The organism is Aeromicrobium sp., from assembly GCF_047607065.1.
Classification (GTDB): domain Bacteria; phylum Actinomycetota; class Actinomycetes; order Propionibacteriales; family Nocardioidaceae; genus Aeromicrobium.
Map to the genome: position 1 here is coordinate 1 of NZ_JASGDU010000040.1, position 57,671 is coordinate 57,671.

Here is a 57,671-nt window from a genome sequence, read left to right on the forward strand (position 1 = left end):
CCGACCGAGGCCATCAACGGACGCCTCGAACACCTGCGTGGTTCGGCCCTGGGATTTCGCAACCTCACCAACTATGTCGCCCGCAGCCTACTCGAGACCGGCGGCTTCAGACCCCAACTACACCCTCGATTGTGAAGAGCCCGTTTACAGCAGGCCGGCGTCGTGGACGCAGATGGCGACCTGGACCCGATTGGAGACTTCCAGCTTGCCGAAGATGTGCGCGATGTGGGCCTTGACCGTGGCCAGGCTCATGTGCAGCCGTTCGGCGATCTCGGCATTGGACGCCCCCTGTCCCACGGCGACGGCTACCTCGAGTTCGCGTTCGGTGAGATCGGCGACCCGGCGGCGGGCCGCATCGGCTCTGGCGTCGGGCACCGCGTCGGTCACCTGACGGATCAGTTGCGCCGTGATCGCCGGTGACAGGATCGGCTCGCCGCCGACCACACGGGTCACTGCGTCGACGATGTCGGCCGGGGGAGTGTCCTTCAGCAGGAAGCCGTGCGCCCCGGCCGCCAGCGCGCGCACGACATAGTCGTCGGCGTCGAAGGTGGTCAGGACGATGACCTTCGGCGCGCGCGGCAGCGCGAGGAGGCGGGTCGTCGCCTCGATGCCGTCGAGAACCGGCATGCGGATGTCCATGAGCACCACGTCGATACCGCCGCCCGCGACGGCGGTCACGGCATCGAACCCGTTCTCGGCTTCCCCGGCGATGAGAACCGACTCACTGCCGCCCAGGATCAGGCCCAGCCCCGCCCGCACCAGTGGATCATCATCGACCAGCAGGACGCGGACCGGGCCGTCAGTGCGGGCGCTCATGCGGGCCACGGTAGCCAGACTGCCAGCACGAAGTTCCGGTCGGCCGTCACCTCGCGGGTGAGCCGTCCGCCGGCCAACTCGACCCGTTCGCGCAGGCCGATCAGCCCCAGGCCCGAAGTCGGCAGGTCGCTGCCGGGCCGGCCGAGCGGCATCTTGTTGCGCACCGTGACCACCAGTTCCTCCCCAGGCATGCCTCGGAGTTCGACCGACGCCGCAGTGTGGGTAGCGTGCTTGCGCACATTGGTCAGGCCCTCCTGCACGACCCGGTAGGCCGTCCGGCCGACCGAAGGCGGCACTAGCGAGGTGTTGACGGCGATGTCGCCGGAAACGCGCAGGCCGCTCGCGCGGGCCTCCTCAATGAGTCCGGCGATGGCCGCCGCGTCGGGCTGGGGCCGGTCCGGTGCTGCGTCGCGGGGATCGTCGCGCAGTAGCCCGAGTACCTCCCGCAGCTCCACCAGCGCCTGGTGGGCGTTGGCGTGGATGAGGGCCGCGGTCTCGCGCACCTGGTCGGCCGGAAGATCCTGACGATAGGCGAGCGCCCCGGCATGCATCGTCACCGTGGAGATCCGATGGGCCAGCACGTCATGCATTTCGCGGGCGATGCGGGTGCGCTCGCCGATGCGAGCCTGGGCGACACGTGCGGACTGTTCGGCTTCGGCGGTCTCGGCCCGCTCGCGCAACGTCGCCAGCAACTCGCGGCGCGATCCGGTGTACATGCCCCACGCGACAGTGATGGAGATGATGGCGATCAGCACCGGGGCGACGACCAGCAGATCGCCGGGGGCGTAGAGCGGAGAAGAACGCAGGCTGAATACTCCCGCAACCACCGCGACGACTCCGGCGGGGATGATCGCGCGCCAGCGCCGTCGCGTCGCCAACGAGAACAGTGCCAGCGTGGCCGGACCGCCAGCGGTGTAGGAGACGGCCGTGAGGAGGTTCGTCACGAAGGCGACAGACGTCGGCCATCGCCGGCGCCACACCACCAGGATCAGCGTCGTCATTCCGACAGCGAGATCGAGCCAGAACCACCAGCGCGCGTGATCCCATTGCCAGAACGCGATCTCGGTCCATCCGGCTGCGCTGAGCAGCAGTACTAACGAGAAACGCCAGATGTGCCCCCACCGGGAGATCGGCGGGGCTGCCGATCCTGGTGGCCGACTGGCGCGGGGCTGTTCGCTCACGGGCGTCAGCCTAGGAGACCGTGCCGGTGTGCGGCAGCGGTCGAAGGGCTGCGGCGGCCTCATACTTTCGGCGGGCAGCTCTGGCCCGGCGACCGATGCAGACTCCCCTGATCTCGGGCAGGCTGGGCGGCATGATTACCGTTGAGCACCTCTCCAAGACTTATGGGGCTTTCCGTGCCGTCGACGATGTCTCCTTCAGTTGCCGCCCGGGCGCGGTGACCGGATTCCTCGGTCCGAACGGCGCGGGCAAGTCCACGACGATGCGCATCATGGCCGGTTTGACGACGGCCGACGCGGGCAGTGCCACCATCGGCGGCATCGCCTACCGAGACATCCCGAACCCCGGAACCCAGGTGGGCGTCCTCTTGGACGCCTCGGCCCAGCACGCCGGCCGCACCGGACGGGAGATCCTCACCCTGAGCGCCCTGACGATGGGCCTGCCGATGTCGCGTGTCGACGCGATGCTCGATCTCGTCAGCCTGACGGAAGTGGAGTCCAAGCGACGGGTCCGTAACTACTCCCTGGGCATGCGCCAGCGGCTCGGCCTCGCCAACGCACTGCTCGGCGATCCGAAGATCCTCATCCTCGACGAGCCGGCCAACGGCCTGGACCCGGCGGGCATCCACTGGATGCGTAGCCTGCTGCGGGCCTACGCCGATCAGGGCGGCACGGTGTTGCTGTCGTCGCACCTGCTGCACGAGATCGAGATCATCGCCGACGAGTTGATCGTCATCGGCAACGGCCGGATCGTGGCCCAGGGCACCAAGGCCGAGCTGCTGCAGGGGGCCGGTGCCTATGTGCAGGCTGTCGACAACGCGGCGCTGTCCGGTGCGCTGACTCAGGCCGGGTACTCCGTGGCACCGAGCGGCAGTGGACTGCGGGTCGAGGCCGAACCGGAGCAGATCGGCCAGGTCGCCGCCGCTCGTGGCCTGGCGCTCATCGAACTGCGGCCCGCCGACGGCGCGGGTCTGGAAGAGATGTTCTTGCATTTGACCGCCGACACGCAGCGTGAAGGCGTCGTGACCCCCGGAGGTGTCGCATGACCACCGCAAACCCCACCGCCCCTGTCGAGATCCAGACCCAGCGGCCGGGCGTGCCGTTCTTCCGCCTGGTCAAAGTCGAACTGCGCAAGATGTTCGACACCCGCTCGGGCTTCTGGCTGATGGTCAGCATCGGCATCATCACGTTGCTGGCTGTCGTGCTGGTCATCGCGTTCGTCCCGGACGAATCCTTCTCTTACGGGGTCATCGGCATGTCGTTCGGGACCCCGATGGCCGTACTGTTGCCGATCATCGCTGCCCTCGCCGTGACGTCGGAATGGAGCCAGCGCTCCGGTCTTGTCACTTTCACCTTGGCTCCGCACCGCGGGGCCGTCATCGGGGCTAAGGCAGCTGCGGCGATCATCGTGGGCATCGTGTCGGTGCTCATCGCGTTCGCTCTTGGAGCGTTCGGCAACATCGTGGGCGCGGCGCTGAAGGGCATCGACCCGGTGTGGGACACCGACCCGGAGACGGTCGTGCTGATCCTCCTGGCCAATGTCCTCGGCCTGCTGATCGGCTTCATGTTCGGCGTGTTATTACGCAACTCCGCTGCCGCCGTCGTGGCCTATCTCGTCTATTCCTTCGTCCTGCCGGGTATTTTCGGGGTTCTGGCGGCGCTGCAGGAGTGGTTCCGCGACCTGCAGCCGTGGGTCGACTTCGGCAACGCGCAGACACCGCTCTTCGAGGGCAACCTGACCGGGGAGCAGTGGGCACAGCTGGCGACCTCGGGTGCGCTCTGGTTCGTCTTGCCGATGGCCCTGGGACTGTGGGCGGTCCTACGTGCCGAGGTGAAGTGAGGCATCCTCGGTGAGGTAGGCCAGAATGGCGGCATGCGAAAGCGTGTCGCCATTCTGGGTTCCACCGGCTCCATCGGCACCCAGGCCCTCGACGTCGTGCAGGCGGCACCGGAGCGTTTCGAGGTCGTCGCCCTGGCCGCCGGGGGAGGGAACCCCGACCTGCTGGCCCGCCAGGCCATCGCGCACGAGGTGGAGACGGTCGCGGTCGCGCACGCCACCGCCGCCCAAGACGTGCAGCTCGCCCTCTACGCCGAGGCGCAGCGTCGCGGCTGGGAACGCGGTGACCACCGCGTTCCGCGACTGCTGGCCGGCCCGGACGCTGCGGCTGAAGTCGCCCGCACGCCCTGTGACGTGGTCCTCAACGGCATGACCGGTGCTGTCGGCCTGCTGCCGACTCTCGCGGCACTGGAAGCCGGAACGACGGTGGCACTCGCCAACAAGGAATCCCTCATCGTCGGCGGCGATCTCGTCCTCTCCGCCGCCCGTCCCGGCCAGCTCGTGCCGGTCGACTCGGAGCATTCCGCCCTGGCTCAGGCGCTGCGCGGCGAGGACCCGGCCGACATCCGCCGGCTGCTCGTCACCGCCAGCGGCGGCCCGTTCCGCGGCCGGTGCCGCGCCGACCTCGCCGACGTGACCCCGGAACAGGCGATGGCGCACCCCACCTGGGACATGGGTCCGGTCATCACCATCAACTCCGCCACTCTCGTCAACAAGGGCCTGGAGGTCATCGAGGCGCACCTGCTGTTCGGCGTCGACTTCGACCGCATCGATGTCGTGGTCCACCCCGGATCGGTGGTTCACAGCATGGTGGAGTTCGTCGACGGCTCGACCGTGGTGCAGGCGTCCCCGCCGGACATGCGCCTGCCCATCGCCCTCGGGCTGGCGTGGCCGCAGCGTGTGCCCGGAGCCGCTCGTGGCTGCGACTGGACGACGCCGACGCAGTGGAAGTTCGAGCCGCTCGACGACGAGGCCTTCCCCGCCGTGCAGGTGGCGCGGCGCGCGGGCCGCTTCGGCCGGACGGCCCCGGCGGTCTTCAACGCCGCCAACGAGGTCTGCGTGGACGCCTTCGTCGCCGGGGATTTGGGCTTCCTCGGCATTGTGGACACGGTGTCGGCCGTCGTCGAGGACCACCTCGCCGACCCGGACACCCTCGGCGACCTGACGCTCCAGCGTGTGCTGGCCGTCGACGCATGGGCGCGCGAGCAGGCGGCCACGAGGATCGAACAGACCAGGGGAGGCACTCGATGACCGCAGTGATCTACGCCCTGGGCGTCGCCGCCTTCCTGCTCGGTGTCGCGATCTCCATCGCCCTGCACGAGTGCGGCCACATGATCCCGGCGAAGCGGTTCGGGGTGAAGGTCACCCAGTTCTTCGTCGGCTTCGGCTCGACCGTCTGGTCGACGCGCTGCGGCGAGACCGAATACGGGCTGAAGGCCATCCCGCTCGGCGGTTATGTGAAGCTGGTCGGCATGCTGCCGCCGGCACCCGGCGACGACCCGCACGCCCTGCGTTCCACCGATACCGGGCTGTTCACCCAGCTGGTCAGCGATGCCCGCGCGGCCGAGTACGAGACGATCACCAAGGCCGACGAGCCGCGGCTGTTCTACCGGCTGCCCTGGTACAAGAAGGTCGTTGTCATGGCCGGCGGCCCGCTGGTCAACGTGGTCATCGCGGCGGTGTTGTTCGGGGTCGTCTTCATGGGATTCGGCGTGGAGCAGCCGTCCACCTCGATTGCCACGGTCTCGGACTGCGCGATCAGCGACGCCGAGGCCGGCCGGACCTGCACCGACGCCGATCCGATCACCCCCGCCAAGCAGATCGGCCTGCAGCCCGGCGACGAGATCGTTGCCTTCGGCGGCACGAAGGTCGACGATTGGACCGCGCTGACCCGGCTGATCCGCGACAACGGCGGCGACCCGACGACCATCACCTACATCCGTGACGGCCGGGAGCAGACCGTCGACGTGACCCCCTCGGTCGTCGAACGGCTGGCCATCGACGATCCCGAGCGCGTCGAGGACGTCGGCTTCCTCGGGGTCTCGCCGGAGTGGACGCGGCAGCGTCAGGGGCCGCTGGTCGTCGGCGAGGCCATGTGGGAGACGACGAAGGAGACCGGCGAGGCCATCGCGCATCTGCCGGTGCGCATGATCGACGTGGTCAAGGCGGCCTTCGGGCAGGACCGGCCGCAGGACAGTCCGATCAGCATCGTCGGGGCGAGCCGGGTCGCCGGCGAGCTGGTGACGGTGGACGAGCCGACGTGGGCCGAGCGCGCCCAGCGGGTGCTGCTGCTACTGGCGAACCTCAACCTGTTCCTGGCGATGTTCAACTTCGTGCCGCTGCTGCCGCTGGACGGCGGTCACATCGCCGGTGCGCTGTGGGAGGGGCTGCGCTCGCGCTGGGCCAGGTGGCGTGGCAAGCCGGACCCCGGCCCGGTTGACGTTGCCCGCATGCTGCCGGTGGCTTACGTTGTGGGTGCGGTGCTCATCGTGATGAGCGTCGTCCTCATCTACGCCGATATCGTCAACCCCGTCAGCGTCACCTGAACCGGTGCCCTACGTCTGCGGGGCCGGGGGACGGCGGCGGTAGCGGGCCAGGAAGTCGGCTTTGACATCGGCATAGGTGCCGTCGGCCAGGCTCGCCCGGATGCGGTCGACCAGCGAGACGATGAAGCGCTCGTTGTGGATCGTGCCCAGCGTCGAGGCCACGTATTCGCCGGTCTTGTACAGGTGGTGCAGATAGGCGCGCGAGTAGTGGCCACAGGTATAACAGTCGCACTCGGGGTCGATGGGGCCGAAGTCTCGCTTGTTGGCGGCGACCTTGAGGTTGAAGGTACCCGTGCGGGTGTACAGCCGCGAGGTGCGTGCCACCCGTGAGGGGTTGACGCAGTCGAAGGTGTCGCAGCCGGACTCGATGGCAGTGAACAGGTCCTCCGGCTCGCCGATCCCGAGCAGGTGACGCGGTTTGTCGTCGGGCAGCTCGTCGGTGACCCATGCGGTGATCGCCCCGAGGTTCTCCTTCTCGATGGCTCCGCCGATGCCGAAGCCGTCGAAGCCGAGGGGCACGAGGTCCTGGGCGGCCTTGCGGCGCAGGTCCTCGTACTGGGCACCCTGGACGACCCCGAACAGCGCCTGGCGCGGCTTGCCGGCGCGCTCGGCGCTGAGCCGGCGGTGCTCGGTGACGCACCGCATCGCCCAGGCCTGGGTACGCCGCAGGGAGTCCTCCTGATAGCCGCGCGTGTTCATCAAGGTGGTCAGCTCGTCGAAGGCGAAGATGATGTCCGCGCCGAGCTGGTGCTGGATGCGCATCGACACCTCGGGAGTGAACCGGTGGGTGGATCCGTCGATGTGGCTCTTGAACGTCACGCCGTCGTCATCGACGCGGGCGAGCCGGTCTTTGCCGGGGGCGATGACGTCGTCGGAGGTGACGCGCTGGGCGTCCATGGCGAGGGTCTTCTTGAAGCCGGCACCCAGGCTAAGCACCTGGAAACCGCCGGAATCGGTGAACGTCGGCCCGGGCCAGTTCATAAAGGCGCCGAGTCCGCCGGCTTCATCGATCAGGTCGGCACCGGGCTGAAGGTAGAGGTGATAGGCGTTGGCGAGCAGGGCCTGCGCGCCGAGTTCGGCCATCGTCTCGGGCAGCACGGCCTTGACCGTCGCGCGCGTGCCGACCGGGATGAACGCCGGGGTCGCGATGGTGCCGTGCGGGGTGATGATGACGCCGGTTCGGGCGCGTGAATCTGGGGCCTGCGTGACGACGTCGAACATCGGGCCATTCAATCAGGCAGGCCGGCGAGCAGGAGATCGACGGCGGGCCACAGCGCTGCGGCGGTGATGGCGAGCAGGAGCAGGTTCCAAACGCCGGCTGGGAGGTGGGTCAGGTGCGCGAGTATGTCGGCGTCGGTGGTGCCGGAGCGGTGCCGGTGCCTATGCAGCCACAACTCCACGACGGTCCGGGGCGAGGCCAAGAGCCAGAACCAGGCGGCGGTCTCGACCAGGCGTGCCTGCCAGAGCGCATCGGCACCGTAGGCCGTCGCCCCGACGGCGGCTCCCGCGACGGCGACGACCAGGAGGCCGAAGGGGTTCCGGATGAAGACGAGGGTTACGGCCAGCAGGCCGAGCGCAACCCAGAGTGCTTCGCTCGCCCATCGCGCGTGGACGGCACCGATCAGTGCCAGGCCGACGCCCGAGGGGGCGAGGTGCCCGGCTGCGGCGGTCGCCACCATGCCCGGTCCTCGTGGCTTGCCGCGCGAGACGGTCAGGCCGGAGGTGTCGGCGTGCAGCCGGATACCGGACAGCCGTCGCCCGGTGAGTACCGCGACGCCCGCGTGCCCTAACTCGTGGACGAGGGTGACGGCGTGGCGGGTGCCCTGCCACAGCGGCCCGGCTGCAACGGCGAGCAGGGCGATCAGCGCAGGTCCGAAGTGGATCACATCGCCCAGGATGCCCGAGTCGTCGGTGCGGAAACTGTCAGTGCCCGGTGGAAGAGTCGTCGGCATGGAACTTCTCATCGGGTTGGGGGTCGGTCTCGTGGTGGGGCTGGTGGTCGGCTTCGCGCTGAGCGCCTCGCGTGCGGCAGCCGCACGGGCGACTGCCGAGGCGCTGCGTGAGCGGGTGCGCGAGCGATCAGGCACCGACGCCGCCGAGGAGCGGGTGCTGCGGGCGCTGGCTCCCGTTCAGGAGACACTGCGCACGATGCAGCACACGGTTGGCGAGATCGAACGGCAGCGTCATGCCCAGCACGGGCAACTCGCCGAGCAATTGCGCCATACCCAGGCCACCGCCGAGCGCTCGCGCGAAGCCGCCGAGGCTCTGGCGTCGGCCATGAGCAACAACGCTGCGCGCGGCGTGTGGGGCGAGACGCAGCTGCGCACCCTGGTCGAGTCGGCGGGGCTGGTACACCGGGTCGACTTCGACACGCAGACCACGATGACGGCCGAGAGCGGACCGCGTCGGCCCGACATGGTGCTGCACCTGCCGGGCGGCAAGGCGATGGCGGTCGATGCGAAGGTGCCGATTGCCGCTTTCCTGCAGGCGCAGGGGGAAGGAGCCGCCGAGCGGGACCGGCTGCTCGCCGAGCATGCCAAGGCCGTGCGCGGGCATGTGGACGCGCTGGCCGCCAAGCAGTATTGGACCGGTCTGGAGACCAGCCCGGAGTTCACCGTGGCGTTCATCCCGAGCGAGCCGGTGCTCGCCGCCGCGCTCGAACGCGATCCGTCGCTGCTGGAACACGCCTTCGCGCGGCGGGTCGTGCTGGCCTCGCCTGTCAGTCTGTGGGCGGTGCTCAAGACGGTGGCGCTCACCTGGCAGCAGGAGGTGCTCAGCGACGACGCCCGCACCCTGTTCGCGCTGAGCCGCGAGCTGTACGGGCGGCTGGCCACCTTGGGCGAACACGCCGACCGGCTGCGGCGCTCACTCGCCTCCAGCGTGGAGCACTACAACCGCTTCGTCACCTCACTGGAATCACGGGTGCTGGTCACCGCACGCAAGCTCGACACCCTCGACGAGGCTCGCCTGCTGCCCCAGCCGGAACTCATCGACACCGACCCCAAGCCGCTCGTCCAGCCCGAGTTCGACTGGCCGGCCGGTCAGGCGAGGGCCTGATCGAGGTCGGCGAGGAGGTCGTCGATGTCCTCGATGCCTACCGAGAGCCGCACCAGATCGTCGGGGACCTCCAAGGCAGATCCGGCTGTGGAGGCGTGCGTCATGGCACCGGGATGCTCGATCAGCGACTCGATGCCGCCGAGGCTTTCGGCGAGGGTGAACACCCGGACCCGGCGGCACAGGTCCAGGGCCGCCTCGCGGCCGCCGGCAAGCCGGATCGAGATCATCGCCCCGAAGCGCCGCATCTGGCGCGCGGCGACCTCGTGGCACGGGTGCTCGGCCAGACCGGGATACAGCACCTGGCTGATCTTGGCGTGGCTGCTCAGCGCGTCGACCACGGCCTCGGCGTTGGTGCAGTGCTGCTCCATCCGCACCGCGAGGGTCTTGATGCCGCGCAGGGTCAGATACGCGTCGAAGGGGCCGGGGACGGCTCCCGCGCCGTTCTGCAGGAAGGCGAATCCCTCGGCCAGCTCGGCATCGTCGGTGAGCAGGGCACCGCCGACGATGTCGGAGTGCCCGCCCAGGTACTTCGTCGTCGAATGGAGGACGACATCGGCACCGAGCGCCAGCGGCTGCTGCAGATACGGCGAGGCGAAGGTATTGTCGACGACCAGGCGCGCGCCGGCCTCGTGTGTCAGATCGGCCAGGGCGGCGATATCGCCGATGGACAGCAGCGGGTTGGTGGGGGTCTCGATCCAGACGACTTTCGTCGCCGGGGTGATCGCCGTGCGCACCGCATCGGGGTCACCGACCGGTGCGGGGGTGTAAGAGACGCCCCACTGGCTGAAAACCTTGTCGATCAGCCGGAAAGTGCCGCCGTAGGCGTCGTCGGGGATCACCAGGTGGTCGCCGGGCCGCAGCAGGGCGCGCAGGGCCGTGTCTGTCGCGGCCATGCCCGAGGCGAACGCGCGGCCGTATCCTGCGCCCTCCAGCGCGGCGAGCGCACCTTCGAGGGCCGTGCGGGTCGGATTGCCGGTGCGCCCGTACTCATAGCCGCCGCGCAGCCCGCCAACACCGTCCTGAGCGAAGGTCGAACTGGCCACGATCGGCGGATTGACGGCACCGTGGCCCGGATCGGGGCTGTAACCGGCGTGGATCGCGCGAGTGGCGAAGCCCCCTGTCTCGTTCGAGGTTGTGTCGTTCATACGTGTACTCCCAGCAGGTCGTGGCGGGTCAGGACGCCGAGGGGTTTGCCGTCCTCGATGACCATCACCGCATCGTTGGCGCTCAGCAGCGCTTGCGCGGCATCGAGACTCTCCCCTGAGCCGAGCAGCGGCAGTGGCGGCTCCATGTGCTCGGCGACGGCGTCGGTCAGGTGTGCGCGACCCTCGTAGACCGCGCTGAGCAGGGCGCGCTCGCTCACGCTGCCGGCAACCTCGCCGATGACGACCGGCGGCTCGGGACCGACAACGGGCATCTGCGAGACGCCGTACTCGTGCAGGATGCTGATGGCATCGCGGATCGTCTCTTGCGGGTGAGTATGCACCAGGGCCGGCATTGTGCCGGACCGGCGCCGCAGCACCTCGCCGACTGTCGGGCGTCCGCCGGATGACGGATCGAGCGGTTCGCGCAGGAAGCCGTAGGAACTCATCCAGTCGTCGTTGAAGATCTTCGACAGATAGCCGCGCCCACCGTCGGGCAACAGCACGACGACGACGGCGTCGGGGCCTTCGCGTTCGGCGATCTGCCGGGCGGCGACGACCGCCATGCCGCACGATCCGCCGACCAGCAGGCCCTCCTCGCGGGCTAGTCGCCGGGTCATGTCGAAGGAGTCTGCGTCGCTGACGGCGATGATCTCATCGGGGAGGTCCGGGTCGTAGGCGCTCGGCCAGAAGTCTTCGCCGACGCCTTCGACGAGGTACGGTCTGCCGGTGCCGCCGGAGTAGACCGACCCCTCCGGATCGACACCGACCACCTTCACCGCTCCGCCGGAGACCTCTTTGAGATAGCGGCCGGCACCGGTGATGGTGCCGCCAGTGCCGATGCCGGCCACGAAGTGCGTGATCGCCCCGTCGGTGTCGGCCCAGATCTCCGGGCCGGTGCTCTCGTAGTGCGACTGCGGCCCGGCCGGATTGGAGTATTGATCGGGCTTCCAGCCGCCCTCGGTCTCGCGGACGAGCCGGTCCGAGACGTTGTAATAACTGTCCGGGTGCTCCGGCGGGACGGCAGTCGGGCACACGACCACCTCGGCACCGTAGGCCATGAGCGTGTTGCGCTTGTCGAGGCTTACCTTGTCCGGGCAGACGAAGATGCAGCGATAGCCGCGTTGTTGTGCCACGATGGCCAGTCCGACACCGGTGTTGCCGGAGGTCGGCTCGATGATCGTGCCACCCGGTTTCAGTGCGCCGGAGGCCTCGGCCGCGTTGATCATCTTGACCGCGATGCGGTCCTTGGAGCTGCCGCCGGGGTTGAGGTATTCGATCTTCGCCGCGACCAGCCCGGCACCGGGGCCGACCACACGGTTCAGGCGCACGAGGGGAGTGCCCCCGATCAGGTCGACGACGTGAGGTGCGATCCGCATGGCTCCATCATGCCCGCACCGCAGGAGCCGGCTCTCGGCGCTCACCGGTCGGGGCCACGAGCACCCACAGCACCAGTAGCGCGACCACGCCGATGACGATGGCGACGAGGCCGGTCAGGTTCGCCCGGAGGATGGACGCCGTCGCCACCAGGGCCACGAGCGCCACCCAGATCGAGGTGACGATGCCGTGCGCGTGCCGGGCGAGGGCGTCCCACACCAGCAGGTTGACGATCGACAGGATCGACCCGCCGAGCACGAACAGCCACAGGCGACCGGCCATCTCGGCGTACTGGTGACCGCCGACGGCCACCAGGGCCAGGTCGGGCAGGAGAGCGGTGGCGACGGTGGCCGCGAGTCCGAGCGCGGCGACCCCGGCGACGGCCAGGTGCCGCGACCGGGCGGTCGCGTCGCGGGCGAGAAGGGGGAACACGACGATGGTGATGAACTGCGGGAAGAACACCGCCGCCTTCGACAGGATCAGCCCCGCGCCGTAGAGACCCGAATCGTGCGGGGAGAGCAGGAAGCGGGCCAGCAGCGCATCGGCGTTGCTCAGGGCGTAGTAGGCGAGCAGGGCATGAGAGCCGAGAACCGTCTCACGGACGAACGGGCGGCGGCTCGTGGTGCGCCCGTCGGCGGCCCGGCCGCGCAGTTGGGGAAGACCCGCGATCACCGGCGCCCAGGCGCCCACGGCGAAGCCGAGCATGGCGGAGGTGACAGAAGGCTCGATGAGCAGTGCGAACAATCCGCAGCCGAGGCGGCCGAGTCCGTTGGCGAGGTAGATCGTGGCCAGAGCGCTCCATCTTTCGGCACCTTGGGCGACGCCGGCCATGGCACCCATCAGTGTGAGCGGCACGAGGGTCGCCCCGGTCAGCACAGCAGGCCAGAGGGAGTCGAGGTTCAGCGGTGCGGCGAGCGCCGCCGTGACCGCCGCGCAGGACAGACCAGTGGCGGCGGCGATGGCAACGGCGACTCGAGCCACGGTGCCGATGGTGGCGGCCTGGTCTTCGGGTGCGACAGCCATGCGCCGGGCGGTGACGGCCTGCAAGCCGAGGCACACCACGGTGCCGATCTGCAAGATGCCGAGCAGAGCGGTGACCGCGCCGAGGTCGCGGGGGACGAGCAGCCGGGCGGCAGCGACGGTCATCGCGTAGACGGCGAGGTTCGCGCCGATCATGCCGGCGGCGACCTGAGTGCTCCCCGACAGCACCGTTCCCGCGCGTTTCACGGGCCTACGGTAGGCGACCGGCCGGTCAGGGCGACGGTCCGCACCGATACGCGCGATCTCGAGGGAAGCGCCTCCGAATGGACTCGTGCCGCTCATTGTCCCCCGCAAGCGGGAGGTGCCCCCAGTGCGGAGCGAGGAACGAGCGGAGCCTCGAAATGAGCGGCGGTTCTGGTCCCTCCGAGGCTCGGCCGCAGGCGGCCTCGCACCTCATGGACCGGCAGGCAGCACACAACCCGAATAAATCAGCACTTCTCTAGGCTGGGCGCGTGAGCCGGAGGCGTCTGCACGATCTGATCGTCACGCAGTGGTGCGTGCTGCTGGCCCTCGTCGTCGCACTGCCCTGGCGGGGGCCGGGCTATGTCCTGAGTTACGACATGCTCTGGCTGCCGCGATGGGACCTGAGCCGCGACGACCTGTGGGGCATGGGCACGGCCGTTCCGCGGGCGGTGCCGTCCGACGGCGTGATCGCGGTGCTGTCGCAGGTGATCGACCCGGTGCTGCTGCAGCGTGGTGTGCTGATCGCGGCCCTGGCGCTGGGCGGTATCGGTGCGGCACGGCTGATCGACGACGCCGCGCTCGGCGTACGGCTGGTCGCCGGCACCTACGCACTGTGGAACCCGTTCGTCGCCGAACGCCTGCTTCTGGGCCAGTGGCCGGTGCTGGTGGCGCTGGCATGCCTGCCGTGGATCGTCGTGGCGGTGCGTGACGAGGACGAACCGCGCATCGCCCTGCTGACGCTCGCTCTCGCCGGGACGGCGCTGAGTGCCGCTACCGGGATCATGGGCCTGCTGGTCGCCCTCGTCGCGGGCTGGCGCTCGGGGGTGTTGCGGACCGTCCTGCTCGCCGCGCTGGTCAATGCGCCGTGGGTCGTGGCGACCGTGTCCCGTCTGGAGCCGGTGGTCAGCGACCCGCGCGGCGTCGACGCCTTCGCGGTGCAGCCCGAAGGTCCGCTCGGCCGGTTCGGGGCGTTGGCTGCGCTGGGAGGTGTCTGGAATGCCGAGGTAGTACCGGGGTCGCGCCTGGTCTGGACGGCGACGCTGCTGGTTGCGGTGATGTGGGCGCTGATCCTGGCTGGCCTCCTCGCCTGGTGGCAGCGGGACCGCGACGGACTGCTGGCACTCGGCGCGCTGGCCGTCCTCGGATATGCGCTGGCGGCCTGGGGATGGGTGGCACCGGGGAGCCTGCGCCGCCTGATCGAATGGCAGGGGGCCGTCGCGCTCTTCCGTGATGGAACGCGCTACCTCGCGCTTGCCGTGCCCTTCCACGCGCTCGCGCTCGGTTACGGAGCGGGCCGGGTCGGCACCTGGATCGCTTCGGCGGCCGGATGGGCGCGCGCGGGCGCGGTGGCGGCCGGCCTGGCCGTCGCGTTGCCGCTGGCGGCCCTGCCGGACCTCGCCTACGGGGTGGGCGGGCGCTTGGAGCCGGTGACCTATCCCGATGGCTGGCAGTCGGCGGCTGCGCAGGTGCGCGCGAGCGAGGTCGCCGGTGATCTGTTGGTGCTGCCGTTCCACCCCTACCGCGCGCCGGCATGGAATGACGGTCGCACGGTCATCGACCCGGCAGGCCGCTATTTCTCGCGCGAGAGCGTTGTCAGTGATGCCCTGACGGTCTCCGGCGTGACCTTGGAGGCCGAGGATCCACGGGTCCGCGAGATCGATGACATCCTGGCCGACCCTGCGGCGACCCCGGCCGATCTGGCACGGGAGGGCATCGGTCTGGTGCTGTTGGACACTGAGGCACCGGGCGGCCAGGGCCAGCCGGCCGCCCTGTCCGGGGCGCGCGATCTGGGCCGCTTCGGAACCTGGCAGATGTGGGCCGTCGACGGCGCGCGCAAGGTCACTGTGGCGAGTGAGGTGCGCACGGCGGTCACCGTGGCGTGGTGCCTGGCCGCAACTGCGGTCGGCCTCGCCCTGCTGGCAGTGCTATTCGGATTAGTCGGCCGGATTCGCCGGGTTCTGAGCCGCCAGCGGTGACCCCGGTGCTTGGTACCGTGATCTGGTTCTGAGGGAGGGAAATATGACATTCAGCAGCAGGGCTGTGGCGGTGGCGGCGTTCATCGCCGGGGTCGGCCTGGCCGGAGCGGCCGCTTACGGAGTCGGCCAGTCGGTGCAGACCGGTTCGGCCGGAGCAGGCGAAGACGGCGGCACCGACACGGTGAAGACGGTGGACTACGGCTCTAACTGAGGTCGTTCTACGCATCAAGGCCGGTTCCGGGAATCCCCGGAACCGGCCTTCGTTTCCTGTGGACCTTCCGCAGGTAGGTGGAGCCGGTCATTGAGGTGCGAGCTTGCGAGCCTCGAAATGACCCCACGGCAGGCTGCAAGTTCCTCGCACCTCAGGGGCCGCCTCGCTCGTACCTCTCCCAGCGGACCGACCGGCGGAATCTCTTTTTCTCTGTGTCGTCCGCGAGGGTTAGCGGGTTGCCGCCGTGGCGATGACCTCGGCGAAGAGGGACTGTGAGGCCTCCCACGACAGCGAGGCGGCCTTGGTGCGGGCGCCCTCGCCGAGGAAGCGACGCCAAGCCTCGTCACCGAGGATCTCGTCGACGGCGCGGGTCAGCTCTTCGGGCGTGTCGACGAGGACCCCGGTGCTCTTGTGGTCGATGGACTCCGTCGTACCCCCGGCCGACGAGTAAGCCACCGTCGGCGTGCCGTGCCATCCCGCCTCGCCGACGACCAGGCCCCAGCCTTCCTTGAGCGACGGCATGACCATGACCCACGCCTCCGCCAGCAGCCGGTGCTTGGTGGCCTCGTCGACGAACCCGTGGAACTGGATGCGGCCGGCGACGCCGCGGGCCTCGGCGTGCTCGCGCAGCCGAGTGTTCCACCAGCCGTCTCCAGCGATGTCCAGGGTGAGGTCCGGGTAGCGGCCGGCCAGGTCGGCGAGCGCGTCGATGGCGTGCTCGACCTGCTTGTGCGGCACCAGGCGGCCGAGCACGCACATCCGGGGGCTGGGGCTGTGCGGTGCGCTCGGACCGGGAGCCGGGGTGGTGCCGTTGTGGACGATCTCGATGCGGTCACGTCCGACGCCGAGGTCGATCAGCTCCAGCCGGGTGGCCTGCGAGACGGTCACGTACTTCGATCTCCGGTACAGGCGCGGAGCGAGGCGGCTCTCGATCCACCAGCCGATCCGCCCGACGAGACCGGGATAGACCACCGGCCACTGTTCGCGGTGGACGTGATGCAGCAACACGACCACCGGTTTGCGAGTCGCCCAACGGGTGAAGAACGGCAGGCCGTTCTGGACATCGACGACCACATCGACCGGTCCGTAGCGGCCGCACAATAGCCGGACGAACAGGTGCGCATAGACGCCGAACTTCGCGCCGTTGCGGCGAAAGCGCACCCCGTCGACGGTCTCGTCAGAAGCGGCACCGGGAAAGGCCGCAGCGGCGATGGTGACGCGGTGGCCTCGCTCGGCCAGCCCGCGCGCCATCTGCTCGACGTAGAACTCCGAGCCGCCGCCCTCGGGGTGGCGCGTGTCGCGCCAATTGCAGAACAGGATGTGCATGTCGACATCGCCGGATCGCTCCGGCGTCCTCCCTCGCTGTGACGCGAAGAGTCCCTCAACTCCTCGCCCGCAGCACCCATCGGCGCAGCGTGCCCCGACGGTAACACCGCGATGGTCCACCCCCGGACTATCGTGCGGACATGCCTGGGCCACGAAGCGCCGAGCCGGTGAGCGCGCTTCGGCGGTTCCGTCTCGCGGTCGGCTGCTTGGTGCTGACGGCGCTGGCCTTCGTGCAGCAGCCGGGCAGGACCCTGGCCGACACGAAGCTCGACCTGGTGGTCGATCCAGGCGGCTTCCTGCAGCGTGCGCTGACGATGTGGGATGCGACCGGCTTCGGCGGGCAGGTGCAGAACCAGGCGTACGGCTACCTGTTCCCGATGGGGCCGTTCTTTGGCATCGGGCACCTGCTGGACCTCGAACCGTGGGTGATCCAGCGGCTGTGGTGGGCGCTGCTGTGGAGCGTGGCCTTCGTGGGAGCAGCGCAGGTCTGCCGCGCCCTCGGGATCGGATCGCCGCGGCTGCACCTGCTGGCCGGATTCCTGTACGCATTGTCGCCGCGGGTGCTGACGATCATGGGGGTCAACTCCATCGAGGCCTGGCCGGCGTCGCTGGCGCCGTGGGTGCTGCTGCCGTTGGTGTTCGGGGCCGGTGGTGACCGGCCGCGGCTGCGGGCCGCGCAGAGCGCGGTGGCGGTCGGCTGTGTCGGCGGCGTCAATGCGGTGGCGACGGCGGCAGTGCTGCCGCTGGCGACCCTCTGGCTGCTGACCGCGCCGCCCGGCCCGGCGCGGCGCACCCTGCTGCGCTGGTGGCCGCCGCTCGTCCTGGTGATGACCGCATGGTGGTGGGGTCCGCTGGTGCTGCTGGGGCGCTACAGCCCGCCCTTCCTCGACCGGATCGAGAGTTCCGCGACGACGACGGCGTCCGCCACGGTCTTCGACGCCTTACGAGGCACGAGCAACTGGGTGCCGCGCTCCACCTGGACCTACGAGGCCGGGCGCGACCTGCTGACTTGGCCGGTCGTGGCCGTCGCGCTGACGTTCGTGGCGGCCGTCGGGCTGGCCGGTCTGGCCCGCCGTGACATGCCGCACCGTCGTTTCGTCGTGCGCGGTCTCCTCGCCGGGATCGTACTGACGACCCTGGGCCACACGGCCGGGGTGGCCGGCTGGGTGGCCCCGGCGGTGCAGGACCTGTTGGACGGCCCGCTCGCCCCGATGCGCAACATCCACAAGTTCGACCCGGTGGTGCGCCTTCCGCTGGTCCTGGGGCTGGTGCATGCGCTCTCGGTGGCCGCCGGTCGTATCGGTGATCTCGACGACGCGGTGGCCCGGCGGTGGTGGACGCGGGGTGCCGGATTGGTGACGCTGACGATGGTCGGGCTGGCCGTCACGCCGCTCTGGGCGGCCCGGATTGCCGGGCCGGGCGGTTACGCGGAGATCCCGCCGTACTGGGTTCAGGCCGCCGAGTGGCTCGGCGACCGGCCGGAGGCGACGACGCTGGTCACCCCGGCCTCGCGGTTCGGCGACTACCTGTGGGGGAGCACCGGCGACGAGGTGCTGCAGCCGCTGGCCTCGTCGGCGTGGACGGCGCGGCCCGTGGTGCCGCTGACGCCGGACGGAACCGTGCGGCTGCTGGACACCCTGGGCGACGTCCTGGCCAGCGGGCGGGCCGAGACCGGCCTGGCGACGACCCTCGACCGGGCCGGGATCGATCGGGTCCTGCTGCGCTTCGACCTGGCGCTCGCCGCCGATCCGACGCGGGCGGAGGCGGCCTGGCAGACGCTGCGCAGCAGTCCGGGCATGGACCTGGCGGCGTCCTTCGGTCCGCTGATCGGCGGCCCGTCGAGCCTGGATATCGACGGGGTGCGGACATTCGTCGACGACGGCTGGCGCACACGGCACCCGGCCATCGCGGTCTTCGAGGTGCACCGCGACGAGCTGCGGACGGTCTCCGCGCCAGTGGACGAGGTGCCGGTGATCGTCGGCGGAGCGGACACGGTCGCGGCGCTGGACGGCCTCGGCCTGGTCGAGCCGGGGCCGACGCTGCTGTACGGCGACCGGATCGAGGGTGCGACCGGGCCGCTGACGCTCACCGACGGGTTGCGGCGCGGCGAGGTCGACTTCGCCCAGGTCGACCGGAACCGCTCGGCCTCGCTGAGCGCGGGTGAGCCGTACGCCGCCGACCGTGCGGCCCACGACTTCCTGACCGAGGCCGACGAGGCGTCGCTGGCGATACCCGAGTTGATCGGTGCGGAGTCCCTGACCGCTTCGTCATCGCGGGCGTGGGTGAACGGCTGGGGGCCGGTGTCGCCGTCGGCCCTGCCGTGGTCGGCCTTCGACGGCGAACCGCGAACCGCCTGGCAGGTAGTCGGGCCGGAAGGCAGCATCGAGCTGGACCTGGGAGCCGCGCGCGCACTCGGCCAGGTGTCGCTGCGCGCCGGGCTGCCGCCGGGCATGACGCAGCAGGTCACCGTCCACACCTCGACCGGCGAGGTCCATCGCACGCTCCGAGGTGACGAAACGGCAGTGATCGCCGTCGGCACCGTGGACCGGCTGCGCATCGAGGTCAGCCGGGCCGGCGGCGATGCACGGCTGTCGGAGGTGGCCTCGGACGCACTCGAGGTGTCGCGGCCGCTAACGCTGCCCGCCGTCGCCCACGCCGATCAGATCGTCGTGGGCCTGGACGGCGGCGAGCGTCCGTCATGCCTCGACATCGCCGGTGCCGCGCACTGCCGGTCGGGGGCAGCCGAGCCGGGCGAAGACGCTTATGCGATCGACCGGAGGTTGGATCTTCAGCGCTCGGGCGGCATGTATGCGCCTGCGGTGACGACCGTCGCGGTGGCCGGAGACGCCCTGGACGCCCTCCTGCAGACCGGTTCGCCGATGCAGGTGCGGGCTAGTTCGACCCTGAGCGACGATCCGAGAACGGGGACTTCGCGCATGATCGACTCGCGCCCTGAGACCGGATGGATTGCGCAGAGCGGAGACACCGCTCCCACCGTGTCGGTCTCGTGGTCGTCACCGCAGACCGTCTCCGCCTTGCGCCTGACGACCGCCGACTCGCTGCCGGCGTCGTCGGTGGCGCGGGTGCGTGCCACCGACGACGCCGGGCGCACGGTCGAGGCCGTTGTGCACGACGGCTTGGCGATTCTGCCCGAGACGACGACGTCGCGCCTGGAGCTGGAACTCATCTCCGCGCTCGATGCCGCCGACGCCGACGGGGTGCTACCGGTCGGTGTTAGTGAACTTCAGATCGACGGCACGCCGCAGGCAGCGCTCGCGGGGCCGACCGACGAGGTGCGGTCGTGGGGATGCGGCACGGGGCCGGAGCTGGTCGTCGACGGGGTTCAGGTGCCGACGGCGCTCGTCGCCGCGCCGCTGGACCTGCTGGACGGGCAGCGGGTACGCGCCGAGTCGTGCGGTGCGACCGAGGTCGCGTTGCCTGCAGGTCCGTCGCGGCTGACAGTACGGGCCTCCGCAGTGGCGCAGGCAGGCCAGTTGGTGCTGACCGAGACCGACGCCCAGGTCAGCGATGTGGCCTCATCGTCGTCCTCGGAGGGAACCCTGGTGACCGAGCTGCACAACGTCAATCCGGGCTGGGTCGGCACCGTCGACGGCGCTGCGGTACCGGCGGTCGCCGTCGGCGGCTGGCAGCAGGGCTGGGTCCTTCCCGACGATGCGCGGCCCGACGATCTCAGTACGCGATTCGCCCCGGCCGGCACCTATCGCGCGATGCTGGTGCTCGGGGGGATCGTCGCCTTTCTCGTCGCCGTGTTGACCGCCGCAGTGTCGCTGCGACAGTCCACTACCGCGAGTGTCGGCGTGGCGACGGAGGCAGGTTCGCGCTGGGCGGCGCGGCCGGTGCTGGTGATCGCCTCCGGCGTGACGCTGGCCGTGGTCGGGGGCGCTCCGGGGTTGCTGGCGGGCGGTGTCGCGCTGATCCTCGTCAGCTGCGGCCGGCGTGGCCGGGCGGTTGTGGCAGCGTGTGTGCCGCTGGCGCTCGCGGCTGGAGGTCTCATCGTCGTTCGCGGCTCCGAGTCCCTCCTTCTGACCCCTGCGGCGGCTCAGTGGTGCGCGGTTGTCTCGACTGCGGCGCTGGTGGCGCTCGTCGCCGAACCCCGGTGGCCGAAGCGGTTGGCCGGTCGCTCGACGCAGCGGTAGAGCAGTTCGCTGACGACCAGGCTCGCGGCCAGGGTGAGGGCGAACAGCAGCGGCCAGGATACGTCGAACTGGCGTAGGTCGAACAGCGCCATGACCCCGATGAGCACGAGCAGGTGGCAGCAGAACAGTGCGTACGACGTGTGCCCGAGGTGGCGGACGAGGCGATGCACGAGCAGGGAGGTCTCACACGGCGCGAGGACGCACGGCGCGACGACCAGGAGCGCCGTGAGGCCGTAGCCGAGGTGACGGACGAGTGCGCCGGCCGTGTCGGGCTGGAGCAGTCCGACCGGTCCGCCCAGCGGTGTGGCGACGATCAGCAGCACCGCCGACGCTGCGATCCAGCAGGTGAGGCGGGCGCGCGCGAGGGTCACCGTGACCTGGGTCAGGCGGGCGGGGTTCGTCGTACCGGCGTCGCTGGCCAGCACGGCGAGCAGCAACCCGGCGGCGAACCAGGTGAGGTACGACGGCAGTTGGTGGCGGGCGATCTCGGCTGCGGGGGAGTCGAGCCACCAGGTGAGGGTCACGTAGGCGATGCTCGCGGCGGCGATCAGGCCGAGGCAGGCCAGCAGCCGGTCGAATCGCCCGCCCGCCACGCGAGCCAGCAGCCAGCCGAGCAGGGGCAGGGCGAGGTAGAAGCAGACCTCGACGGTCAGGCTCCACATCTGCGTCAGACCCTCGGGCAGACGGGCACCGGTCGCATAGTCGGTGAGGCTCAGGTTGCGCAGCCACGTGCCGGGGCCTGCGCTGCGGTTCTGCGGGACCAGGGTCAGCGCGGCGACGACTACGAGCAGGTAGACCGGCCAGATGCGCAAGACGCGCTTGCGGTAGTAGCGCCGGACCGGCTCGACGGGGGTGCCGCGCAGCGCCCGTTCGATGTGCGGCCGGCCGAGCAGGAATCCGGACAGGACGAAGAAGACCGCCACGCCGACCTCCAGCCGGTGAGCGAGAGCGCCGATCAGGCCGTCGTCGTAGGCACCCGCCCAGAACCCCGTGTGCGTCGCCACGACCGCGACCGCCGCGACGGCTCGTAGCCCGTCCAGTTCGGCGTAGACGCGCGGCTGGTTCATGTCCCGATCCTCACACGCCCCGGTGTCGCCGTGCGGGCCTAGACTCGCGGGCATGGATGACGCCGATCTGCTGGGCCGTTTCATCGACGCATCACCGTCGCCGTTCCACGCCTGCGCGACGGCTGCGGCGACGCTGGCCGAAGCCGGATGGGTGGAGGTCGCCGAGCGCGACCCCTGGCCGAGCGAGCCGGGCCGGTATCTCGTGCGCCGTAGCGGTTCGCTGGCCGCCTGGTCGACCGAGGCCGCCACCGGCCCGGCCGACCCCTTTCGCATCGTCGGCGCTCACACCGACAGCCCGAACCTGCGGCTCAAGCAGCATCACGACCGCCGCTTCGACAACGTCGCGGTGCTCGCGCTCGAACCCTACGGCGGCCCTCTCCTGACCACCTGGTTCGACCGGGACCTCGGCATCGCCGGGCGTCTCGGCCTGCGCGACGGCAGTGAACGGCTCGTCCACGTCGACGAACCGGTCGTGCGAGTGCCGAACCTGGCGATCCACCTCGACCGCGACGCCGCGAACGCGCCGGACCGGCAGCGTCATCTCGACGCGATCTGGGCCGTGGCGGGTGCCGACGAGCCGTTCCTCACCTGGCTCGGCCGCCGCGAGGGCTTCGACCCGGCCGACGTCCTCGGCTTCGAGCTGATGACGACCGACACGCTGCCGAGCGTTCGCGTGGGCGCGCGCGGCGAGTTGCTGTCGGCACCGCGCCTAGACAATCAGGCCACCTGCTTCGCCGGGGTCAGGGCGCTCATCGACGCCGCGCCGGCCGACGGCTTGCGGCCGGTTCTCGTCCTGTTCGACCACGAGGAGGTCGGCAGCACGTCGGAGCGCGGTGCCCAGTCCGATCTGCTGGCCACCGTGATCGAGCGGACGGTCCTGGCGGCCGGGGGAGGCCGCGACGAGGTACACCGGGCGGTCGCCGGATCGGTCTGTGCCTCCGGGGACATGGCCCACGCCACCCACCCGAACCACGCCGACCGGCACGAGCCGCTGCACCGGGTCGCGCTCGGCGGGGGTCCGGTACTCAAGGTCAACCAGAACCTCCGTTACGCCACCGACACCCGCGGGACAGTGGCCTTCGCGCGTGCCTGCGAGCAGGCGGAGGTGCCGCTGCAGCGCTATGTGCACCGTGCCGACCTGCCGTGCGGGTCGACCATCGGGCCGATGAGTGCGGCGCGCACCGGGATCACCACCGTGGACGTCGGCGCGGCGCAACTGGCGATGCATTCGGCCCGCGAACTGATGGCCGCCGCCGACGTCGCCTCGTATGTGGCGGCGCTCACGGCCTTCCTCGCTCCGGCGTGAGTCCGGCGGCGGATTCACCGACGCGGGAGGCCGGGGCCGCCGTGGGCACTGGGGAGCCGGTCGCGTAGGCTTGATCGGGTGTCGGACGCCTGTGTCCGCATGCCTTTCATCCCTACTATCCAATCCATCGGAGCCCACCGGCTATGACTTCTGGTATCGCAACGCCTGCCACCGCGCCGCAGGTTGCGGTCAACGACATCGGCACCGAGGAAGACTTCCTCGCGGCCATCGACAAGACCATCAAGTACTTCAACGACGGCGACATCGTCGACGGCACGATCGTCAAGGTCGACCGTGACGAGGTTCTCCTCGACATCGGTTACAAGACCGAAGGCGTCATCCCCTCCCGCGAGCTGAGCATCAAGCACGACGTCGACCCCAACGAGGTCGTCTCCGTCGGCGACGCGGTCGAGGCCCTCGTCCTCCAGAAGGAGGACAAGGAAGGCCGTCTGATCCTGTCCAAGAAGCGTGCGCAGTACGAGCGCGCCTGGGGCGACATCGAGAAGATCAAGGAGTCCGACGGCGTCGTCGAGGGCACCGTCATCGAGGTCGTCAAGGGCGGCCTCATCATGGACATCGGCCTGCGTGGCTTCCTACCCGCCTCGCTCGTGGAGATGCGCCGCGTCCGTGACCTCGATCCCTACATCGGCCAGAAGCTCGAGGCCAAGATCATCGAGCTGGACAAGAACCGCAACAACGTGGTCCTGTCGCGCCGTGCCTGGCTGGAGCAGACCCAGTCGGCCGTGCGCCAGAAGTTCCTCGACGAGCTCAAGAAGGGCCAGGTCCGCAAGGGCGTCATCAGCTCGATCGTCAACTTCGGTGCCTTCGTCGATCTCGGCGGTGTCGACGGCCTGGTGCACGTCTCGGAACTGTCTTGGAAGCACATCGACCACCCGAACGAGGTCGTCCAGGTCGGCGACGAGGTCACCGTCGAGGTGCTCGATGTCGATCTCGACCGCGAGCGCGTGTCGCTGTCGCTCAAGGCGACGCAGGAGGATCCGTGGCAGCACTTCGCCCGGACCCACCAGATCGGCCAGATCGTTCCGGGCAAGGTCACCAAGCTCGTCCCGTTCGGCGCGTTCGTGCGCGTCGAGGAGGGCATCGAGGGCCTGGTCCACATCTCGGAGCTGGCCGAGCGTCACGTCGAGATCCCCGAGCAGGTCGTCCAGATCGGCGATCAGGTCATGGTCAAGATCATCGACATCGACCTGGAGCGTCGCCGCATCTCGCTGTCGCTGAAGCAGGCCAACGAGACCGAGGCCGCCGTCGCCGACGACTTCGACCCGACCCTCTACGGCATGACCTCGTCCTACGACGAGGACGGCAACTACATCTACCCCGAGGGCTTCGATCCGGAGACCGGCGAGTGGCAGGAGGGCTTCGAGGAGGCCCGTGCCACCTGGGAGCGTCAGTACGCCGAGGCGCACGAGCGCTGGGAGGCGCACAAGAAGCAGATCGCCGAGGCCGAGAAGGCCAACGCGGAGGCGGGCGAGGCGAGCAACTACTCCTCCGATGCTCCCGAGGCCGGGCCGGACGGCGGTTCGCTGGCGTCCGACGAGGCGTTGCAGGCGCTGCGCGAGAAGCTCACCGGCGGCGAGTGAGTCACGCCGCCGCCTGAGTCAGGCTCTCGATTCGAACCCGGTCACCGCACGCGGTGGCCGGGTTCGAACATGTCCGGGGTGTGGCTGGGCGGGGGCGGGGTGAAGCCGCGGTCGTCGGTGCCCAGGGTGCGGACGAGTTCGAGGATCGACAGCAGGGCGAGGAAGCCGATGGCGGCGAGAAGAATCATGGCAGTAATTCTTCACACCTGTCGTTTCTGCCAACAGTGGCAGAAACGACAGGTGGCATCGAAAAACTGCCATAGCTGTGCCATGCTGGTCTCATGAGTATTCAGCGTGTCGTCGCCGTCGTCCAGGACGGGGCTGAGCCGTTCGGGCTGGGTGCGATCTGCGAGGTGTGGGCCGAGCCGTATCACCCCGACGACGACAATCCGGTCTTCGATTTCACGGTGTGCACCGAGCATCCCGGTGTCGTGACCGGCCGCGCGGGTTTCGATCTCGTCGTGGAGCACGGGCTGGAGGCGATGGCCGACGCCGATCTGGTGTGTATTTCGCCGAAACACGACTTCGATCATCATGCGCCCGCAGTCGTCGAGGCGGTGCGGGAGGCGCACGAGCGGGGCGCGTGGATCTTCGCGCACTGTTCCAGCAGCTTCCTATTGGGGCAGGCCGGGCTGCTCGACGGACGGCGTTGCACGACGCATTGGCGCTACGCCGAACAGCTGCAGCGCGCCTTTCCGAAGGCCCTGGTCGATCCCGATGTGCTCTACGTCGAGGACGATCGCATCGTCACCGGTGCCGGCTCGGCGGCCGGGATCGACGCGGCGCTACACCTGCTGCGGCGTCACTTCGGGGCGAAGGTGGCGGCGACGGCGGCCCGGCGCATCGTGGTTCCGCCGCACCGCGACGGAGGGCAGGCGCAGTTCGTGCGCGCTCCGGTCCGCGAGCACGAGGCCGAGACGCTGGCACCGCTGCTGGCCTGGATCAGCGGGCATCTGGACGAGTCGCTGACCGTGGAACGCCTGGCCCGTCGCGCCCACATGTCGCCGCGCACCTTCGCGCGCCGTTTCCGCGACGAGACCGGCACCACCCCGCTGCAGTGGATCACCAATCAGCGGGTCGCGCTCGCCGAGGAGCTGCTGGAGAACAGCGATCTCGGGGTGGAGCAGATCGCCCAGCGCGCGGGCTTCGGCAACGGCGCGACCCTGCGCCATCACTTCACCCGGGTTCGCGGGATCGCCCCGCTGGCCTACCGCCGGCGCTTCACCTGCATCGAATCGGCCTAGAGGATGCGCGGATAGGCGGCACTCCGGTCATTGTCCCTCGCAAGCGGGAGGTGCCCCCAGTGCGAGCTTGCGATCCGGGTCCTGAGGTGCGAGGAGCTTGCGACGAGCCTCGAAGGGCGCACCTCAGCCAGCGGGACCTGCTGGCGGAACTTCTACGTCAACTCCCCGCGCTTGACCTTGCCGGTGGCCGTGCGGGGGAGGGCGTCGTAGCGTAGGTACTCCTTGGGGCGTTTGGGTGGGGCGAGCAGGTGCTCGGCGGCGGTCCGGAGGTCGTCGTCGGTGGCTTCACCGACGACGGCGGCGCAGACGCGCTGCCCCCATTCGTCGTCGGGCTGGGCGAAGACCGCGATGTCGCGGACGCCGGGCAGGCTGCCGAGGACGTCCTCGACCTCGGCCGGATAGACGTTCACCCCGCCGGTGATGATGAGGTCGGTGCGGCGGGCGTCGAGGAAGACCCTGCCCTCGGCGTCGACCCGCCCCAGGTCGCCGACCGTGAACGACGGGCCGTGCGGCGAGTCGCGCCAGGCTTCGCGGGTCTTGTCCGTGTCGCGCCAATACTCGAAACGCGCCCACGGCGGCACGGCGCACCAGATCTGGTCGTCTGAGTCGGTCCAGATCCTCCGGCCGGGGCGGGCGCGGCCCAGCGTGCCGGGGTTCGCGATCCATTCCGGTGCCGGACACGCGGTGAACTGGCCCTCCGTCGACCCGTAGAACTCCCATACGACGTCTTCGCCGAACACCTCGTGCGCGCGCCGTCGTGTGGGCGTCGGACAGGCGGCCCCGGCGTGCGCGACCAGCCGGAAAGAGTCGGTGACCAGCGGCTCGCCCACCTCATCGGCCCAGGCGAACAGCCGTTGAAGATGGGCGGGCACGCAGAACATCGTCGTCGGGGCGAGCGTCCGCATGGCCTCGGCGACCGGTGCGGGAGCGAACGGCACGACGGCCACCGAGCCGCCAGCCAGCAGGGTACCCATGGCGAATCGCAAGGGTGCCGAGTGATACAGCGGCGAGACGGCCAGGTTGATGTCAGTCGCCCGGAAGCCCCACAGCTCGCGCTCTTCGAGCACCGCCGCTCGCGCGTCATCGGGACCGAGCCAGCCCGACCAGACGCCCTTGGGCCGCCCCGTCGTGCCGGAGGTGAAGTGCATCGGCCGGCAGCGTGGATATGCCTCCAGCTCGCGTTCGCCGCCGCCGGCGAGCTGGTCCAGGATCAGTGGATCGTCGACCACCAGGGCCGGTTCTACCTGGTCGAGGATGTCGGCGCGCTCGCGCGGGGTCAGTCGCGGATCGAGCGGCACCGGGACGAGGCCGCTGCGTGTCGCGGCAAGTACGAGGTCGACGGTCGCGGCGCTCCCGGCAGTGAGCAGGGCCACCCGGTCGCCGTCGCGCAGCCCGGCCTCCCGTAGTCCCGCAGCTATGCGGCGTTGGCGGCGCACACTGCCTGCAGTGTCGTGAACCGGTGACATCCTTCACAACCTTCCGCCGTTTTGTCCGTTTGGCCCACTGTGACCCGGCACTCGTGAGACCATGGGCAATGAGGGGCGTCCGAGCCGTGGGCCGGTGCGTGCCTCGTAGTGTGTCAGCGAGATGTGAGGCGGTTCGACGGTGGGTTCACCCGGCAAGCGACGGGCGGACGTTCGAGCGACCCGGAGTCGCCGGGCCGAGGCGGCGACAGGCGTTAGTTTCTGGCAGCGACAGTTGCGCGCGGTCGTGCTGCCCACGGTCGGCGTCGGGGCCATCGCGGTCGCTGCGGCTGCGGCGGTGACGCAGCCGGGTCCGAACGATCCCCAGCCTCAGCGAGTGACGGTGGCCCAGAGCGAGGTCAGCCGTGCCGGCGAGCGACCGGTGCTCGCCCCGCAGGCGAGCGTGGCCCAGCAGGTCTCGGGCGTGCTGTGGGTCGCCGACGATGCCGAGGTCCGATCCGACGCCGCAGCCGATGCCCCCGTGCTCGCCCAGGTGAGCGAAGGCAGCCAGGTGGTCGTCACCGGCGTCGTCGAGGGGGAGTGGACGCAGGTGCTCCACAACGACGTTCTGCGCTGGGTGGCCACGGCCTCGCTGTCGGCCTCCGAGCCGCTGGGCACGGCCGCATGCCCCTCCGGCTCAGGTGTCGAGAAGGGCCTGCAGCCCGACACCGTCAAGGTGCACCGCGCGGTGTGTGCGAAGTTCCCGCAGATCAAGACCTACGGCGGCGTGGCGGCACGCAGCGGGGCCTCAGGGCATCCGACCGGCCGCGCCCTCGACATCATGGTGAGCGGTTCGCTCGGCGATGAGATCGCCCAGTACGTCATCGACCACGCCGCCGAGCTGGGTGCCAGCCAGGTCATCTGGGAGCAGCGCATCTGGGAGCCCGGTTCGGGCTGGAGCGGTATGTCCGACCGCGGCAGCAAGACCGCCAACCACTTCGATCACGTCCACGTGACGACCTACGGCGACAAGGCCACGGGCTGACCGTGGCGGCAGTTCGCGTCGGCCTGACCGGAGGCATCGGCTCGGGCAAGAGCACCGTGAGCGCACTGCTGCGCGGGCACGGTGCGGACGTGATCGACTACGACCAGCTCGCCCGCGAGGTCGTCGAGCCGGGCAGGTCCGCACTAGCTGCCATCGCGGAGCAGTTCGGACCGGGGGTCATCGCCGCCGACGGTTCGCTGGAGCGCCCGGCGCTCGGCGCGATCGTCTTCGCCGACGAGCAGGCCCGCCGCGACCTGGAGGCCATCACGCATCCGGCCATCCGCGACCTCGCCGCACGACGCGAGGCCGCAGCCGGACCGGAGGCCATCGTCGTGCATGACAACCCGCTGCTGATCGAGATGGGCGCGCACACGGCCTGTGACGTCGTCGTGGTCGTCGACCTACCGGTGCCGCAGCAGATCGAACGGCTCGTCCGCGACCGCAGTATGACCCCGGCGGACGCGCAGGCACGCATCGACGCGCAGGCCTCGCGGGAGGAGCGAGCCGCCGTCGCCGATGTGCTCATCGACAACAGCGGCTCCCTCGACGACCTCACCACGGCGGTCGAACGCCTGTGGCGCTCGTTGGAGCAGACCCGCGCCTCGGTGTCCTGAAACGGCTCTGCCTCAGGCGGCCAGCTCGGGATCGGCGATGCGGCGGAGCGCGGCGATGGCCTCGCGTTCGAGCTGGCGGACCCGCTCGGCGCTGATCCCGTGCCGCTTGCCGATGTCGGCCAGCTTCTGCTGACGGCCGTCCAGCAGGCCGAAGCGCGAACGCACGATGTCGGCCTCGCGCTCGCCCAGGTGGTCGATCAGCGAGCCGAGCATCAATCGGCTCTGGTCCGACAGGACGCTCTCGTCGGGGCCGGGGGCCTGTTCGCGGGCGATGAGATCGCCGAGCGAGGTATCGCCGTCTTCGTCGATGGGCGTGTCCAGGCTCACGTGGTCGCGGCCCCAGGTCATCAGATCGATGACGCGCTCCACGTCCATGTCGAGAACCATGGCGATCTCGGCCGGTTCGGGGTCGTAGCCGAGTTCGCGTTCCAGGTTGCGGCGCGCGGCGGTGACCTGGTTCAACTCCTCGACGACGTGGACCGGCAGCCGGACGACGCGGGCCTGCTGTGCGATGCCGCGGGTGATGGCCTGGCGGACCCACCAGGTCGCATAGGTCGAGAACTTGAAGCCCTTGGTGTAGTCGAACTTCTCGACCGCCCGGATCAGTCCGGTGTTGCCCTCCTGGACGAGATCGAGCATCGGCATGGCCGAACGGCCGTATTTGCGCGCGATGGAGACGACGAGCCGCAGGTTGGCCTGGATGAACTCCTGCAGCGCACGCTCGCCCTCGGCGGCGATCCATTCAAGTTCCTCGCGCGTGGCGCGTTTGGGCGCACCGCCCTTGGCGCGGCCCACCCGGCCGGTGTCGAGCAGATGCCGGGCGACGAGGCCGGCCTCGATGGTCTTGCTGAGTTCGACCTCGCGCTCGGCGTCCAGCAGGGGGGTGCGGGCGATCTCGGCGAGGTACATGCCGACGCTGTCCTTGCCTTCGGTCTCATCGATCCGCGTCGCGGTGTTCGTGCTCATGGCGCCTCCCGGTGGTGGTCTGTACCGGGTCAACGTGCGAGTTCGGCGCAGGATTCCGCTCTCAGTGGCTTCTTAGGGCCTCGCGGGGGCCTGGGCGGTGTCGATGATCCAGGCGAGTTCGAAGGCCCGCTCGCGCCAGGCGTTGTAGCGGCCGCTGACGCCACCGTGCCCGGCGTGCATCTCGGTCTTGAGCAGGATCGGTGCGTCGCCGGTCGTCGTGGCCCGCAGGCGGGAGACCCACTTGGCCGGCTCGACCACGCTGACGCGGGTGTCGTGCAGGCTGGTGACGGCGAGGATTGCCGGGTAGGGGACCGCGCGCACGTTCTCGTACGGCGTGTAGGACTTCATGTAGGCGTACACGCCGGGATCGTGCAAGGGATCGCCCCATTCGTCCCATTCGATCACCGTCAGCGGCATGGACGGATCGAGGATCGTCGTCAGTGCGTCGACGAACGGCACGGCCGCGAGCACGCCACGGAACGCCTCGGGCGCGAGGTTGACCACCGCACCCATGAGCAGCCCGCCGGCGCTGCCGCCCTCGGCGATCAGGCGGTCGTGGCTCGTCCATTCCTCGGCCACGAGGTGCCGTGCGGCGGCCACGAAGTCGGTGAAGGAGTTGGTCTTGTGGCCGAGTTTGCCGTTCTCGTACCAGGAGCGGCCGAGTTCGCCGCCGCCGCGCACATGGGCGACGGCGAAGACGAAGCCGCGGTCGAGCAGCGACAGCCGGGCCACCGACATCGCCGGGTCGATGCTGATCTCGTAGGCACCGTAGCCGTACAGCAGCGCCGGGGCGGTGCCGTCGCGCGGGGTGTCGGCGCGGGCCACGACCGACACCGGGATGCGGGTGCCGTCCTCGGCGGTGGCCCAGGTGCGGTGTTGGACGTAGTCGGCCGGGTCGTAGCCGCCGAGGACTTCGGCCTGCTTGCGCAGGTGGGTCTCGAAGGTGTCCGGATCGAGGTCGAGCACCGCCGAGGGCGTGACGAACGAGCCGACGCCGATGCGCACGAGCGGCTGGTCCCACTCGGCGTTGGCACCGAGGCCGCAGGAGAACAACTCCTCGTCGAAGGGCACCTCGCGCATCGGTCCGAAGCCGTCGGGACCGATGGCCAGGACGCCGAGGCGGGTCAGCGCGTCGCGGCGATAGGAGACGAACAGATGCCGGGCGAAGACCTCCACGTCGTCCAGGCGCAGCGCCGGATCGGCGGCGACGACCACGCGCCCGGCATCACGCGCCTGTTGCAGCGGCGCGGCCAGGACCGCATCGAGGTCGACCGCCGTCAACTCGAAGTCCGGCGCGCCCTCGTTGTGCAGCATCAGCAGGACATCGGTGTCGCCCACGATGGCGTGCTCGACGGAGTATTCGATGCCGGTGCGCCGCTGCATGACCACCGAGAACTCGCCCTCGGGGTCGTCGGCGCGCAGGAGCCGGGACTCGCTGGTGATCTTTGACGACGAGCCGATGACGAGGAAGCGCTCGGACTGGGTGCGCCCGATGCCGGTGAAGAAGCGCTCGTCGGTCTCCTCGTGGACCACGACGTCATCGGTGACGGGGCTGCCGAGCCGGTGCCGCCACACGAGGTACGGACGCCACGTGTCGTCGACCGTTGTATAGAACACGTGGGTCCCGCCGGCCGACCAGGTGGCCCCGCCGCTCGTGCCGGGGATCTCGTCGGGCAGGTCGGTGCCGGTGCGCAGGTCGCGGAAGCGGATCGTGTAGCGCTCGTCGCCGATGGTGTCGACGGAGTAGGCCAGCAGCGTGTCGTCGTCGCTCAGCGCGAAGGCACCGAGGGAGAAGAAGTCGTGCCCTTCGGCCAGGACGTTGGAGTCGAGCAGCACCTGCTCGCCCGGTGCCTCGGTGCCCGGTTCGATGACCGGGGGAGTCCAGTCGCCCGGCTGGGCGGGGCAGCGGCTGCGGATCGCATACGACAGCCCTTCGACCGTGCGGCTGAAGTACCACCAGTCGCCGCGGCGCACTGGCACCGAGAGGTCGGTCTCGCGGGTGCGGGACTTGATCTCGCCGAAGATCGTCTCCCGCAGGCCGGCCAGATGGGCGGTCCGGGCGTCGGTGTAGGCGTTCTCGGCCTCGAGCAGCGCCAGGACCTCGGGGTTATCGGTGTCGCGCAGCCATTCGTAGTCGTCGGTGAACTCGTCGCCGTGGTGGCGACGGATCGTGGGGCGGACCGGGGCGACGGGCGGCTCGGGGATCACCTGGGCGAGGCTACCGGTCCGGGCCAGCATCCGGCTGTAGGTGCGATCCGACGGGCGTCGTCGACGGCGGCCATAGGGGCACCGTACGCCCGCTCACAGACACAGGCGGCGCTCGCACGTGAGGAGCACCCGGCGAAAGACATGGGCGAAGATCGGCAGGGCCACATGCTGCACGATGGCGTCGGGAACGAATGGCATCCGTACTGCGGTGGTCCACTCGACACGGGTTCCGGCCTCGGCCGACGTGCAGGTGACCCGGCCTCCCTCGTGCCGTGCCGGCGGGAAGGATCGCGTGACGAGGTAGTCGAAGTGGCCCGCAGCTGCGGCGTGCGGACGCTGGTAGGCGGTGATGTGTTCGGTGAAGTGGCCGATGAGCCAGGTCACCACACGGATCGCCCCCGTTCCGTAGGGTGCCTCGAGGCCTTCTCTGGCCAGGCGTGATCGCAGGACGATCCGGGAGGACTCGGTGAAGTGGGAGGCATCGCTGACCCAGTCGAAAACCTCGTCGACCGGTGCGGGGATCGTGCGGGTGACGGTGATGGCGGCCATGTCAGATCGGGTCCGTTCGCGTGAGGCGGCGAGGTTCATGGATCGCCGCGAGTTTGTCTGGATTGCGGATCGCGTAGTAGCGCTGAATCAGCCCGCCTGAGACCTCGAACACGAGCACGGTGTCGAGTCTTCCTTCGCGGTACAGGAGCACCCCCGGCAGCCCGTTGCAGTTCATCACCTGTAGGTCGGGGTCCATCGGGTTGGTACGGGCGATGCCGATCGAGAACCGTGCCACGGCCTCGCGGCCCACCACCGGACGCCGGGCTGCGGACATCTTGCCGCCGCCGTCGGACATCTGCACGACATCGGGTGCGAGCACCTCCATGAGTCGGTTCACGTCGCCGCTGATGGTGGCCCACAGGAAGGCACCGACGACCTCGCGCACCTCCTCGCTGTCCGGCTCGAAACGCTGGCGCCGGGCCGTGACATGCGAGCGTGCCCGGTGGGCGATCTGCCGGACCGCCGCCTCGGACTTGTCGACGATCCGGGCGATCTCGGTGAACCGGTAGCCGAACACCTCGTGCAGCACGAAAACCGCCCGCTCGGCCGGACTGAGGGACTCCAGAACCAGCAGCATCGCCAGCGACACCGATTCGGCAAGGAGCACGTCGTCGGCGATGTCGGGCACGGTCTGGACCGGCTCGGGCAGCCAGTTGCCGATGTAGTCCTCGCGCCGCCGCTGAACCGTACGGAGGTGGTTCAGCGCCATCCGGGTGACGATGCGGACGAGGTAGGCGCGGGGGTTCTCGACGGTGGACAGATCGACGTCGGCCCAGCGCACCCAGGCCTCCTGGAGCACGTCTTCGGCGTCGGCGACCGTGCCCAGCATCTCGTAGGCGACGGTGAACAGCAGCGGCCGGTGGTCGGTGAACGCTTCGGCGGCGGTCCGCGATTCAGTCACGGTCGCCTCCTCGCGCGTCGAAGCGGAGACGGGCGAGCGTGCCGCGGCAGACGGCCTCCTTGGCGAGCGCGCCCGCGCGGCCGGTGAGTGCCGGGCCGCGCGGGGTGTCGTCGCGGCGAACAGGTTGGACGAGTCCGTCGGCGCGGCCGAGCGAGACGCACTGAGCAGTGAACGCGACCCGGATCGGCTCCGGGGCACGTCCGTCGATCCGCCGCAGTACGGTGTCAGCGGCCGCGACGCCGAGCGGGAAGGCAGCCTGGCAACTCGGCCGCAGACCCCCGGCGAGGCGACTCGGGGGAGCGGCGGCATCCCCGGTGGCGGCGATCCGAGGATCGTCGATGCAGGTCAGCGTATTGTCGGTCAGGATCCGGCCGAGGTCGTCGACCGGCAGGCCGCTGTCGGAGGCCAGGCTCGGGGCGCGCTCGCCGGTCGCCCAGACGAGGCAGCCGGAGTCCGGGGTCTCGGTAACGACCTCGACGCCGAGTCGGTCGAAGGTCCGTGCGATACGGCGGCGCGCTCGGTCCGGCAGCCCGGCAGCCACCTGGCGGGCCGCGAGCCGGACGGCGAGACGGGGATGCGCCTCGGCGATCTCGGTGACGGCCTCGATGCCGGTGAGTCCGCCACCGACAACGGTGACCGTGGAGCCGGGGTCGAGCAAGTGCAGCCGGTCGCGCAGCGCGCGGGCGCGGGCGAGGTCGCCGACGGCATAGCCCTCCGGGGTGTCCAGCGCCTGCGGAATGCCACCGACCGCGACGATGCAGTGGTCGAAGGCGATGTCACTGCCCCCTTCGAGCCGGACGCGGCCGTCAACGATCCGTTCGGCCGCCGCGATCCGCAGACGCACCTCCGGCCGCAGCAGGTCCTGTAGCGGCTCCGTCGCATCGTGGCCGGTTGCGGCCATCTGGTGCAGGCGGATGCGCTCGACGAAGACCTCGCGTGGGTTGACGAGGGTCACGCGGACACGGTCGCCCCCGCGCCGAGCAAGCCGGTTGGCGGCCGTGACACCGGCATAGCCTGCGCCGATCACGACGATGTGGTCGGTGCTCATACATGGATCTCCTGTCGTTGGTGTCCATGTGACACCGACCAGGGCCGAAGTGTGACATCACGTGCCGACTGCGCTGCGGTGGGACAGGGACGGGTCGTCGACGGGGAAGGTCTTGATCGGGCCGGAGGGGGTCTGCCGGGTCTCGAAGCGCACGGTGACCAGGCCGCTGCCGGTGCCCCACACCCAGCCGTCGCCGTGCTCGCCATGATGGACGTCCTGGCCCGGATACCAGCCGCGACGACGGTGCTCGCGGCGCGCCGACGGCTCCGGAGGCGTCGCGTCGTCGGCGTCGTCGGCCGTGAACAGGTCGTCTTGGACCCAGTCGGCCAGGCCGCTGACTCCCACGCCGAGCAGGCGCAGGCCGCCGCCGATGTCCTCGCTGTCGAGCAGTCGCCGCGCCGTCGCGGCGAGCACCCGAGGGTTGTCGGTGGGACCGGCGAGCGTCGTGGAGCGGGTGTGCGTCTCGAAGTCGTGATAGCGGACCTTGAGGGTGACGGTGCGCCCGGACAGGCCGTGTCTGCGCATGCGCCCGGCGACCTGACGGGCCATCTGCTCGGCGATGCCGCCGAGTTCGGCGCGGTCGACCAGATTGGTCTCGAAGGTGTCCTCGACGCTGACCGACTTGGTCTCCCGGTCAGCCTCGATCGGCCGGTTGTCCTCGGCCCGCGCCAGCCGGTACAGCGAGGCCGCCGACGAGGTGCCCAGGTGCGCGGCCAGCTCGTCGACCGAGAAGCGGCGCAGGTCCTCGACCGTCTCGACCCCGAGGCGTCGCAGCCGGTCGGTGGTGGCCGGGCCGACGCCGGGGATGGCGCGCACCGGCATCGGGCCGAGCAGCGCGGCCTCGGTGCCCGGCTCCACGATGAAGACGCCGTCGGGCTTGTTGATCTCGCTGGCGATCTTCGCCATGAGCTTGCTGGAGGCCACACCGACCGAGGCGGTCAGGCCGTCGGTCAGCCGGGTCACATCGGCCCGCAGCTCGGCGACGAGGTCGCCGAGCTGGTCCGGGTCGAAGCCGTCACCTGCGGCGAGGTCCACGAAGGCCTCGTCCAGCGACATCGGCTGGACCAGCGGCGATAGTTCGCGCAGCCGGGCCATGACGATGCCGCTGGCGTCGCGGTAGGCGTCGAAGCGCCCGCAGAGGTAGGCGGCGTGGGGGCAGCGGGCGCGGGCCTCGGTGGTGCTCATGGCCGAGCGGATGCCGAAGCGGCGGGCCTCGTAGGAGGCCGTGGCGACCACGCCGCGCGCCCCGACGCCGCCCACGACGACCGGTTTGCCGCGCAGGGAGGGCTTGTCGCGCTGCTCGACCGAGGCGTAGAAGGCATCGAGATCCAGGTGCAGGATCGAGGCCGTCGCACGCATAGGCCCATCGTGCCAGTCGGTACGGACGCTTCAGCGGCCATCGGAGGCGATGCGGAGCTTTTCCACAGATTCCAAATGCCAGCGTTTTCTTCGTCCACAGGCCCCGAACGCGGGGGAGCGCAACGGCCGGTCGCGGGCGAGGGTCGGGGCATGACTCATTTCGCCACTGACACCTCGCTGCCCGTCTTCACCGCCCACGATGTCGGCGATGTCCTCGCCGCAGTGCCGACCTTTTTCGGCTTCACGCCGGCGGACTCCTTCGTGGCGCTCGCCGCTTCGGGGCCGCGCCACCGCTTCGGCTTCCGGATGCGCTTCGATCTCGTCGACGGCATCGACGTGGGCCACGCGGCCGCACTCGTGGCCCATCACCTCGGCCGTAACAGGGCCGACGGCGCGATCCTGCTCGCCTTGACGCCGCACCGTCGCCTGGGCGAGGCCATGTGCCGGGCCGCCCTGGCGGCGCTGCCGGCGCAGATCGAGCCGGTCGTCGTCGCGTGGGCCGACGGCACGCACTACTGGGAGCCGGTGCCCGGCTTCCCGGCCGAGGGGATCGGCTACGAGATGTCGCCGCATCACCTCGCCGTGGTCCAGGCGGTCATGGCCGGCCAGGAGATCGTGGCCGACCGGGAGACGCTCGCGGCGCGCTTTGCGGGCTGCTCCGGATCGGTCGCCGCAGCGATGTCGGCGGTCGTCGGCGAGGAGTTGCCGCGTGTGGTGAGCGCCTTCGGGGCGTGTGCGACCGACGACGATCTGGTCGGCACGGCGCTGGCCGATCTCGATCCGATCTTCGCGGTGGCGCTGGCCGACGGCGAGCGCCTGTCGGACCGCCAGGTCGCGGTGGCCTCGTTGTGGCTCGCGTCGGCGGCCGTGCGTGACGAGGTGTGCTCGCGCATCGATCGTGACCATGCCCGTGACTGGCTGCGCCTCATGGTCGATCTCGCCGGCCGCGTCGTGCCGCCCTTCGAGCCTTCGGTACTGAGCCTTGCGGGATTCGCGGCCTGGATGGTCGGAGACGGTGCCCAGGCGTTGATCGCCTTGGATCGTGCGATCCGTGCCGATCCGGATCACCGCCTGACCCGGTTGCTGCGGGAGGTCGTCGCGCGGGGCATCTCGCCCGACGAGTACCAGCGCCGGTGTGCCGGTGACGCCGGCCTTGTCTCGGCATGGCAGACTGGTTCCAGAGGTTGACCAGAGCTCTCTTTGTTGCGCCCTTGAACCGCCCGAGAGGTGAATCGTGCCGGTGAATCCTGCGGCTTCAGCCGTCAAGAAGGTGAGTCGGCTGATCCCGAAGGGCCGTAAGGATGCCGACGGAACGCCAACCACCACCCCGTCCAGCTCGACACCGGAAGACACCGTGACGAAAACCCCCTCCGCTTCGCCTGCGAGCACCACCACCAAGGCCGCGACCGCGAAGAAGGTGCCCGCCAAGAAGGCTCCGGCAAAGAAGGCCGCCCCCGCCGCAAAGAAGGCCGCCGCGAAGAAGGTGCCCGCCAAGAAGTCTCCGGCCAAGAAGGCCGCAGCGGTGGAGGAGTCGGTGTCGGTGGAGATCACCGAGACCGAGGTCGTCCTCACCCAGGGCGAGGTCATCGTCGACAAGGATGGCAAGAAGGTCCTGCCGGACATCTCCGACGAGGAGTTCGTCAAGGACGTCAAGAACGATCCGACGCTCAAGGAGGACGAGCAGTCCGCGTTTACGCTGAGCGCGGCCGACGAGTCCGACGAGCCGGTCCAGCAGGTCATGGTCGCCGGTGCCACCGCCGACCCGGTCAAGGACTACCTCAAGCAGATCGGCAAAGTCTCGCTGCTGACCGCCGGTGAGGAGGTCGAACTCGCCAAGCGGATCGAGGCCGGCCTGTTCGCCGAGGAGAAGCTGGCCGCAGGCGGTCGCATCTCGGAGAAGATGCGCGAGGAGCTGAACTGGATCGTCGCCGACGGTCGCCGTGCCAAGAACCACCTGCTCGAGGCCAACCTGCGTCTGGTCGTCTCGCTGGCCAAGCGGTACACGGGCCGCGGCATGCTGTTCCTGGACCTGATCCAGGAGGGCAACCTCGGCCTGATCCGTGCGGTCGAGAAGTTCGACTACACCAAGGGCTTCAAGTTCTCGACGTATGCGACGTGGTGGATCCGCCAGGCGATCACCCGCGCGATGGCCGACCAGGCGCGTACGATCCGCATCCCGGTGCACATGGTCGAGGTCATCAACAAGCTCGCTCGTGTGCAGCGTCAGATGCTGCAGGACCTCGGCCGTGAGCCGACTCCGGAGGAGCTGGCCAAGGAACTCGACATGACCCCCGAGAAGGTCGTCGAGGTGCAGAAGTACGGCCGCGAGCCGATCAGCCTGCACACGCCGCTCGGCGAGGACGGCGACAGCGAGTTCGGCGACCTGATCGAGGACTCCGAGGCGATCGTCCCGGCCGACGCGGTCTCGTTCACGCTGTTGCAGGAGCAGTTGCACGCGGTGCTCGACACGCTCAGCGAGCGCGAGTCGGGTGTGGTCTCGATGCGTTTCGGCCTGACCGACGGCCAGCCCAAGACGCTCGACGAGATCGGCAAGGTCTACGGCGTCACCCGTGAGCGCATCCGCCAGATCGAGTCCAAGACGATGAGCAAGCTGCGTCACCCGTCCCGCTCGCAGGTCCTGCGCGACTACCTGGACTGATCCTCTCGTCAGGTCCCTGAGGTGCGAGCTTGCGAGCCTCGAAGGGACCTGACGACGGCGCGCTGTCGGGGTCATTTCGAGGTGTGCTGCGCGGGTCCTGAGGTGCCGCGAGGAACGAGCGGCCTCGAAGGGCGCACCTCAATGACCGGGTAAGGACGCCGAGGCACCCCGGTCCGTCACGGACCGGGGTGCCTCGATATCGGTGCGTCAGACCTCGCCGTCGGCGGCAGTCGCCGGGGTCGCGGCCAGGCGGCCGGACTCGTCGTGGATGGTCGCCTCGAGGTCGCGCAGCTTCTCCTCGTGGGCGCGCGCGTGGTGGGCGCAGAACAGCAGTTCCAGTCCGCTGGCGAGTTCGACGCGGACGTAGGCCTGCGCTCCGCACCGGTCGCAGCGGTCGGTGGCGTTGAGCGTGGGACGTTCTGCAAGTGCCGTCACGATGACCTACTTCCTGTCTCGGTGGGGAGCGGCGCTCCCGCAAGCCTCCAACATCCAACCATGAACGGGCATTCCATATGCCCGCCAGTGACCTACCTCACGTCGCTCTCCTCTGTGATATCGCGTCGCGGCGTCCGGTGAGTCGTGCCACGGGGGAAAGGCGTGTCGGGGCCGGTTCGTGTCGGTGGGCGTCGATACGCTGGCGAGGCCGCAGTCAGACCGAGGAGGATCCCCATCAGTACCTACGACGCCCGCAATCTGCTCGTCCTCGAAGGTCTCGAGGCGGTGCGCAAGCGTCCGGGTATGTACATCGGGTCCACCGACACCCGCGGCCTCATGCACTGTCTCTGGGAGATCATCGACAACGCCGTCGATGAGGCGCTGGCGGGCTTCGGCGAGCGCATCGAGGTCATCTTGCATGCCGACGGCTCGGTCGAGGTGCGCGACAACGCCCGCGGCATCCCGGTCGACATCGAGCCGAAGACCGGGCTGACCGGAGTCGAGGTCGTCTTCACCAAACTGCACGCCGGCGGCAAGTTCGGCGGCGGGGCGTACAACGCCTCCGGCGGACTGCACGGCGTGGGTGCGTCGGTCGTCAACGCGCTGTCGGAGCGGCTGCAGGTGGAGGTCGACAAGGGCGGGGCCACCTGGGCGATGGCGTTTCGCCGGGGCGAGGCCGAAGGCCCTCTGACCAAGGTCGGCAAGGTCGCCAAGGCGCGCACCGGCACGCGGGTGCGCTACTGGGCCGACCCGCAGATCTTCATCAAGGGTGCGGCGTTCTCGCGCGAGGATCTCGTCCGGAGGGCACGGCAGACCTCCTTCCTCGTGCCCGGCCTGGAGATCGTCATCCGCGACGAGCGCGGCGAGGAGGTCGTCGAGGAGTCCTTCAAGCATGACGGTGGTATCGCGGAGTTCGTGGAGTTCCTGGCACCCGACGAGCCGGTCACGACCGTCCTGCGGCTCCAGGGGGAGGGATCGTTCACCGAGACCGTGCCCATGCTCGACGACGCCGGTCACATGACCCCGCAGGACGTCGACCGCACGCTCGGCGTCGACATCGCGCTGCGCTGGGGCACGGGTTACGAGACCGATGTGCGCTCTTTCGTCAACATCATCGCCACCCCCAAGGGCGGCACCCACATCCAGGGCTTCGAGCGCGGCCTGACCCGCACCGTCAACGAGGTGCTGCGCACGACGCGCCTGCTCAAATCCGGCGACCCCGACATCATCAAGGACGACGCGCTGGAGGGTCTGACGGCGGTCGTCACCGTGCGGTTGGCCGAGCCGCAGTTCGAGGGACAGACCAAGGAGGTGCTGGGTACGCCCGCCGTCACCCGCATCGTCCAGAAGGTCGTGGCATCGCAGCTGAAGGACTTCCTCACCTCCACTAAGACCGCAGAGCGCGCGGCGGCGCGCCTGGTCATGGAGAAGGTCGTCGGTGCCTCCCGCACGCGCCTGCTCGCACGCCAGCAGCGTGACACGCAGCGGCGCAAGAACGCCCTCGAATCCAGCGCCCTGCCGGCCAAGTTGGCCGACTGCCGCAGCACCGACCTGGACCGCACTGAGCTGTTCATCGTCGAGGGCGACTCCGCCCTGGGCACCGCCAAGAGTGCGCGCGACTCGGCCTTTCAGGCGCTGCTGCCGATCCGCGGCAAGATCCTCAACGTTCAGAAGGCATCCGTCGGCGACATGCTCAAGAACGCCGAGTGTTCCTCGATCATCCAGGTCGTCGGTGCCGGCTCCGGCCGCACCTTCGACCTCGACGCCGCGCGATACGGCCGCATCATCTTCATGGCCGACGCCGACTCCGACGGCGCACACATCCGCTGCCTGCTCGCCACGCTGTTCTTCCGGTACATGCGCCCGCTCGTGGAGGCCGGGCGGGTGTACTCGGCCGTGCCTCCGCTGCACCGCATCGAACTGTCACAGCCCAAGAAGGGGCAGCCGAAATACCGCTACACCTACACCGACGACGAACTGCAGCGGGCGCTGGCCGAACTGCGCAAGAAGAACGTCTCCTGGAAGGACCCGGTGCAGCGCTACAAGGGCCTTGGCGAGATGGACGCCGACCAGTTGGCCGAGACCACGATGGACCCGCGCCACCGCACGCTGCGCCGCCTGACCGTCGACGACGCCGAGGAAGCCAGCGAGGTCTTTGAACTGCTCATGGGTGCCGAGGTGGCCCCGCGCAAGGAGTTCCTCGTCCAGGGTGCCTACGAACTCGACCGGGACCGCATCGACGTGTGAGGGCTTCGCCCGCGGATGGAACTCGGTCCCTGAGGTGCGAGCGAAGCGAGCCTCGAAGGGACCTGCGGGCGCAGGTTCGAGGCTTCGGCCGCAAGCGGCCTACGCACCTCACAGCGCCTATCCGCGCACGTTCTCAGGAGAAGTCGGCCTGGGCCTTCTGGGCCATCTCCAGGAAGGAGCGGTTGCTGGCGAGCTTGGCGGTGAGGTCCTTGACCTTCTTGGCATCGCCGGCGGCCTCGGCCTTGGTCAGCGCCTCCTCGGTCTCGGTGATGGCGCGCTCCAGCTTGCCGATCATGTCGTCGGCGCGGGCGGATTTCTCCGGATCGGTGCGCTTCCACTCCCGGTCCCCGGCCGAACGGATCGCCTGCTCGACCTTGCGCAGCCGGCCCTCCAGCTCCTGGATACGGGCGCGCGGCACCTTGCCGGCGGCTTCCCACCGGTCGGCGATGTCGTGCCAGGATTTGCGCGCGGCCTCCAGATCGGTGATCGGCAGGAGCGCCTCGGCCTCGACGAGGATCTGCTCCTTGACCACGGCATTCGCCTCGAACTCCGCATCGAGGGCCTGATTGGCTTCGTCCCGTGCAGCGAAGAAGACGTCCTGAGCGGCGCGGAACCGCTTCCACAGCTTGTCCTCGACGTGACGCGGTGCGGCACCGGCGGCCTTCCAGCGCGCCATGAGGTCGCGGTAGGCACCCGCCGTGGCACCCCAGTCGGTCGAGGTCGAGAGCGCCTCGGCCTCGGCGATGAGCTTCTCCTTGGCCTTCTTGGCCTCGGCCCGCTTGCTGTCCTGTTCGGCGAAGAACGTCTTGCGCTGACGCATGAAAGCCGTGCGGGCGGCACTGAAGCGATGCCACAGCGCATCGTCGGCCGACTTCGACAGGCGCGGTAGCGCCTTCCACTCGTCGAGCAGGGCGCTGAGCCGTTCGCCGCCCTTGCGGTAGTCGTGACCGGCCGCGATGGCCTCGGCTTCGCCGACGATGGCGGTCTTGCGCTCCCCGGCTGCGGCGACCTCCGCCTCGCGCGCCGCCTTGCGCTCCTCGCGCGCCTTCTCGATCTGCGGTGCCAGCGCCGTCAGGCGGGCCTCCAGGGAGGCCAGGTCGCCGAGGGCCGCCGCACCGGTGACGTTCTCGCGGGCCTTGTCGAGCGCCTTCACCGCATCCGAGGGCGACAGGGCACCGGAGGCGAGGCGCTTCTCCAACAACTCGACCTCGGTCTCCAAGGCGGCGAAGCGGCGCTCGTAGAAGGCGATGGCCTCGGCCGGTTCGGAGCCGGTGGCCCACTGGCCGATGAAGCGTTCGCCGTCGGCGGTACGCAGATGGACGTTGCCCTCGTCATCGACGCGGCCCCAGGGATGCTCAGCGGCGGTGGTCATGGCCGACAGTCTAGGAGGATGCGTCCGCAGAGACGACCGGCGCACTCGCGTAACCTGTCCGACGTGCTGCTCACGTCCTTCCCCGCCGGTCCGCTCCAGGCGAACTGCTATCTCGTCGCCCGTGAGGCCGGAGCGGGGTGTGCGGTCGTCGATCCAGGGATGGGAGCTATCGACGGCGTCCGCGCCGTGGCCGCCGAGCACGACCTGACGCCGCAAGCCGTGCTCATCACCCACGGGCACTTCGACCACTTGTGGTGCGCGCAGGACGTCGCGCGCGAGTGGGACTGTCCGGTGTGGATCCATCCGGCCGACCGGCACCTGTTGAGCGACCCGATGGCTGCGATCTCGAACGAGTCCGCCGCGATGTTGCGCGCCCAGCTCGACCTCGGCGATCTGCCGGAGTTCACCGAGCCGGCGGACGTGCGCGATGCCGTCGACGGGGCGCGCTTCACGGTCGACGGCATCGAGTTCACCGTCGATCACGTTCCGGGGCACACGCCGGGGACGTTGTTCTACCGGATCGACTACCCAGACGCCGAGGATGTCTCCCAGGTGATGTTCTCCGGCGACTTCCTCTTCGCCGGGTCCATCGGCCGGACCGATCTGGTCGGCGGATCGCACTCGCGCATGATCGACAGCCTGCGCGAGCGGGTGCTCCCGCTACGCGACGACGTCGTGGTGCTGCCCGGCCACGGCCCGCAGACTTCCATCGGCCGCGAGCGCGTCACCAACCCGTATCTGGCCCAGCTTGTCGATGAGCACCGTATCGAAGGGAGCGACCTCTGATGGCGAAGCTCTCCGGCTTCCCCGAGTATTCGCCGCGCGAGCGCATCGTCGAGCAGGCCGTCCTCGACCACCTGCGGGCGACATTCGAGCTGCACGGCTTCGCCTCGGTCGAGACCCGCGCGGTCGAGCCGCTGGAGGTACTGCTGCGCAAGGGCGAGATCGACAAGGAGGTCTACGGCGTGCGCCGGCTGGCCGGCGACGGCGATGCCGACCTGGCCTTGCACTTCGACCTCACCGTCCCGTTCGCGCGGTACGTGACCGAGAACGCCGGCACCCTCGACTTCCCATTCCGCCGCTACCAGATCCAGAAGGTCTGGCGCGGGGAACGGCCGCAGCAGGGGCGCTTCCGCGAGTTCACGCAGGCCGACATCGACATCGTCGGGCGCGACACGCTGCCGTTCCATGCCGACGTCGAGGTCGCGCAGGTCATGGCCGAAGCGCTGGGCGGGCTGATGGGTCTCGTCGGCGGCGCGGGGGCGACGCTGCAGATCTCCAACCGCAAGGTGCTGGAGGGCTTCTACCTCGGCCTCGGGCTGGCCGAGCCCGCCGCAGTCATGCAGGTAGTCGACAAACTCGACAAGGTCAGTGCCGACAAGGTCCGGTCGATGCTGGCCGACATCGGCGTCGGCGAGGAGCAGGCCAGCGCGGTGCTCGCGCTGGCCGAGATCGTCACGACCGACACCTCGTTCGTCCAGCGCGTCGAAGCGCTCGGCGTCGAGCACGAGCTGCTGGCCGAGGGACTCGGCGAGCTGGCCGAGGTGGTCGGCTCGCTGGCCACGCCCGCGGGGGTCACCGTCACTGCCGACCTGCGCATCGCGCGCGGTCTGGACTACTACACCGGGACCGTCTTCGAGACCCGGCTGGCCGGCTACGAGAGCCTCGGTTCGATCTGCTCGGGCGGCCGTTACGAGAAGCTGGCCTCCGACAACCGCAGCACGTATCCGGGGGTGGGCATCTCGCTCGGCGTTTCCCGGTTCCTGGCCGCCCTCCTGGCCGACGGGCTGAGCGCCACCCGGTCGGTGCCGTCGGCGGTGCTGGTCGCGGTCACCGACGAGCAGCACCGCAGCGAGGCCGCCGAGGCCGCCCGTGCGCTGCGCGCTCGCGGCATCGCCAGCGAGATCGCGCCGAGTGCGGCGAAGTTCGGCAAGCAGATCCGTCACGCCGAGCGCCGCGGCATCCCCTTCGTCTGGTTCCCGGGCGACCCGCACACCGTCAAGGACATCCGCAGTGGCGAGCAGGTCGAGGCCGATCCCTCGGCCTGGACGCCGCCGGCCGGCGACCTGCGACCGCAGGTGCTCGCCACCCCTTCGTCATCGACACCCTCCGAGGAGAAGCAGTGATCCGCAACGCCACCGCCGCAAACCTGAACGCCGAGAGCATCGGCCGGCAGGTCACGCTCGCCGGATGGGTGGCCCGTCGCCGCGACCACGGTGGCGTGGCCTTCATCGACCTGCGCGAGGCCAGCGGCGTCGTGCAGGTGGTGGTGCGCGAGGACGTCGCCCACCAGTTGCGCGCCGAATACTGCCTCAAGGTCACCGGCACCGTGGAGCGCCGGCCGGAGGGCAACGAGAACCCGGCGATCCCGACCGGCGAGATCGAGGTCATCGCCGACGAGGTCGAGATCCTCAACGCCTCCGCGCCGCTGCCGTTCCCCATCGACGATGCTGCGTCACACGGGTCGGGCGAGGTCGGCGAGGAAGTCCGTCTCAAGCACCGCTACCTCGACCTGCGCCGCTCCGGCCCAGCCGCCGCGATTCGCCTGCGCTCCCAGGTCAACGCCGCCGCCCGCGCGGTGCTGGCCCGGCACGAGTTCGTCGAGGTGGAGACGCCGACGCTGACCCGCTCGACGCCCGAGGGTGCCCGCGACTTCCTCGTCCCGGCGCGGCTGCGTCCGGGCAGCTGGTACGCGCTGCCGCAGAGTCCGCAGCTGTTCAAGCAGCTGCTCATGGTCGGCGGCGTCGAGCGGTACTACCAGATCGCGCGCTGCTACCGCGACGAGGACTTCCGTGCCGACCGGCAGCCGGAGTTCACCCAGCTCGACATCGAGATGAGCTTCGTCGAGGCCGACGACGTCATGGCGCTGGCCGAGGAGATCTACGTCGAGCTGTGGAAACTCATCGGCGTCGACCTGCCCACGCCGTTCCCGCGCATCACCTACGCCGAGGCGATGGACAAGTACGGCTCGGACAAGCCCGACCTGCGCCTCGACCTGGAGTTGGTCGAGCTGACCGAGTACTTCACGGACACGCCGTTCCGGGTCTTCAAGGCCCCCTACGTCGGCGCGGTCGTGCACCCCGGCGGCGGCTCGCAGGCCCGCCGCACGCTCGACGCCTGGCAGGAGTGGGCGAAGCAGCGCGGTGCGCGCGGCCTCGCCTACGTGCTGGTCGGCGAGGACGGCACGCTTGGCGGCCCGGTCGCCAAGAACCTGTCCGACGCCGAGCGTGAGGGCCTGGTCGAGGCCGTCGGCGCGAAGCCCGGCGACGCGATCTACTTCGCCGCCGGAGCGCCCAAGGCCATGCGTCAGTTGCTCGGAGCCGCGCGGTTGGAGATCGGTCGCCGCGAGGGCCTGATCGACGAGTCGGCCTGGGCGTTCTGCTGGGTCGTTGACTGGCCGATGTTCGAGCCGGTCGACGAGCTGGACGCCGGCGATGTCGCGGTCGGCGGCGGCGAGTGGACGGCCGTGCATCACGCCTTCACCGCGCCGCAGGACCCGGCCACGCTCGCCACGCCCGGAGCCTCGCTGGCGCAGGCCTACGACATCGTCTGCAACGGCAACGAGATCGGCGGCGGTTCGATCCGTATCCACGCAGGCGACGTGCAGAAGCAGGTGTTCGCGATCATGGGCATTGACGAGACGCAGGCCACCGAGAAGTTCGGCTTCCTGCTCGACGCCTTCACCTACGGCGCACCGCCGCACGGCGGCATCGCCTTCGGCTGGGACCGCACGTGCGCCCTCCTATCAGGGGTGGACTCGATCCGTGAGGTCATCGCCTTCCCGAAGTCCGGCGGCGGCTACGACCCGCTGACCGCAGCGCCCGCGCCGATCACGCCCGGGCAGCGCGCCGAGGCCGGCGTCGACGCCACCCCCAAGACGAGCCGGACTTCTGAAGAGGTGCCGGTCTCCGAGGGGTGAGGTCGCGAACAGCTTCACCTCGAGGAGCGATCCCGGTCATGTTCGGCTGTCGTATGCGGGATGTCGGCGTCGGTCGATAGGCTCCGGGGGTGAGCGACGGCCTGTTCGAGATGCCTGCCGGTCCACGGCGAGATTCCGGCGGCTCGCTGGCCGGCAACCCGACGTCGAGCGCGCCGCTGGCGGTGCGGATGCGGCCGCAGACCATCGACGAACTGGTCGGCCAGCAGCATCTGCTTGCGCCCGGATCGCCGCTGCGCCAGGTGATCGAGGGCGATCAGCCGTTGACGATCCTCCTGTGGGGGCCGCCCGGCACCGGTAAGACCACGCTGGCGAGTCTCATCAGTAACCACACCGACCGCCGCTTCGTGGAGGTCTCGGCGGTCAGCGCGGGCGTCAAGGAGGTGCGCGAGGTGATCGCCGGGGCGCGGCAGGCGCTCGCCAACAGCGGCCGTGAGACGGTCCTGTTCGTCGATGAGGTGCACCGTTTCAGCAAGGCTCAGCAGGATGCGCTGCTGCCGGGCGTCGAGAACCGCTGGGTGAGCCTCGTCGCGGCCACCACGGAGAACCCGCACTTCAGTGTCATCTCACCATTACTGAGCCGGTCGCTGCTGCTGACCCTGGAGAGCCTCACCGACGACGACATCGCCACGCTGCTCGACCGTGCGGTCGGCGACGAGCGCGGCCTGGGCGGCACGGTGAGCGTGACCGAGGAGGCGCGCGACCACCTCGTGCGGCTCTCCGGTGGTGATGCGCGGCGGGCACTGACCTATCTGGAGGCAGCGGCCGGGGCGGCGCAGGCGCAGGGCAAGACCGAGATCGACGTGGAGGCCGCAGCGCTGGCGGTCGACAAAGCTGCGGTCCGCTACGACCGGCAGGGCGATCAGCACTACGACGTGGCCAGTGCGCTCATCAAGAGTGTGCGCGGCTCCGATGTCGACGCGGCGCTGCACTACCTGGCACGCATGGCCGAGGCGGGGGAGGACCCTCGGTTCATCGCTCGGCGTTTGATGATCTCGGCGAGTGAGGACATCGGTATGGCCGACCCGACCGCGCTGCCGACCGTCGTAGCCGCAGCGCAGGCGGTGGCGATGATCGGCTGGCCGGAGTCGCGCATCATCCTCGCCCAGGCGGTGATCCACCTGGCGCTCGCTCCGAAGTCGAACGCCGTGGTCGTGGCCATCGGCGCGGCCCAGGCCGATGTGACTGCGGGCAAGGCCGGTGCAGTGCCGCCGGCGCTGCGCGATGCCCATTATTCGGGCGCGAAGAAGCTCGGCCACGGTCACGACTACCGCTACGCCCACGACGACCCGCGTGGCGTGGTCGGGCAGCAGTACGCTCCGGACGAGGTCGACGGGACCGAGTACTACGCGCCGTCACGGCACGGCTTCGAGGGGAGCCTGCGCGAGCGCCTGGCCAAACTGCGCGCCATCCTGCGGGATCGCTGAACGGCGGGCGAAGCGCCCGCAGCCGGGTCACGCTCAACCAGGCAAAAACAACCGGACGCGCCCGTGGCCTTACGATGTCTTGGCCATGACCGACCTGCCTACGGCCTACCTCGACCACGCGGCCACCACGCCGATGGTGCCCGAGGCGATGGCCGCGTTGCGCGAGCAGATGGAGCGGACCGGCAATCCGTCTTCGCTGCACGGCTCGGGCCGCACGGCGCGGCGGGTCGTGGAGGAGTCGCGCGAACTGATTGCCGAGCGTCTCGGCGCGCGCCCCAGCGAGGTGATCTTTACCTCCGGCGGTACCGAAGCCAACAACCTCGCGATTAAGGGCCTGTTCTGGTCGCGCCGCGCTCAAGACCCGGCGCGCACCCGCTTGATCTTTAGTGCCATCGAGCACCATGCCCTGCTCGATCCTGTGCTATGGCTCGGCAAGCAGCAGGACGCCGGGGTCGTCACCACTGCTGTCGACCGTCACGGTGTGATTCGCGTCGATGAGTTGCAGGCTGCTGTCGAAGCCGACCCCGCGAGCGTCGCCGCGATCACCACGATGTGGGCCAATAACGAGATGGGGTCAGTGCAACCGATTGACGAGGTCGTTGCGCTGGCCCGTCAGCACGCAATCCCGGTGCATAGCGACGCGGTTCAAGCGGCCGGACATGTGCCCATTGACTTCGCGGCCAGCGGCCTCGATGCCATGACGGTCACCGCGCATAAACTCGGCGGCCCCGTCGGCGTCGGCGCTCTCGTCGCGGTGCGTGAGCTGGACCTGATGCCGCTGCTTCATGGTGGCGGCCAGGAGCGCGACGTGCGTTCGGGAACGCTCAGTGCGCCGCTCATCGCCGCCTTCGCAGCGGCCGTCGACCTCGCGGTGCGTCGCCGCGAGGCCGAGGCCGCGCGGCTGGAGGTGTTGCGGACGCGCCTGATAGACGGTATTGCGACGCTGCTGCCCGCTGCGGCCGTCAACGGTCCAGGCAGCCCGGCGGCCCGGCTGCCGCACATCGCCCACGTCACATTCCCTGGTTGTGACGGTGACGCGATGCTCATGCTCTTCGATGCCCACGGTGTCGAGGTCTCCACCGGCTCGGCCTGCACGGCGGGTGTGCCGCAGCCGAGCCATGTGCTGCTCGCGATGGGCTATGACGAGGAGGCGGCCAGCAGTTCACTGCGGTTCAGCCTCGGCCATACCACGACGGAGGCCGACATCGACCGTGCTCTGGCGGTGTTGCCGGAGGTCCATCAGCGCGCCCAGGCCGCTCGCACCGTGAGGCAGCGTCGATGAGCCGGCTCATCGCGGCGATGTCGGGCGGGGTCGACTCGGCCGTGGCCGCCGCGCGCGCGGTCGATGCCGGGCATGAGGTCACCGGGGTGCATCTGGCGCTGAGCCGTAACCCGCGGTCGTACCGCTCGGGTGCCCGCGGCTGCTGCTCCATCGAGGACTCGATGGATGCACGTCGCGCCGCCGACGCCATCGGCATCCCGTTCTACGTCTGGGATATGAGCGAGGAGTTCGCCGACGAGGTGGTCGAGGACTTCATCGCCGAGTATGAGGCCGGGCGTACTCCCAACCCCTGTCTGCGCTGCAACGAGAAGATCAAGTTCGCCGCAGTGCTGGACCGGGCGCTCGCGCTGGGCTTCGACGGCGTGGTCACCGGGCATTACGCGCAGGTACGCGAGGGTGGCGGCGGCCTGGTGGAGATGCACCGCGCGGTCGACATGGCCAAGGATCAGTCGTATGTGCTCGGTGTGCTGACGCAGGACCAACTGCGGCGCTCGTACTTCCCGCTCGGCGGATCGACCAAGCCCGATGTTCGGCTCGAGGCCGAGGCGCGCGGCATCCAGGTCGCGAGCAAGCCCGACAGCCACGACATCTGCTTCGTCGCCGACGGCGACAACGCCGGCTGGCTCACCGAAAAGCTGGGACCGAAGCCAGGAGTGATTGTGGACGAGTCCGGCCAGGTGTTGCGCGAGCACGACGGTGCCTACGCGTTCACCATCGGCCAGCGGCGCGGCCTGCGGCTCGGCGTTCCCGCCGACGACGGCAAGCCGCGCTTCGTGCTCGACATCGAGCCGGTGTCCGGCACGGTCACTGTCGGCCCGCGCGAGCGGCTGCTGGTCGACGCGCTCGACGGGATCAAGCCGCTGTGGTGCACCGACGTGCCGACGGGGGAGTTGGACTGCACGGTGCAGTTGCGCGCCCACGGTAAGGAGCACCGCGCGCGGGTCCGGGTCGAAGCCGACGGCGTGCGGGTGGAGTTGCTCGACCCCGCCGAGGGTATCGCGCCCGGCCAGGCCTGCGTGATTTACGAGGGCACTCGGGTTGTCGGGTCGGCCACCATCGCCCGGACGCATGCGGCCGCGGCCGATTCTCACCTCCCTGTCTGAGGAGCGAAGGAGAAACGACTTCTCCCCGCAAGCGGGAGGGGGCACCACCTCGCAGGCGGTGCTTCGTCGTCATCGACGGGGGGTCAGACGGGACCGTTCAGCCCTCCCGTCTGCGCCGACGGGGTCCTGGGTTACGTCATGCGCGAGGACGGTTCGGGTCTTGCTGAGTGAGTGAACTGGCGTCGATGAGGTTTCTGCTTCACCTCTCGGTGTGGCGGGTGGGTCCGTTGAACGACCGCTCAAGTGTGTGCCTGGGAGCGTTGGGACAATGGTCCCCATGCGTGCCACAGGGATCGGATCTATGCCGGGCGACGACCTGGCAGGGTGGGCGAGATTCGTACTGGGGGAGATGGACCTCGCGTTCGTCCCCGAACTCCCGGCCCGTGGCGCGCACGCGGGCATGATCGGGCGTTCCCTGGCGGTGCTTGACGGGATGGACGCCGACCTGCAGCCGGCCGGATGGCGCGTCGGAGTCGGGTCGGGCGTCGACCACCGGCGGGCGCGCTCTCTGCTCGCCCAGGACCTCGATGCGGTCGAGGAGATCGGCCACGACTACGACGGCGTGCTCAAGCAGCAGGTCGCCGGTCCGTGGACGCTCGCGGCGACTGTCGAGACGCCGCGCGGCGAGAAGGTCCTGGCCGATCACGGTGCCCGGCGGGACCTGGCCGCCTGCCTCGCCGCTGGGCTAGCCGAGCAGATTGCCGACCTGCGGCGGCGCTTCGGCCGTGCCGCCGAGTTCATCGTCCAGATCGACGAACCTGCGCTGTCGGCCGTGCTGGCCGCCGCGATCCCGACGTCCAGCGGGTTCGGCCGCTACCGCACCATCGACGTCCCGGAGGCCGACGCTCACCTGCGTCTTGTCGCCGAGACCGCGCGAGAGGCGGGGGCCACGCCGGTCGTGCACTGCTGCGCGCCCGATGTTCCGGTCGCCCTGCTGCGCGGCGCGGGCTTCGCGGCCGTTGCCTTCGACCTCTCGCTGGTCGGCCCCGGCGACGCCTGGGCCGAGGCCGTCGAGCAGGGCCTGGGCCTGTGGCCGGGTTCGACCGACGCTCGCCGGATTGAGGAGTTCCTCGGCCGACTCGGCTTCGATATCGGCAGCGTCGGCAACCGGCTCGTCGTGACCCCGCCCTGCGGCCTCGCCGGTCGTACCCCCGCCGAGGCCCGCCGTGACCTGGAAGCCGCCCGCTCGGCCGCCCGTTCCCTCAGGAAAGGCTGATTTATTCGGGTTGTGTGCCGCCTGCCGGTCCCTGAGGTGCGAGCGCAGCGCACCTCGAAGGGACCAGAACCGTAGCTCATTTCGAGGCTCCGCTCGTTCCTCGCTACACACCTCAATGAGCGGCATCGACCTCTACATCAGCACGTCCCTAAACTGACTCAGGTGAGCGACAGTGCCGACGACACGACTCCTGCCACCCTCGCCGAGGCGCGCGCCGAGGCAGCCGAACTGATCGAGAAGATCGAGCAGGCCCGCGACGCCTACTACGGCCAGGACGCCTCGCTCGTCGACGATGCCACGTACGACGCCTGGATGCGCCGCCTGGAGGACGTCGAGGCGCGATTCCCCGAGCTTCAGGGCCAGGATTCGCCGACCCGGACCGTCGGTGCCCCCGCGCACTCCGACCTTGCGCCGGTCGAGCACGCCGAGCGCATGCTGAGCCTCGACAACGTTTTTTCCGCCGAGGAACTGTCGGCCTGGTGTGCCAAGACCCGCGAGGCCGCCGGGCGTGACGTCGCCTGGCTCACCGAGGCGAAGATCGACGGCCTGGCCATCGCGCTGCGCTATGAGCACGGCCGCCTCGTCACCGCCGCCACGCGCGGCGACGGCCGGGTCGGGGAGGAGGTCACCGTGAACGCGGTCTGCCTGCCCGGCGTGCCCCGGCAACTCGCCGGCGAGGGCCACCCGCCGCTGGTCGAGGTGCGCGGCGAGGTGTTCATCGCCGTGGCGGCGTTCGAGCGGCTCAACGCCTTCCAGGCCGAGCTGCGTGACCGCGTGATCGCCGAGGCGACTGAGCGCGGCGTCGATGCCGACAAGGCTGCCGCCAGTGCGGCGCGCCGCTTTCCCGCCTTCGCCAACCCTCGTAACGCCGCCAGCGGCGGCCTGCGCCAGCTGCTGCACAAGAAGGAAGGCCTGGAGCGCGAGGCCGGGCAGAAACGGCTGGAGTCGCTGTCGCTGTTCGTCCACGGCATCGGTGCCTGGGACAACCCCCCGGTTGCCGCGCAGAGCGAGGTCTACGAGTTGCTGGCCTCCTGGGGCCTGCCGACCAGCCCGCACACGCGGGTCCTGCCCGACGCCGCCGCCGTGGTGACGCGCGTCGAGGAGTTGGGGGCCGGCCGGCAGGCCATCGAGCACGAGATCGACGGGGTTGTGGTCAAGGTCGACGAGCTTGCTCTGCATCCCGAACTGGGCGAGACCAGCCGCGCCCCCCGTTGGGCCATCGCCTACAAATACCCGCCAGAGGAGGTCCACACGCGGCTCCTGGACATCGTCGTCTCCGTCGGGCGCACCGGCCGGGCCACCCCATTCGCGGTGATGGAGCCGGTGCGGGTCGCCGGCAGTGTCGTGCGCCAGGCGACCCTGCACAACAAGGACGTCGTGCGCGAGAAGGGCGTGCTCATTGGTGACACCATCGTGCTGCGCAAGGCCGGCGACGTCATCCCCGAAGTGCTCGGGCCGGTCGTCGAGCGCCGTGACGGCAGCGAGCGCGAGTTCGTCATGCCGGCCGGCTGCCCCGAGTGCGGCACCGAACTGCGCCCCATGAAAGAGGGCGACATCGACCTGCGCTGCCCCAACGCGCGCGCCTGCCCGGCCCAGGTGCGCGGCCGGGTCGAGCACATCGGCTCGCGCGGCGGCCTCGACATCGAGGGTCTCGGCGAGGTGTCGGCGACCGCGCTGACCCAGCCGCTGCGCCCCGCGACGCCGCCCCTGGTCACCGAGGCGGGACTGTTCTCGCTGCGGCCTGAGGACCTGTTCGGCATCGACCTGGAGGTCCGCGATCCGGAGACCGGATTGCCGAAGACCGACGACGCCGGGGCCACGACTATTCGTTCGCCCTTCCGCCGCCAGCGAAAGAAGGAGGACCCGCCGTTCGATCCCGACGGGCCGTTCGACGGCGACGAGACGCACATCCTGTCATCGGCGGCCTTCACGCTGCTCGACGAGCTCGACAAGGCCAAGACCAAGGATCTGTGGCGCCAGCTCGTCTCGCTCAACATCCGCCACGTCGGGCCGGTCGCCGCCCGTGCCCTCGCCCAGCACTTCGGCTCGCTGGCGGCCATCGCGGAGGCGAGCGTCGAGGAACTGTCTGCGGTCGACGGGGTCGGCGGCATCATCGCCGAGTCCTTCAAAGCCTGGCTGGAGGTCGACTGGCACCGCGAGATCATCGACGCCTGGCGTGCTGCCGGGGTGCGGTTTGCGATTCCTGACCATCCGGGGCCGGGTGCGGCGGCGCAGGCCGGGGGAGTCCTCGACGGGCTGACCATCGTCGTGACCGGATCGCTGGAGGGGCACACCCGCGACTCGGTGAAGGAGGCGATCGCCTCGCGCGGGGGCAAGGCGGCCGGCTCGGTGAGCAAGAAGACCGACTACGTGGTCGTGGGGGCCAATGCCGGCTCGAAGGCGGCCAAGGCCGAGGAGTTGGGCATCCGCATCCTCGACGAGGCCGACTTCGACCGACTGCTCGCCGAGGGACCCGCCGGGTTGGAGTGAGAGGTGGCCCGGAGGTCCGGCCTGGTAAAAGCCCGTCCGGGGTGACAAGTGGTGCCGAGGGGGCGGGGGAGCCATGATGTTCATATGAGTATGAGCGAGTCCGCTGCCCCACAGCCGCTACGTGGAACCGGGGTCATCCTCACGGTCGTCGCGCTCGCGTTCGTCGTGTCGGTCATCCACTACATCGACAACTACGTGAACTACGACGACTACCCGGTGCCGCCGGCGGACTCCTCGCTGCCGGTGGTCACCGACACGCTGATCGCCGCCGGTTGGTTTGTTTTCACGGCGTTCGGCGTTGTGGCGGTGGTCAGCCTGCTGCGCCGCCGCGTCATACCCACGGCCGTCGGTCTGGCCTTCTACTCGGTCAGCGGTCTCATCGGGATCGGCCACTACACGGTCCCTGGGTCCACGGACATGCCCTGGTGGCGTCAGGCCCATGTCGTCGCCGACATCGGCCTCGGGGCGGCTCTCCTGATACTTGCCTGGCTGGTGTTCTCGTGGAATCGTCCCAGGGTCGGCGCGGTGGAGGTACGAGGCTAGTAGTGTCGGACTATGCCTGTCGACGTGATCGTGCTGGCCGCTGCTGCGGTCGTCGCAGTCATTGCCCTCACAGCGGCGGTGGTCACCGTGCGGTCGGCCCGTCAGAGCGCCCGCGACCGCGCGGCGGTGGCAGAACTGCTGAAACGAGCTGAAGAGGAACGTGACCTGACGCCTGCTCCCTTCGAGGCTCACACGTTCGCACCGCAGGGGGTGACCTCCGCCGATCTCGTCCTCGATGCGCGACCCCTCGCCGAGCTGAGTCCGGCGCATGTGGTCGACGGCAAGGTGATCGTCGTGCCGACGCAGCAGCAACTCGTCGCCACGGTGCTCAGCCGTCCGACGACCCGACTCGCCGTGTGGGCGACCGGGCTGGCCTACGCGCTGCGGGCCGAATCGCGCGACCGCATCGCGGCGCTGATGCGACGCGAGTTCACCCGCCGCCGTCGTGAACGCCAGCGAGCCGCCCGCCGGGCCGCACGGGCACCCCTGCCGACCGTCCCCCGGAGTGCCATTCCCCGCGCCATCGCGGAGGCCGACCGATGATGGGCCGCGCCGCCTGGTTCGTCGCCGGCACCGCCGCCGGGGTGTACGCCTCGGTCAAGGCCCGCCGTGCCGCCTACCGGCTCTCCGTGCCGGGCGTCGCCGATCAGGCCGCCGCGCTCGGCCTGGGCTGGCGCGAGTTCAAAGCCGAGGTCGCCGACGGTGCCCGAGCCAAGCAGCGCGAGGTCGTCGCCGACCTGTACCGTCGCGCTGCACTGCCCCTCGAACCCGACCCGAGCGCGACCGGACCCTCGCCCGCGCTACCCCGTACCACCGACAAGGACCTCATCTGATGGAGACCGCCGAGATCCGGCGCCGATTCCTCGCCCACTTCGAGGCCGCCGGGCATACCGTCGTCCCGTCGGCCCCGCTGCTGTTCGACGATCCCAACCTGCTGTTCGTCAACGCCGGCATGGTGCCGTTCAAGCCGTACTTCCTCGGCCAGGAGACGCCGCCGTACCAGCGCGCCACCAGCGTCCAGAAGTGCGTGCGGACCCTCGACATCGAGGAAGTCGGCAAGACCACCCGGCACGGCACGTTCTTCCAGATGAACGGCAACTTCTCCTTCGGCGACTACTTCAAGGAAGGTGCCATCGAGCACGCCTGGCGGCTCATCACCGGCTCCGTGGCCGACGGCGGCCTCGGCTTCGCCCCCGACACCATCTGGGTCACCGTCCTGCACAGCGACGACGAGGCGCGCGAGCTGTGGAAGAAGGTCGCCGGGCTGCCCGACGAGCGCATCCAGAACCGCGGCCTGCTCGATAACTACTGGAACATGGGTGTCCCCGGCCCGGGCGGTCCCTGCTCGGAGATTTACGTCGACCGCGGTGCCGAGTTCGGTCCCGACGGCGGACCCGTCGTCGACGAGGACCGCTTCCTGGAGATCTGGAACCTCGTGTTCATGCAGGAGGAGCTGTCGCAGGTCCGCGCCAAGGACGACTTCGACATCGCCGGCCCCCTGCCGGCCAAGAACATCGACACCGGCATGGGCCTGGAGCGCGTCGCCTACCTGCTGCAGGGCAAGGGCAACCTCTACGAGATCGACGAGGTCTTCCCGGTCATCGAGCGCGCTCAGGAGTTGACCGGCCGCCGCTACGGTGCCGATCCGGCCGACGACGTGCGTTTCCGGGTCATCGCCGACCACGTCCGCTCGGGCCTCATGCTCATGGGCGACGGCGTCACCCCCGGCAACGAGACCCGCGGCTACGTGCTGCGGCGGCTGCTGCGTCGCGCGGTGCGCTCGATGCGCCTGCTCGGTTACGACGACCCCGCGCTCCCGGCGCTGCTGCCGGTCAGCAAGGACCGGATGAAGGCGAGCTACCCCGAACTGGAGGCCGACTTCGCCCGCATCAGCCAGATTGCGTACGCCGAGGAGGACGCCTTCCGCCAGACCCTCGGCAAGGGCACGCAGATCTTCGACCTGGCCGCCGAGGAGACGAAGAGGTCCGGTGCCACGGTCCTGGCCGGGGACAAAGCCTTCCAGCTGCACGACACCTACGGCTTCCCCATCGACCTGACCCTGGAGATGGCCGCCGAGCAGGGCTTGGCCGTCGACGCCGACGGTTTCCGCGCCCTCATGGCCGAACAGAAGGCCCGCGCGAAGGCCGACGCGAAGGCCAAGAAGGGCGTTCACGCCGACACCACCGCCTACCGCGACGCGCTCGACACGCACGGCCCGACCGACTGGCAGGCATACACGACGCTCACCACCGAGTCGCGCGTCCTCGCGCTGCTGGCCGAGGGTGCCGCGACGCCCGCGCTCGGTGCCGGCCAGGTCGGCGAGGTCGTGCTCGACCGCACCCCGTTCTACGCCGAGTCCGGCGGTCAGAACGCCGACGCCGGCCACCTGCGATGGGACGGCGGCGCCGCCGAGGTCCTCGACGTGCAGCGGCCGATCAAGGGCCTCGTCGTCCACCAGGTGCGCATCACCGGCGGTGAACTGACGCTCGACACGACCCTGGAGGCCCAGGTCGACCCCGAGTGGCGCACCGGCGCACGGCAGGCGCACTCGGGCACCCACGTCGTCCACGCGGCGCTGCGCGAAGTGCTCGGCCCCACCGCCTTGCAATCCGGCTCGTACAACCGGCCCGGCTATCTGCGGCTCGACTTCGGCTGGGGCAGCGCCCTGTCGCCCGAGCAGCTGCACGAGGTCGAGACCGTCTCGAACCGCGCGCTGCGCGAGGACCTGCCGGTCAGTGCCTCGCTGATGACGCTCGCCGAGGCCAAATCGGCCGGAGCGCTGGCGCTGTTCGGCGAGACCTA

The 57,671-nt window shown here is 69.9% G+C and carries 47 protein-coding genes and 1 pseudogene (1 of these 48 running past the window's edge); 29 read left to right on the forward strand and 19 right to left on the reverse strand.

The features are described 5' to 3' along the window. A pseudogene (locus QM597_RS05625) lies at positions 1 to 135 on the forward strand (ISL3 family transposase); the annotation flags it as partial. A 9-nt stretch (positions 136 to 144) separates the two neighbouring features. Here the strand turns inward: QM597_RS05625 and QM597_RS05630 are convergent. Beyond that, positions 145 to 816 (reverse strand): response regulator, encoded by a 672-nt coding sequence (locus QM597_RS05630; RefSeq protein ID WP_415003889.1) that lies wholly within the window; start codon positions 814 to 816, stop codon positions 145 to 147. Beyond that, complete coding sequence (locus tag QM597_RS05635; protein WP_415003890.1) at positions 813 to 1,997, reverse strand: sensor histidine kinase; 1,185 nt, start codon at positions 1,995 to 1,997, stop codon at positions 813 to 815. The genes QM597_RS05630 and QM597_RS05635 overlap by 4 nt, the downstream gene beginning before the upstream one ends. Before the next feature lie 131 nt (positions 1,998 to 2,128). Between QM597_RS05635 and QM597_RS05640 the strand changes: the two genes are divergently transcribed. Genes QM597_RS05640 through QM597_RS05655 form a run of 4 tightly spaced genes read left to right on the forward strand, consistent with a single transcriptional unit; the run spans position 2,129 to position 6,377 of the window. Next, positions 2,129 to 3,040, forward strand: coding sequence for an ABC transporter ATP-binding protein (locus QM597_RS05640; protein ID WP_415003891.1), 912 nt, complete (start codon positions 2,129 to 2,131; stop codon positions 3,038 to 3,040). Further along, on the forward strand, positions 3,037 to 3,834 hold the full coding sequence (locus tag QM597_RS05645; RefSeq protein WP_415003892.1) for an ABC transporter permease: 798 nt from the start codon (positions 3,037 to 3,039) through the stop codon (positions 3,832 to 3,834). Before QM597_RS05640 ends, QM597_RS05645 begins: the two co-directional genes overlap by 4 nt. Before the next feature lie 33 nt (positions 3,835 to 3,867). Next, positions 3,868 to 5,082 carry a 1-deoxy-D-xylulose-5-phosphate reductoisomerase gene (gene dxr, locus QM597_RS05650; RefSeq protein ID WP_415003893.1) on the forward strand — a complete coding sequence of 405 codons (1,215 nt, stop codon included), beginning with the start codon at positions 3,868 to 3,870 and terminating at the stop codon, positions 5,080 to 5,082. Then, positions 5,079 to 6,377: a M50 family metallopeptidase gene (locus tag QM597_RS05655; RefSeq protein ID WP_415003894.1), complete on the forward strand. Its 1,299-nt coding sequence runs from the start codon at positions 5,079 to 5,081 to the stop codon at positions 6,375 to 6,377. Before dxr ends, QM597_RS05655 begins: the two co-directional genes overlap by 4 nt. 9 nt (positions 6,378 to 6,386) lie before the next feature. Here QM597_RS05655 and tgt read toward each other — a convergent pair whose 3' ends face one another. Beyond that, the gene (tgt, locus tag QM597_RS05660) at positions 6,387 to 7,598 is read right to left on the reverse strand and encodes a tRNA guanosine(34) transglycosylase Tgt (RefSeq protein ID WP_415003895.1); all 1,212 of its coding nucleotides are present in this window, start codon (positions 7,596 to 7,598) and stop codon (positions 6,387 to 6,389) included. Between the two features lie 8 nt (positions 7,599 to 7,606). Beyond that, positions 7,607 to 8,329, reverse strand: coding sequence for a M50 family metallopeptidase (locus QM597_RS05665; protein WP_415003896.1), 723 nt, complete (start codon positions 8,327 to 8,329; stop codon positions 7,607 to 7,609). On the opposite strand from QM597_RS05665, the gene QM597_RS05670 reads away from it, so the two are divergent. After that, positions 8,328 to 9,434: a DNA recombination protein RmuC gene (locus QM597_RS05670; protein WP_415003897.1), complete on the forward strand. Its 1,107-nt coding sequence runs from the start codon at positions 8,328 to 8,330 to the stop codon at positions 9,432 to 9,434. The two genes, QM597_RS05665 and QM597_RS05670, sit on opposite strands and share 2 nt — an antisense overlap. Here the strand turns inward: QM597_RS05670 and QM597_RS05675 are convergent. The 3 genes from QM597_RS05675 to QM597_RS05685 are packed head-to-tail and all read right to left on the reverse strand — an operon-like array spanning position 9,419 to position 13,180. Next, positions 9,419 to 10,579, reverse strand: coding sequence for a cystathionine gamma-synthase (locus QM597_RS05675; protein ID WP_415003898.1), 1,161 nt, complete (start codon positions 10,577 to 10,579; stop codon positions 9,419 to 9,421). The two genes, QM597_RS05670 and QM597_RS05675, sit on opposite strands and share 16 nt — an antisense overlap. Beyond that, complete coding sequence (locus tag QM597_RS05680) at positions 10,576 to 11,955, reverse strand: cystathionine beta-synthase (RefSeq protein ID WP_415003899.1); 1,380 nt, start codon at positions 11,953 to 11,955, stop codon at positions 10,576 to 10,578. The genes QM597_RS05675 and QM597_RS05680 overlap by 4 nt, the downstream gene beginning before the upstream one ends. Positions 11,956 to 11,962: 7 nt before the next feature. Continuing rightward, a complete protein-coding gene (locus QM597_RS05685) occupies positions 11,963 to 13,180 on the reverse strand; it encodes a lipopolysaccharide biosynthesis protein (protein WP_415003900.1) in 1,218 nt (405 codons plus the stop codon). Positions 13,181 to 13,446: 266 nt separating this feature from the next. Here QM597_RS05685 and QM597_RS05690 point away from each other — a divergent pair, with 266 nt between their 5' ends. Together QM597_RS05690 and QM597_RS05695 are read left to right on the forward strand one after the other, a co-directional pair. After that, positions 13,447 to 15,153 (forward strand): hypothetical protein, encoded by a 1,707-nt coding sequence (locus QM597_RS05690; RefSeq protein WP_415003901.1) that lies wholly within the window; start codon positions 13,447 to 13,449, stop codon positions 15,151 to 15,153. Between the two features lie 43 nt (positions 15,154 to 15,196). Continuing rightward, complete coding sequence (locus QM597_RS05695; protein ID WP_415003902.1) at positions 15,197 to 15,364, forward strand: hypothetical protein; 168 nt, start codon at positions 15,197 to 15,199, stop codon at positions 15,362 to 15,364. A gap of 228 nt (positions 15,365 to 15,592) precedes the next feature. Here the strand turns inward: QM597_RS05695 and QM597_RS05700 are convergent, their stop codons facing one another. Beyond that, complete coding sequence (locus tag QM597_RS05700; RefSeq protein ID WP_415003903.1) at positions 15,593 to 16,690, reverse strand: glycosyltransferase family 4 protein; 1,098 nt, start codon at positions 16,688 to 16,690, stop codon at positions 15,593 to 15,595. 140 nt (positions 16,691 to 16,830) lie between these two features. Between QM597_RS05700 and QM597_RS05705 the strand changes: the two genes are divergently transcribed. Further along, positions 16,831 to 20,847, forward strand: a complete 4,017-nt coding sequence (locus QM597_RS05705; protein WP_415003904.1) for an alpha-(1->3)-arabinofuranosyltransferase family protein — start codon at positions 16,831 to 16,833, stop codon at positions 20,845 to 20,847. Here QM597_RS05705 and QM597_RS05710 read toward each other — a convergent pair. Beyond that, positions 20,751 to 21,914 carry an acyltransferase family protein gene (locus tag QM597_RS05710; RefSeq protein ID WP_415003905.1) on the reverse strand — a complete coding sequence of 388 codons (1,164 nt, stop codon included), beginning with the start codon at positions 21,912 to 21,914 and terminating at the stop codon, positions 20,751 to 20,753. The two genes, QM597_RS05705 and QM597_RS05710, sit on opposite strands and share 97 nt — an antisense overlap. A 52-nt stretch (positions 21,915 to 21,966) precedes the next feature. Here QM597_RS05710 and QM597_RS05715 point away from each other — a divergent pair, with 52 nt between their 5' ends. Together QM597_RS05715 and rpsA are read left to right on the forward strand one after the other, a co-directional pair. Continuing rightward, a complete protein-coding gene (locus QM597_RS05715; RefSeq protein ID WP_415003906.1) occupies positions 21,967 to 23,220 on the forward strand; it encodes a M18 family aminopeptidase in 1,254 nt (417 codons plus the stop codon). A gap of 143 nt (positions 23,221 to 23,363) precedes the next feature. After that, complete coding sequence (rpsA, locus tag QM597_RS05720; RefSeq protein WP_415003907.1) at positions 23,364 to 24,821, forward strand: 30S ribosomal protein S1; 1,458 nt, start codon at positions 23,364 to 23,366, stop codon at positions 24,819 to 24,821. A gap of 41 nt (positions 24,822 to 24,862) precedes the next feature. On the opposite strand, the gene QM597_RS05725 is transcribed toward rpsA, so the two are convergent. Next, complete coding sequence (locus tag QM597_RS05725; protein ID WP_415003908.1) at positions 24,863 to 25,009, reverse strand: hypothetical protein; 147 nt, start codon at positions 25,007 to 25,009, stop codon at positions 24,863 to 24,865. 93 nt (positions 25,010 to 25,102) lie between these two features. Between QM597_RS05725 and QM597_RS05730 the strand changes: the two genes are divergently transcribed. Continuing rightward, positions 25,103 to 26,065 carry a GlxA family transcriptional regulator gene (locus QM597_RS05730; protein WP_415003909.1) on the forward strand — a complete coding sequence of 321 codons (963 nt, stop codon included), beginning with the start codon at positions 25,103 to 25,105 and terminating at the stop codon, positions 26,063 to 26,065. A gap of 152 nt (positions 26,066 to 26,217) precedes the next feature. Here the strand turns inward: QM597_RS05730 and QM597_RS05735 are convergent, their stop codons facing one another. Then, entirely contained in the window at positions 26,218 to 27,531 is a 1,314-nt protein-coding gene (locus tag QM597_RS05735) for a class I adenylate-forming enzyme family protein (protein ID WP_415003910.1), read from the reverse strand. A 139-nt stretch (positions 27,532 to 27,670) separates the two neighbouring features. On the opposite strand from QM597_RS05735, the gene QM597_RS05740 reads away from it, so the two are divergent. Together QM597_RS05740 and coaE are read left to right on the forward strand one after the other, a co-directional pair. Beyond that, complete coding sequence (locus QM597_RS05740) at positions 27,671 to 28,513, forward strand: SH3 domain-containing protein (RefSeq protein ID WP_415003911.1); 843 nt, start codon at positions 27,671 to 27,673, stop codon at positions 28,511 to 28,513. 2 nt (positions 28,514 to 28,515) lie between these two features. Then, a complete protein-coding gene (gene coaE, locus QM597_RS05745) occupies positions 28,516 to 29,127 on the forward strand; it encodes a dephospho-CoA kinase (RefSeq protein WP_415003912.1) in 612 nt (203 codons plus the stop codon). A gap of 12 nt (positions 29,128 to 29,139) precedes the next feature. On the opposite strand, the gene QM597_RS05750 is transcribed toward coaE, so the two are convergent. The 6 genes from QM597_RS05750 to QM597_RS05775 form a co-directional block, all read right to left on the reverse strand. Next, on the reverse strand, positions 29,140 to 30,093 hold the full coding sequence (locus tag QM597_RS05750; RefSeq protein WP_415003913.1) for an RNA polymerase sigma factor RpoD/SigA: 954 nt from the start codon (positions 30,091 to 30,093) through the stop codon (positions 29,140 to 29,142). A 72-nt stretch (positions 30,094 to 30,165) separates the two neighbouring features. Further along, the gene (locus QM597_RS05755) at positions 30,166 to 32,301 is read right to left on the reverse strand and encodes a S9 family peptidase (protein ID WP_415003914.1); all 2,136 of its coding nucleotides are present in this window, start codon (positions 32,299 to 32,301) and stop codon (positions 30,166 to 30,168) included. A gap of 93 nt (positions 32,302 to 32,394) precedes the next feature. Continuing rightward, a complete protein-coding gene (locus QM597_RS05760; RefSeq protein WP_415003915.1) occupies positions 32,395 to 32,850 on the reverse strand; it encodes an SRPBCC family protein in 456 nt (151 codons plus the stop codon). Between the two features lies 1 nt (position 32,851). Next, positions 32,852 to 33,751, reverse strand: a complete 900-nt coding sequence (locus QM597_RS05765) for an RNA polymerase sigma-70 factor (protein ID WP_415003916.1) — start codon at positions 33,749 to 33,751, stop codon at positions 32,852 to 32,854. Then, positions 33,744 to 34,799 (reverse strand): NAD(P)/FAD-dependent oxidoreductase, encoded by a 1,056-nt coding sequence (locus QM597_RS05770; RefSeq protein WP_415003917.1) that lies wholly within the window; start codon positions 34,797 to 34,799, stop codon positions 33,744 to 33,746. The genes QM597_RS05765 and QM597_RS05770 overlap by 8 nt, the downstream gene beginning before the upstream one ends. Before the next feature lie 57 nt (positions 34,800 to 34,856). After that, the gene (locus QM597_RS05775; protein WP_415003918.1) at positions 34,857 to 36,158 is read right to left on the reverse strand and encodes a DNA polymerase IV; all 1,302 of its coding nucleotides are present in this window, start codon (positions 36,156 to 36,158) and stop codon (positions 34,857 to 34,859) included. A gap of 150 nt (positions 36,159 to 36,308) precedes the next feature. On the opposite strand from QM597_RS05775, the gene QM597_RS05780 reads away from it, so the two are divergent. Then, entirely contained in the window at positions 36,309 to 37,346 is a 1,038-nt protein-coding gene (locus tag QM597_RS05780; RefSeq protein ID WP_415003919.1) for a DUF4192 domain-containing protein, read from the forward strand. A gap of 46 nt (positions 37,347 to 37,392) precedes the next feature. Then, positions 37,393 to 38,817, forward strand: a complete 1,425-nt coding sequence (locus tag QM597_RS05785; protein ID WP_415003920.1) for an RNA polymerase sigma factor — start codon at positions 37,393 to 37,395, stop codon at positions 38,815 to 38,817. Positions 38,818 to 39,024: 207 nt separating this feature from the next. Here the strand turns inward: QM597_RS05785 and QM597_RS05790 are convergent, their stop codons facing one another. Next, positions 39,025 to 39,255: a hypothetical protein gene (locus tag QM597_RS05790; RefSeq protein ID WP_415003939.1), complete on the reverse strand. Its 231-nt coding sequence runs from the start codon at positions 39,253 to 39,255 to the stop codon at positions 39,025 to 39,027. Positions 39,256 to 39,480: 225 nt separating this feature from the next. Here QM597_RS05790 and QM597_RS05795 point away from each other — a divergent pair, with 225 nt between their 5' ends. Beyond that, the gene (locus QM597_RS05795; RefSeq protein WP_415003940.1) at positions 39,481 to 41,499 is read left to right on the forward strand and encodes a DNA gyrase/topoisomerase IV subunit B; all 2,019 of its coding nucleotides are present in this window, start codon (positions 39,481 to 39,483) and stop codon (positions 41,497 to 41,499) included. Positions 41,500 to 41,632: 133 nt separating this feature from the next. Here the strand turns inward: QM597_RS05795 and QM597_RS05800 are convergent, their stop codons facing one another. Then, a complete protein-coding gene (locus tag QM597_RS05800; protein WP_415003921.1) occupies positions 41,633 to 42,871 on the reverse strand; it encodes a DUF349 domain-containing protein in 1,239 nt (412 codons plus the stop codon). Positions 42,872 to 42,934: 63 nt separating this feature from the next. Here QM597_RS05800 and QM597_RS05805 point away from each other — a divergent pair, with 63 nt between their 5' ends. The 12 genes from QM597_RS05805 to alaS all read left to right on the forward strand — a co-directional run. Further along, positions 42,935 to 43,657 (forward strand): MBL fold metallo-hydrolase, encoded by a 723-nt coding sequence (locus tag QM597_RS05805; protein ID WP_415003922.1) that lies wholly within the window; start codon positions 42,935 to 42,937, stop codon positions 43,655 to 43,657. Further along, a complete protein-coding gene (gene hisS / locus QM597_RS05810) occupies positions 43,657 to 44,997 on the forward strand; it encodes a histidine--tRNA ligase (protein ID WP_415003923.1) in 1,341 nt (446 codons plus the stop codon). Before QM597_RS05805 ends, hisS begins: the two co-directional genes overlap by 1 nt. Continuing rightward, a complete protein-coding gene (aspS, locus tag QM597_RS05815) occupies positions 44,994 to 46,790 on the forward strand; it encodes an aspartate--tRNA ligase (RefSeq protein ID WP_415003924.1) in 1,797 nt (598 codons plus the stop codon). Before hisS ends, aspS begins: the two co-directional genes overlap by 4 nt. A gap of 89 nt (positions 46,791 to 46,879) precedes the next feature. Further along, entirely contained in the window at positions 46,880 to 48,235 is a 1,356-nt protein-coding gene (locus tag QM597_RS05820) for a replication-associated recombination protein A (protein WP_415003925.1), read from the forward strand. A gap of 85 nt (positions 48,236 to 48,320) precedes the next feature. Beyond that, positions 48,321 to 49,517 (forward strand): cysteine desulfurase family protein, encoded by a 1,197-nt coding sequence (locus tag QM597_RS05825; protein WP_415003926.1) that lies wholly within the window; start codon positions 48,321 to 48,323, stop codon positions 49,515 to 49,517. Continuing rightward, a complete protein-coding gene (mnmA, locus tag QM597_RS05830) occupies positions 49,514 to 50,620 on the forward strand; it encodes a tRNA 2-thiouridine(34) synthase MnmA (RefSeq protein WP_415003927.1) in 1,107 nt (368 codons plus the stop codon). The genes QM597_RS05825 and mnmA overlap by 4 nt, the downstream gene beginning before the upstream one ends. Positions 50,621 to 50,897: 277 nt before the next feature. Further along, on the forward strand, positions 50,898 to 51,836 hold the full coding sequence (locus QM597_RS05835) for a methionine synthase (protein WP_415003928.1): 939 nt from the start codon (positions 50,898 to 50,900) through the stop codon (positions 51,834 to 51,836). Positions 51,837 to 51,998: 162 nt separating this feature from the next. Then, a complete protein-coding gene (ligA, locus tag QM597_RS05840) occupies positions 51,999 to 54,326 on the forward strand; it encodes an NAD-dependent DNA ligase LigA (protein WP_415003929.1) in 2,328 nt (775 codons plus the stop codon). A 90-nt stretch (positions 54,327 to 54,416) separates the two neighbouring features. Continuing rightward, the gene (locus QM597_RS05845) at positions 54,417 to 54,869 is read left to right on the forward strand and encodes a hypothetical protein (protein WP_415003930.1); all 453 of its coding nucleotides are present in this window, start codon (positions 54,417 to 54,419) and stop codon (positions 54,867 to 54,869) included. A gap of 12 nt (positions 54,870 to 54,881) precedes the next feature. Beyond that, on the forward strand, positions 54,882 to 55,412 hold the full coding sequence (locus QM597_RS05850) for a hypothetical protein (protein WP_415003931.1): 531 nt from the start codon (positions 54,882 to 54,884) through the stop codon (positions 55,410 to 55,412). Then, entirely contained in the window at positions 55,409 to 55,702 is a 294-nt protein-coding gene (locus QM597_RS05855; RefSeq protein WP_415003932.1) for a DUF6167 family protein, read from the forward strand. Before QM597_RS05850 ends, QM597_RS05855 begins: the two co-directional genes overlap by 4 nt. Further along, positions 55,702 to 57,671 carry the 5' portion of an alanine--tRNA ligase gene (gene alaS / locus QM597_RS05860; RefSeq protein WP_415003933.1) on the forward strand. The gene runs 694 nt beyond the window's last position, so 1,970 of the gene's 2,664 nt are visible here — the first part of the coding sequence; it begins with the start codon at positions 55,702 to 55,704; its stop codon lies beyond the right edge, outside the window. Before QM597_RS05855 ends, alaS begins: the two co-directional genes overlap by 1 nt.

What these genes read in the sequence shown, in the direction of transcription:
- QM597_RS05725 (WP_415003908.1), bottom strand. Translation starts at nt 25,009, where the DNA reads ATGATTCTTCTCGCCGCCATCGGCTTCCTCGCCCTGCTGTCGATCCTC.
- QM597_RS05630 (WP_415003889.1), bottom strand. Translation starts at nt 816, where the DNA reads ATGAGCGCCCGCACTGACGGCCCGGTCCGCGTCCTGCTGGTCGATGAT.
- mnmA (WP_415003927.1), top strand. Translation starts at nt 49,514, where the DNA reads ATGAGCCGGCTCATCGCGGCGATGTCGGGCGGGGTCGACTCGGCCGTG.
- rpsA (WP_415003907.1), top strand. Translation starts at nt 23,364, where the DNA reads ATGACTTCTGGTATCGCAACGCCTGCCACCGCGCCGCAGGTTGCGGTC.
- QM597_RS05695 (WP_415003902.1), top strand. Translation starts at nt 15,197, where the DNA reads ATGACATTCAGCAGCAGGGCTGTGGCGGTGGCGGCGTTCATCGCCGGG.
- QM597_RS05640 (WP_415003891.1), top strand. Translation starts at nt 2,129, where the DNA reads ATGATTACCGTTGAGCACCTCTCCAAGACTTATGGGGCTTTCCGTGCC.
- QM597_RS05735 (WP_415003910.1), bottom strand. Translation starts at nt 27,531, where the DNA reads ATGTCACCGGTTCACGACACTGCAGGCAGTGTGCGCCGCCAACGCCGC.
- hisS (WP_415003923.1), top strand. Translation starts at nt 43,657, where the DNA reads ATGGCGAAGCTCTCCGGCTTCCCCGAGTATTCGCCGCGCGAGCGCATC.
- QM597_RS05710 (WP_415003905.1), bottom strand. Translation starts at nt 21,914, where the DNA reads ATGAACCAGCCGCGCGTCTACGCCGAACTGGACGGGCTACGAGCCGTC.
- QM597_RS05825 (WP_415003926.1), top strand. Translation starts at nt 48,321, where the DNA reads ATGACCGACCTGCCTACGGCCTACCTCGACCACGCGGCCACCACGCCG.
- QM597_RS05800 (WP_415003921.1), bottom strand. Translation starts at nt 42,871, where the DNA reads ATGACCACCGCCGCTGAGCATCCCTGGGGCCGCGTCGATGACGAGGGC.
- QM597_RS05775 (WP_415003918.1), bottom strand. Translation starts at nt 36,158, where the DNA reads ATGCGTGCGACGGCCTCGATCCTGCACCTGGATCTCGATGCCTTCTAC.
- QM597_RS05665 (WP_415003896.1), bottom strand. Translation starts at nt 8,329, where the DNA reads ATGCCGACGACTCTTCCACCGGGCACTGACAGTTTCCGCACCGACGAC.
- QM597_RS05705 (WP_415003904.1), top strand. Translation starts at nt 16,831, where the DNA reads ATGCCTGGGCCACGAAGCGCCGAGCCGGTGAGCGCGCTTCGGCGGTTC.
- QM597_RS05855 (WP_415003932.1), top strand. Translation starts at nt 55,409, where the DNA reads ATGATGGGCCGCGCCGCCTGGTTCGTCGCCGGCACCGCCGCCGGGGTG.
- QM597_RS05770 (WP_415003917.1), bottom strand. Translation starts at nt 34,799, where the DNA reads ATGAGCACCGACCACATCGTCGTGATCGGCGCAGGCTATGCCGGTGTC.
- QM597_RS05700 (WP_415003903.1), bottom strand. Translation starts at nt 16,690, where the DNA reads ATGCACATCCTGTTCTGCAATTGGCGCGACACGCGCCACCCCGAGGGC.
- QM597_RS05750 (WP_415003913.1), bottom strand. Translation starts at nt 30,093, where the DNA reads ATGAGCACGAACACCGCGACGCGGATCGATGAGACCGAAGGCAAGGAC.
- QM597_RS05780 (WP_415003919.1), top strand. Translation starts at nt 36,309, where the DNA reads ATGACTCATTTCGCCACTGACACCTCGCTGCCCGTCTTCACCGCCCAC.
- QM597_RS05760 (WP_415003915.1), bottom strand. Translation starts at nt 32,850, where the DNA reads ATGGCCGCCATCACCGTCACCCGCACGATCCCCGCACCGGTCGACGAG.
- QM597_RS05655 (WP_415003894.1), top strand. Translation starts at nt 5,079, where the DNA reads ATGACCGCAGTGATCTACGCCCTGGGCGTCGCCGCCTTCCTGCTCGGT.
- QM597_RS05730 (WP_415003909.1), top strand. Translation starts at nt 25,103, where the DNA reads ATGAGTATTCAGCGTGTCGTCGCCGTCGTCCAGGACGGGGCTGAGCCG.
- QM597_RS05845 (WP_415003930.1), top strand. Translation starts at nt 54,417, where the DNA reads ATGAGCGAGTCCGCTGCCCCACAGCCGCTACGTGGAACCGGGGTCATC.
- dxr (WP_415003893.1), top strand. Translation starts at nt 3,868, where the DNA reads ATGCGAAAGCGTGTCGCCATTCTGGGTTCCACCGGCTCCATCGGCACC.
- tgt (WP_415003895.1), bottom strand. Translation starts at nt 7,598, where the DNA reads ATGTTCGACGTCGTCACGCAGGCCCCAGATTCACGCGCCCGAACCGGC.
- QM597_RS05850 (WP_415003931.1), top strand. Translation starts at nt 54,882, where the DNA reads ATGCCTGTCGACGTGATCGTGCTGGCCGCTGCTGCGGTCGTCGCAGTC.
- QM597_RS05680 (WP_415003899.1), bottom strand. Translation starts at nt 11,955, where the DNA reads ATGCGGATCGCACCTCACGTCGTCGACCTGATCGGGGGCACTCCCCTC.
- QM597_RS05715 (WP_415003906.1), top strand. Translation starts at nt 21,967, where the DNA reads ATGGATGACGCCGATCTGCTGGGCCGTTTCATCGACGCATCACCGTCG.
- QM597_RS05645 (WP_415003892.1), top strand. Translation starts at nt 3,037, where the DNA reads ATGACCACCGCAAACCCCACCGCCCCTGTCGAGATCCAGACCCAGCGG.
- QM597_RS05835 (WP_415003928.1), top strand. Translation starts at nt 50,898, where the DNA reads ATGCGTGCCACAGGGATCGGATCTATGCCGGGCGACGACCTGGCAGGG.
- QM597_RS05675 (WP_415003898.1), bottom strand. Translation starts at nt 10,579, where the DNA reads ATGAACGACACAACCTCGAACGAGACAGGGGGCTTCGCCACTCGCGCG.
- QM597_RS05670 (WP_415003897.1), top strand. Translation starts at nt 8,328, where the DNA reads ATGGAACTTCTCATCGGGTTGGGGGTCGGTCTCGTGGTGGGGCTGGTG.